We start from the raw sequence: 57671 nt of genomic DNA, 5'->3' as shown, positions 1-57671 counted from the left end.
GGATAAAGAAAGAGAAAATCAGCAAGGTGTTTCCGTTGATACCTAATGATAAGCCCACGTCTGACAATATCCGTAAGTTTGAAAACCTGGGTACCAGACCTTTTATGATAGAGCAGGCCATTGGGCAGGCGCTTAATTTCCAGCTGGCTATTGGCAATGCCCGTAAAGAAGCCCGCTTGCGGTATCTGAAAAACTACTGGGCCAAAGAGGCTTCAGGTATTACAAAGTTTAAGCTGAATACGCCTTTAAAAGCCGAATACTCGGGTGCATTGGCGCATTTTGGCATAGAAGGCCTGGAAGCCGGCAAAATTGAAGGCGAATTGCTCGGGAAATTCAAAATACATACCTCGCCCGTTAAATGGGAAAAGCTGGATGGCGTACGGGTAACACCTCATGTGTACACTACTCTTAACGACTTAGACCGGCTGCTGGATGGCATAAAGCACATTGCTAAAACATAAAAAAAGGTGGAGCGCGCTCCACCTTTTCTGTATCTGTTTAATCAGTATTTACTTTGCTACTTCTACGTTAACAAGCAACAGGAACTCGTCCATTTCAATTTCAGCGGCTTGTACAATTGCCTCAGTTACATCCAGCGAAAGCGCCTGCACTTCCTGGCAGATATAATCTTTATTGGCCTGAACCGCCGCTACCAGCGTTTCATTATTGTTGGCTAACGATATCCTGATTTTATCGGTTACTTCAAAACCATTATCTTTTCTGTAGTTCTGAATACGGTTTACAAAATCGCGGGCGATACCTTCATAACGCAGTTCTTCAGAAATGGTCATATCCAGCGCAACTGTTAACCCACCTTGGCTGGCAACTAACCAGCCCGGTACGTCTTCTGTCAGTATCTCAACGTCTTCCAGTTTCAGATGTGTAAACGCTGCCAGTGCTGACTGCGTGGCCAGTTCGCCGGTTTTTTCCAGTTCTTTCAGTTGTTCCGGAGTTATGGCAGTAATAAAGTTGCCCACCTCTTTCATGTCCTTGCCGTATTTAGGGCCCAGTACTTTAAAGTTTGGCTTCACTTTCTTTTTCAGGATACCAGAATCGTCATCCAGATATTCAACAGCCTTAATGTTTACTTCCGACTTGATGATCTCTTCTACATGACGAATCTTCTCACGCGTACTTTCAGAAAGCACCGGAATCAGGATTCTTTGCAGTGGCTGGCGAACCTTAATTTTATGTATTTTACGCAATGAGTGTACCAGCGATGATATTCTCTGCGCTAAATCCATCGACTCTTCCAAATCAGAATCTACCAACGTTTCGTCATATTTATGCCATTCAGTAAAGTGCACCGACTCATGCAAGAAACGGGTTTTGCTGGCTTTAGCTTCCTCACGGATACAATCAGTCATGTTTCTATACAACCAGTCTCCATAGAAAGGCGCAATAGGCGACATCAACTGCGAAACTGCAACCAGACAGTGCTGTAATGTTTCATAGGCTGCCTTTTTGTTCTCGGTCATTTCGCCTTGCCAGAAACGGCGGCGACACAATCGCACATACCAGTTAGAGAGTTGGTCGCATACAAAATCCTGTATCAAACGCCCTGCTTTAGTAGGGTTGTAGGTCTCGTATTGCTCTTCAACTTCTTTAATAAGCGTATATAATTTAGACAGAATCCAACGGTCCATTTCAGGCAAACGCTCATAAGGCACACGGTCGGCCTCTGTCATTTTATAATTATCCAAATTGGCGTACAGTGCAAAGAAATTGTAAGTATTGGTAAGTGTACCAAAAAACTTACGTTGCACTTCTGTGATACCGTCAATATTAAACTTCAGGTTATCCCAAGGCTCGGCATTGGTAATCATATACCAGCGGGTTGGGTCGGCCCCATATTGAGACAGCGTCTCAAACGGATTGACGGCATTACCCAGGCGTTTAGACATCTTGTTGCCGTTTTTGTCAAGCACCAATCCTGTCGACACCACGTTTTTAAAGGCAATGGAGTCGTACAACATACCAGATATGGCATGCAGGGTAAAGAACCACCCGCGTGTCTGGTCAACCCCTTCCGAAATGAAATCAGCAGGGTAATTATTATCAAAAATCTCCTTGTTCTCAAACGGATAATGCCATTGTGCAAACGGCATAGCGCCAGAGTCAAACCAAACGTCAATCAGGTCGGTTTCACGTTGCATTACTTTACCGCTGGTAGATACCAGATACACCTCATCTACATAAGGGCGGTGCAGGTCTTCTTTGTTATCGGCCAGCAATGCAAGAAAATACTCGTTTTTCTGCTTTTGTTCGGCAGATAGTGCCTCATCTTTCAGGGCATGCAGAATACCGTTTTTCAGTTCTTCCAATGAGCCAATGCACACCTCTTCACCATCTTCGCTCCGCCAGATAGGTAGCGGAGTACCCCAGTAACGGCTACGAGACAGGTTCCAGTCTACGGCGTTTTCAAGCCAGTTACCGAAACGACCCGTTCCGGTGCTTTCAGGCTGCCAGTTAATGGTCTTATTCAAGGCTACCAGCCTTTCTTTCATGGCTGTGGTGCGAATAAACCAGCTATCAAGCGGGTAGTATAGCACCGGTTTATCAGTACGCCAGCAGTGTGGGTAAGGGTGGTCAAACTTCTGAACATTAAAAGCCTTATTCTCTGTTTTCAGTTTGATACCGATGCGCTCATCTACCGACAGATATTTGTCTCGGCCCTGTTTCTGGCGTTCTGTTTCTTTTTCGTCGTCTGTCAGATATGCCTCTTTAACATACTCCAGGGTAAAATCTGAAATCTCCTTTACAAAGCGGCCACGCTTATCAACAATAGGCACCTCTTTGCCGTTTTCGTCTTTCACCATTATCGGCGGAATACCATTTTGCTGAGCAACACGGAAGTCGTCAGCACCGAAGGTAGGTGAAGTATGTACAACCCCTGTGCCGTCTTCAGTAGTAACAAAGTCACCTATAATAACTCTGAAAGCAGCTGCATCAGGCTGAACATAGGGCAATAACTGATGATACTCAATACCTTCTAATGTAGCGCCTTTAAATTCTGTTAGGATTGTCCACGGAATCAGTTTTTTGTCTGACGCAGCAAAGCCGTCAAAATCACCGTCCAGCCCTTTCTCAGAGAAATATTTACTCACCAACACTTTTGCCAACACCACATTTACCGGCAGGTAGGTGTACGGATTAAACGTTTTTACCAATACGTAGTCAATGTTTTTACCTACAGTAAGTGCCGAGTTGGCAGGGAGTGTCCACGGTGTGGTGGTCCAGGCCAATATGTACACCTCATTGCCTTGGGCTGCTTCAAACAAAAAGTCAGACTTGTCTGATTTCTTCACCTTAAACTGTGCCGTAAGAGAAGTGTCTTTCACTTCTTTGTAAGTGCCGGGCATGTTTAACTCATGAGACGAAAGCCCCGTTCCGGCAGCAGGCGAGTATGGCTGAATGGTATACCCTTTATAGAGCAGTCCTTTTTTGTAGAACTCCTTAATCAGATACCAGATAGACTCTATGTATTCGTTTTTGTAGGTAATGTATGGGTTGTCAAGGTCTACCCAGTACCCCATTTTTTCGGTCAGGTCATTCCATTGGTCGGTAAAACGCATTACCGTTTCACGGCATTTCCGGTTATATTCTTCAACCGATATCTTAATCCCAATGTCTTCTTTGGTAATACCCAGTTCTTTTTCCACTTGCAGTTCAACCGGCAGGCCGTGGGTATCCCAACCACCTTTACGTTTTACCTGAAAACCTTTCAGGGTTTTGTACCGGCAGAAAATATCTTTAATAGTACGAGCCATTACGTGGTGGATACCCGGTGTTCCGTTAGCAGACGGAGGCCCCTCATAGAATGTAAAAGCAGGTGCGCCTTCTCTTACCTCTACCGATTGCTCAAATACTTTATTCTTTTTCCAGAACTCCAGAATTTCGTCAGCGATGGCTGCGTAGTTAACAGATTTATATTCTTTATAATGCATATGTAAAAGCGAATATCGGCAGGCTTTACAAATCCTGCCTGAAACAGAGTGCAAAGATAACGATTTTTAGCCCATAGAAATAATTGAAATAAACAGATTTAAGGTTTTAATCAAATTCAAAACCTGGTTTATCCGGGTTTAAGATTAAAATATTGAGATTAAATCATTCAGAATTAAACCGACAGACTGTATTGTTATCTAACACTGCACACATAAATAACAAGCCGTGTTACAAAAGCAAACCCAGCACTTGTTCTGGAGAGCGGGATTCGGAGCGCCACTCTCAACCATAAAAGAGGCCAAACGCCATTCTGCCAAAAGAATTTTCAAGAGGCTGCTGAAAGATTCTGAATCTTTCAGCCCTATTGAAGTGGTGAAGCCCCCGGATACGACAGATACCTATTCTAAGTCAAAGCCAAATGCCATAGACAAAACAGACCTGGCACGCCTAAAAGAGAAGCAGCTTGAAATTGAGAAGCAAAGAAAGGAAGACCAAACCAGACTTAATATTGCCTGGATTGAAAAGATGAGTACGGGCAAAGAGGTTCTGAGAGAAAAAATGGCATTTTACTGGCATGGACATCTGGTATCCAGAAGTCAGGATGCCTATTATTCGCAAAGCTATGTAAATACCCTTCGTAAATATGCTTTGGGGAAGTTCGGAGATTTGCTGCTTGCGGTTTCTAAAGAACCATCAATGCTACAGTTTTTAAATAACAGGCAGAACCGAAAAAAAAGTCCGAATGAAAACTTTGCCAGAGAATTGATGGAGTTGTTTACACTTGGCAGAGGCAACTACACCGAAAAAGACATTAAACAGGTAGCCAGAGCGTTTACAGGATGGGACTTTGACACAAGCGGCCAGTTTGTTTTTAAAGAAAAACAACATGACGACGGCGATAAAACCATTTTTGGCAAAACCGGTAACTTTAAGGGAGAAGACGTTATCTCTATGATTCTTGAAAAAAAAGAAACTGCCATTTTTGTAACAGAAAAAATTTACAGGCAGCTTGTAAATGAAGATACCGCTAACCCCTGGCATACCGAAAAAATACTAAAACTTGCTGAGCGGTTTTATGAATCGGGCTATGAAATTTCGCTTTTGCTTCAACATATTTTTACTTCAGACTGGTTCTTCGATGCGCGCAACATCGGGTCGCATATTAAATCACCCATAGAATTACTGGTGGGCATGAAAACAACCATGCAAATACATTTTGATGACCCGGAGGCGCCATTGCTTATTGAGCGGCTGTTAGGCCAGATATTACTGTATCCGCCCAATGTAGCGGGGTGGCCGGGAGGCAAAAACTGGATCGACAGCTCCAGTCTTTTATTCAGAATGCAGCTTCCGTCTCTTATTTTTACAGACAGGCAACCCGAAATAAGCGCTAAAAGCGATGGTGACATCAATACGGAGTACCAGACACGTAAAAGAGGGTTCAGTGGTGAATCTGACTGGCAAAAATTAGCGCCATACTTTGCAGGCAAAAAAACTAACCTGCTGGAAGAAATGACTAATTATTTGCTGCAGGCAATGCCCGATGAAAGCATACTGAAAGAAATTGAGAGCCGCGTTAAGGCCGGGCCACAGGTAGAGGCCATGAAAAAAACAACCATGTATTTATGGATGCTCCCTGAATACCAGCTATGCTAGGCATAACCTGTCAGTCTTTTTTATTTATACATTTAAATTGGTTTATCAATAATGGCATCAAGAAGAGATTTTATCAAGCAATCGGCATTGGCAACCATAGGCGGTATGCTGGTTCCTCATTTTCTGAAAGCCTACGAAACACAACACTTGGGTGTAGAGCCGGTGAACGGCAAGGTTTTGGTTGTTGTTCAGTTGTCAGGTGGTAATGATGGCCTAAACACGGTAATTCCATACACAAACGATATTTATTATAAAGCCCGGCCCAATATTGGTATTGCGCCTGACAAAGTACTAAAACTAAACAACGAACTTGGCCTTAACCCTGCCATGGACGGCCTCAGACGATTATATGACGATGGCCTGGTGAGTATCATTAATAATGTTGGTTACCCTAACCCTGACCGTTCTCATTTCCGCTCTATGGATATTTGGCATACCGCCAGTGAATCAACCGAATACCTGAATACCGGATGGCTGGGACGATACCTGGATGCCAACTGCGCCGGGCATTGTACACCTTATCAGGCATTGGAAATTGACGACACCCTAAGCCTGTCAATGAAAGGCGAAAATGTAAAGGCATTGGCTGTAAAAGATACCGAAAAACTATACCGGCAGGTTAGCCGTCCGTTTATCAGTAAAGTTGCAGGTGTTGCGCCGGTGTCAGTCAATCAGAATCTGTCATATATGTATAAAACCCTTGCTGAAACATCGTCTTCAGCCGAGTTCTTACATACTCAATCAAAAATTTATAAATCTTCGGCCACTTATCCGGTCGGAGAACTGGGCCAGCGCCTGAAAACTATTGCAGAACTTATTATATCAGACCTGCCCACCAGAGTATATTATGTAAGCGTTTCTGGTTTCGACACCCACTTTAATCAGCTAAATCAGCAGGAAAGGCTTCTGCAGAACTACTCTTCGGCCATACAGGTATTCGTTAATGACCTGCAAAAAAACAATAAAATTAACGATGTGGTGATTATGACTTTCTCAGAATTTGGCAGAAGAGTAAAAGAAAATGCCAGTGCCGGTACAGACCACGGCACAGCTAATAATTTATTTTTAATAGGAGGTAGCCTCAAACGCCCTGAAATATTGAATGAAGCCCCTGATTTAACCAATCTGGATGAGGGCGATTTGAAATTTTCAGTTGATTTCAGAGATATTTATGAATCGTTGCTAAATGACTGGTTGCACTCTGACGCAAAAAAAATACTGGGCCGTGTATCAGGAAATTTAAAACTCGTCTAATTTTAAAAATATCCGGCTTCACATAAAAACCACTTAGTTTATACATCTTCTTTTTTTCTGCTTTTATGGTTATGAATTTTTTGTTTTCTACCTGAAAACAGAGAATTTTCTACTAGAATTGTAGGCTAAATTCACTTATATTTCTGTTATTTTGTACCCTGACTTTTTAAAATTAACCTTTTTGCCTAAACCTTAATTTATCTTACTTCAATTAAGATAATTAGCATTGCAACCACTAAAGACTGGTATACTCTGGCGTACTGCCGGATATTAGGCCAAATGCTGTGCTTATATCTATAATTTTCAGCTTTATGGAAGGCAAATAGCAATAACCGCCAGGAACATTTCCGGCTTTTTTCTAAACCCTGATGATACTTAATTGAAAAACTTATATGGTTTTTAATTCTATTGACTTTCTAATTTTCTTCATTATTGTATTTATTTTATTCTATTATTCCCGCGGATTCAACAGGCAGGTAATTCTTCTGGTTTCAAGTTCTGTTTTTTACATGTGGTTTATTCCTTCTTATATTCTCATATTGTTTTTAACTATTCTTATTGATTATTTTGCCGCTATCAGAATTGAAGACAGTACAAAACCTGCTACAAAAAAGCTTCATCTGCTGTTTGGTATCATCAATACATGTATTGTTTTATTTGTATTTAAGTACTACAACTTTTTTGTCGACAACCTGAATTACCTCGGATTCAGAAGTGCCAGACACTGGGAAATAATACTACCAATCGGGCTTTCATTTCATGTGTTTCAAAGCCTGGGGTACGTTATTGAAGTTTACAAAGGCAAAATAAAAGCCGAACGGAACCTGCTCATTTATTCAAATTTTGTAATGATGTTTCCGCAATTGGTTGCCGGGCCAATTGAGAGAGCAGAGAATCTATTGCCCCAATTAAGAAAAGACAACCCAATAACTTACCGTGATTTTACTGTGGGGCTAAGCCAGTTTTTTTGGGGACTCTTTAAAAAAGTAGCCGTTGCAGACGTATTAAGCCAGTATGTTGATACCATTTTTAACAGCTACATGCATCACTCAGGCTTTACTTTTTTTATAACCATGCTGATGTTCACTTATCAGCTGTATTGCGATTTTTCCGGCTACTCAGATATGGCCATTGGTGTTGCCAGAATGCTGGGCTACAGATTTAATGAAAACTTTAAACTGCCGTTCTTTTCAACAAGTATCACCGAACTCTGGCGAAAATGGCATATTTCTTTAAGCAACTGGCTGCGAGATTATGTGTATTTTTCATTAGGCGGCACAAAGAAAGGAAAACTGATTGCCTACAGAAATCTGTTCATTACCATGCTAATAGGTGGCTTATGGCATGGTGCATCCTGGAATTTCGTAATATGGGGCCTTATATACGGTGTTTATTTAACGGCCGAAAAACTATTGAATTTCACTTTGCGGAGCCGTCCGGGATTTATTTATAAAGCCATTGGCTACATATATGTTCATTTACTTATTATGTTTCCCCTTATTCTATTCAGGTCAGTAACTTTTGACCAGGCCAGTTATATCATTCATGCCATATTTACCGATTTTTACCCCTCAAAATTTAACGCCTTAGATATCTTTATTTTGATGCCTGCCATTACCGGCTGGACTCTCATGACAGCGTTTGAGTACTTTGTGCTTAGAAAATTCAGCTTTGATGATATATACGAGATGAAATCCGGTAATCTCTATCTCAATGCTCTAACTATTTTCATTACTGTTTCTGTTTTTTTGCAAGGCAATATCAACGAAACGCAATTTATTTATTTCCAATTCTGACCAGCCCATGAAACAAATATTAGCTAAACTTGCTTTTCTGATTTTGATTTTGCTGGTGATAGACAAACTGTTTGGTGTTTTGTTCACTCATTTTATATTTAAGAAGACCATTTCTGGAGAACGTGGGGGTACAATCAATTACATATTGCAAAAAAACAGAGACATCAACTTTCTTATTCTGGGGTCTTCAAGAGCCAGGCACCAAATAGACCCGCTCTTGCTTACGAACCTAAAGGGTAAAGGATATAATGCCGGTGAAAACGCCGTTGGTGGCGTTTTATATAGCAGTATATTGCTGGATTTATTGCTTGCCCAACAAATAAGGCCGCATTCGGTAATATTGCAAATGGATGCAAATTATTTTGATGAATCGCGGCAGAAACAGAATAATCTGGAGCTTAGAGCACTTTATCCGTTTTATGCAGAAAGCGCGTTATTAAAAGAATATGTAAAAGAAATTGGATGGAAAGAAACAATGCTGGTACAATCTGATATGTTTAAATATAATTTCAAGGTTTATCCTATTATGTTTAATTACATAAACGAAAAAAACATGATAAATCCATTCGGTTTTTCTCCTCTGCTAGCCAGATTAGATACCTCAAAAATCAGACATGAAAGCGTAAAGCACAAAGTTGAACCTATTAAACTCGATAACCTAAAGCTAAAGGCTCTCAGGCACTTAATCAATCAATGTGCAAAATTCAATGTAAAACTTTATATCGTTTTCCCTCCGAATTTCAAAAACATCTATTACCACAAAGTTTATAGCGATAAACTAAAAGCATTCGCTTCTGCCCAAAAAACCCCGGCCAGAGTTATTGATATGAGCGATGTTTATAAGTTAGCAGAATTACAACAACCTGATAAATGGAAAGACGAAACCCACCTGAATAAAGCAGGTGCCCTGTTGTTCTCGGCTTACCTTAACGACAGCCTCAAAGAAAACATAAACAGAAAATATGTCTCAAAGTTTAATTAAGGGTATTTGATATAATAACCTCTAATGCCCGATTCATTTTGCAGGCTACGGTATCTTTGCTATATTGCAATGAATAATTTTGCCGGGAAGACTATTAATGCTATTGAGAGAAAAACGACTGCTCATGATTATTATGAATTAAATGTTAATTGTTAAGAATCAGCATGGTTAAACCCTCTTTTTAATTTCATCTTTCATTAGATAGCCTGAGGATGAATGATTGGATTATGACTTCGTGAATTGCAGCAACCCAAATTTTTTAAAAGATAATTTTTTGCTAAAGCCCTATATATGAGTTTTTTTTACAGAACTGGTATTTTAATATTTCTTTCGATGTCTTTTGCTTTTAGCCAGAACCCTACCAATGGCGCAAAGCTTCATATCGAAAGCGGAGTCTTTGCGTCCAGTTCAGGCAAAACACCTTTTTTGATACGCTCTAATCAGTATGGTACTGTTCCGATTGAAAACCCCATCTTTACATTAAGGGCAGGGCTTATCAAAGAATATGATTCTACCAAAACATCATCAAGCCATAAACTAAGAAAATTCTCTTACGGATACGGCATCAGCGCCGTAGCTAATGCGGGTAAAGCCAATCAGTTTTTACTTCCTGAAGCCTATCTTAAAATAAGGTTTGGCGCTTTTGAATTATACGGCGGCCGAAGAAAAGAAATTACAGGCCTGGTAGATACCGCTCTTACTATGGGTTCTTACATCTGGTCGGGCAATGCCCTACCTATTCCTAAAGTGCAAATTGGCCTGCCCAACTATGTTTCTATTCTTGGAAAAGGTCTATTTTCTGTGAAAGGGGCATTTGCCCATGGTTGGTTTGAGAACGGCCCTGTTCAGAACTTTTTTTTGCATCAGAAGCACCTGTATTTAAGAATCGGGAAACCCAACTGGCGTGTAAAATTATATGCCGGTGGTAACCATCAGGTCCAATGGGGGGGACGACCAGCTGAGCCATTTATTGACAAAAAATCAGGTGCACTTATCACAACCTATCCTTCAGATTTTGCTACATACCTAAAGATAATTTCAGGTTTAAGTATCAATAAAGGAGAGAGCAGCCTAAACTCAAACGTACCAATAAATGAAGCCTGGAACAGACCCGGAAACCATCTCGGCAGTTTTGATATTGCAGCAGAAATTAACACCCGCCTGTTTGATGTGTTTCTGTACCGGCAAAGCATTTATGAAGACGGTTCACTGTTTTACCTCAATAATATAACTGATGGACTACTTGGCGTATCTTTAAGGCGTAAATTCGTGGAGAAAGGTATAACAAGAGTTACCTTCGAATATCTGGATACCAGAAGCCAGGGAGGACCAACCGGAAGTGAAAACACAGTTCCAGAACTAAGAGGTATGGATAATTATTTCCAGAATGGTACTTATACAAGAGGTTGGACCTATTACGGCAACACCATAGGAACCCCATTGTTAGTGCCTTTGTGGACAGTAAATAAAGAAGGTTTGCCGGCAGAGCTGGTAATGCAGGATGACACCTATATACTAAACCGGGTTCAGGCGTTTTCTTTGGGTATAAGCGGGAAAGCCAAAAACATGGATTATTATACCAAAGCACTTTATAACATAAATACAGGTACTTACCCATTTGTACTAGACCGCCGGCAATTTGCCTTGCTGTGCCGGGTAAGGTACAAACTTCCTAAATTTTCTATTGTTTCTTCTGTATCATTTGATGAGGGTAATCTGTTCACAAGCACCTTAGGAGGTTACCTAGGGATACAAAGAACTCTCTTCTAACTCATCAAAGTCAAGATTTTCGTAAACTGAATTATTGCTGATAAATTCCGGAATCAGTTTTTTCATTTCTGATACAATCTGGTTATTATTGAGCGAAGCAATAGTGGTTTCCAGATGGGCAATTGCCACTTTCAGCAGGTCATAGTCTACAGGTACAACTTTGGCTATCATAATTTTTGAATGATAGGTGGGTTGTGTATTTTCGTTACTATTCAGTAGTTCTTCATACAGTTTTTCACCGGGCCTGAGTTGCGTTATTTTTATTTCAATATCTTTATCGAGCTCCAGACCAGACAACTGAATCATTTTCTTGGCAAGGTCATATATTTTCACAGGCTTGCCCATATCAAAAACATATATCTCACCACCTTTACCCATTGTACCTGCTTCAAGCACCAATTGGCATGCCTCCGGGATAGTCATAAAATATCTGATAATTTCTTTATGCGTTACCGTAACGGGGCCGCCGTTCTCTATCTGTTTTTTGAATAACGGGATAACCGAACCATTGGACCCAAGCACGTTGCCAAATCTGGTAATTATAAACCTTGTTCTGTTACCGTGGTGGCTATCCAATGCCTGCACGTACATTTCTGCCAGACGTTTGGAAGCACCCATTACATTGGTGGGATTCACGGCCTTATCGGTAGAAATCATTACAAATTTTTCAGCCTCATATTTTGAGGCAAGCTCTGCTATAATTTTTGTACCATGCACATTTACTCTAACAGCCTGATACGGACTTTTTTCCATGAGAGGCACATGCTTATATGCCGCAGCATGGAAAATCACCTGAGGTCGTTCTTCATTAAAGAGGTGATCCATTAACCCTTCATTCGTTACATCGTACACCTCTACACGTATGTCGGGCAACTGGCTGTTATCAACATTTGAGGTTCTGAGTATCTCACTCTCTAAGTCATAAAGCGCCGACTCTGCCTGGTCAATCAAAACAATTCTTCCCGGCGAAAACTTCAGCAGTTGTCGTACTAGCTCACTCCCGATTGAACCGGCAGCACCGGTAACTAGCACTTTTTTATCTTTTATAAACCTTTCTACAAAACGGTTATTAATAAATATCGGGTCACGCTCAAGCAAATCGTCAATTTCAATATTTTGTATTTGCTTGGTAGTTAATTCCCCATTTATCCACTTATCAATAGGCGGAATTGACTTAAGAATAATGCCCAGAGCAAGAAAATCTTCGGCAATTTTAGCTTTTGCTAAAGGCGTTATTTTTTCTATGGCAAAAACAACTTCCAGGTCTTCTTCTGTAGACCTTGGATTAGTAATATACTTTTCAATTGCGTCTTTTCTTGACAAAACCCTTATTCCTTCAATAGTTTTATTGGTTTTTTGTGGGTTATCATCTATAAAGCATAAGATTTTATAGCTTTTGGTTTTATCGTTAAGCAGACTATTTTTGGTTATACGCCCCAGGTCTCCGGTTCCGTAAATAATAATGGGGCTGATAGCCTTAATGTTTCTGTAAAATGTTTCATAAAGGCTTTTTACAAGGAATCTGCTGAAAATAAGCGCAAAAAGGGTAACAAAATAACTAATAATAGTTATACGAGGTGGTATACACAAATAAATGATGTTATGATAACAACCAAAATTTGACAGGAAGAATATAAATATGCTGCTTAATGATACGACCTTCACCAATAGTGTAATATCTTCTGTACTGGTGTGCCTTACTATGCCCTCATACGACTTGAAAATAATGAAAAACAGGCCGTTAATAAGCAAAACAAAAAACAAATGATATTTATAAAACTGAGGCTCTACATAAGTAAGTTCGAAATCAAAGTGAACAAAAATAGCAAGTGTAAAAGTTATGGAACATATAATAAGATCAACCAAAAAAATCAGCCATTTAGAGGCGAATTTCTCAGAATATTTTCGTGTAGAAATCGTCATAGACTCTGAATCATTAATTTTATAAATCGGAAAGCACAGCAAATTTATTATTTATCATTCAAGGCACAATCAAAAAACTCTTTTTAACACCGAAAACTTTTTAAACGGATAACCTTTGGCAACCTGTTTTAATGATAGCGCATTTTTGATTGGTTTTATACTATCAGAATGCAATAGTCAATAGAATAAATAAATTAAAAGAGAAGACTTAGGGTGTTATAAAAAAGTCAAAACCAGCGGCACTCCAATACAAACGTTCATATACGGAAGGAATAACTGATATTTAGTACATTATTAAATCTTTCAGCTAACACAAAACTTCAGCTGCCAGATAAAACCCTGCACTTGGTACACTCAAAAGCCCTGTTCTTATGCTGTGGACATAGAAAAAGGGAGCTACTTTTAAAACGGCAACTCCCTACAAAGGCTTAAATTATTTATTAGAAACCGCCTTTTTTAGTTGCTCATTTTCCAACTTCAAGGCTTTTACTTCTTTATTTAATTCAATCATATACAGCGTAAGCTCTTCTATCTTCTCCATTAATTTGGCGCTTGTTTTAGATACATCAAGGCCGTTTTTATGAAATTCTTCTGCTGACTGAACATTAGGCAGGTGCTTATTCTCTTTTATGAAAGACTCAACTTTATCAAGAGGCATTAACTCATAAGAAGGCTCAAATACATAATCGGCCCAGTCTTTAGAGCTTTTCAAGGCAACTTTTACTTTTTCAGTAATGATTCCGTCCTGAACAATAAGGCGATACTCGTTGTTGGTCGGCATGGGGAATTCAGCATCAAAATTACCTACTGCAAGAAACCCCAGGGAGCTCGACTTAGAAGAGCCCAGGTTTATTCTGACATTTTTATTGTCAAATTCTCCTTTAATAAGTGGGCTAAGGTTATCTGAGCTCATACCTTTCCATTCGCTACCATTATAGTAGTAAAACCCTGAAATTAAATCAGTTTGGTAGACCATCAACCCATTGGCAGGATTCTGAATGGAAGTACGTTGCTGCAATGACATACGGGGTATAAGAAGACCCTGGCTTGAAGACTTAATATCTAAAACGGCAGATTCATGCGGTAATGTTGTACCAATACCCACGTTACTCCTTTCTTTTTGAGCAAAGCCCACCAAAGTACTTGCAGAAAACATGGCAAGTATGCAAAATGATTTGGTAAAGATTGTTTTCATACGTGGCAAATTAAAGTTATTACTTGATTACGCGCTAATATATACAGGTTTTTACGTCAAAAAAAATATTATTTATTTTTTTTATTGATTGGGTGCTATTTTTTTAATTATTGATAAAAATACCCTTAACTGCCTGATGTTTAACTTCTTTGAAAAAACAAATTGAAACTAGGCAAGCATTTATGGTTTTAAAGTGTATCTAAGTTTGATTGAATAAGGGCAATTAATTATTCTTGAATACATTTCTTTATCTCTGAAACAATCCTTTCCAGTTCAGATACACTCAGGTTAGAGCCAGAGGGTAAACATAAACCCCTGTTAAACAATACTTCAGAAACCCCGGCCCCATAAAAAGGGGCATCAGTAAAAACAGGCTGAAGATGCATGGGTTTCCATAGGGGCCGTGATTCTATATTGTGTTTTTCCAGATGAAGTCTGATTTTTTCTCTTTTTTCATAATTCTCAAACAATATACAGGTCAACCATCTGTTTGAAAAATAATCAGAAGAAGGCTCATCAAGAAACGTTATTTCACTATTACCTTCCAACTCGTTTTTGTAATAAGTATAGTTGGCTCTTCTTTGACTTACTCTGTCATTCAATACCAACATCTGACCTCTGCCAATACCCGCACAAACATTGCTCATACGATAATTATACCCAATAGCCGAATGCTGGTAATGAGGCGCATTATCACGCGCCTGTGTAGCCAGATATCTGGAGCGGTCAATCATATCTTTCTCATCAGATACCAATGCCCCTCCACCCGACGTGGTAATAATTTTGTTGCCATTGAAAGAGTAGATGCCAAATTTACCATAAGTACCCAAACTTTTGCCTTTAAAAAAAGAGCCCAGTGCCTCTGCGGCGTCTTCAATCAGCGGAATATCATACTTACTTGCAATAGAAAGTATCTTGTCTAACTGCGCTGGCATTCCATACAAATGCACCAGAATAATAGCTTTTGGTTTTTTACCCATGGCCAACCGATTTTTAATTGCGGTTTCCAGTGCTTCGGGGTCCATATTCCAGGTTAACTCTTCAGAATCAATGAAAACCGGCGTAGCTCCCTGATAAACGATTGGGTTACAGGTAGCTGAAAAAGTAAAACTTGAGCAAAGTACTTCGTCTCCGTTGCCAACGTTGAGTAAAATTAAGGCCAGGTGAATAGCCGCTGTTCCTGAACTTAAAGCAGCGGTGTGCGCAATGCCTGTATAATTACAGATATCTTGCTCAAAGCCATTCACGTTTGGGCCTAGAGGGGCAATCCAATTTGATTCAAAAGCCTCTGTTACAAATTCTATCTCCTTATCTCCCATATGAGGAGATGACAACCATATTTTACTACTCATTTTACTAAAGTTGCTTGGTTTTCCCTTTCAAAGAATTTTTTAAAACTCAAAAGTAACATATAACTTAAACAAAATGACAACCGATTTCCAATAAACATTCTAATGGTGGAAAGTCTTAAAAACATTAGACCAACTAATTTTCAATCAAAAATTAATGGAAGTAAATCATTCATTGAAGTTAGTACATATTTAGGCAGATATTTTGTCTCAATATCAAAATCCTGTTTGTGGATGTTCTCTCCATTATCCTGAAGACAAATAGAACACCACCCTAACTCATTTGGAGTAATGAAATCTTTTTTTATATTATCTGCAATATAAAAGTAATCAGTAGCGCCGAATTGCAAAAAATGAGCGAAGTTATTTATATGGGGTTTTGAAGTTCCAAACTCTTCGGATATTACAATAGAGTCAAAATATGAATCAAGACCTAGTGCTTTAAGTTTGTTTCTTTGTGTAACAGAAAAACCATCAGTAATCAACCCCGTTTTAACTTTATTGCTTTTAAGCTCACTAAGTAAGTGACTAGTTTCTTTATCAAGCTGAATATTGGGATAGTGGTTCCTGTAAGATTCAATAAGCTTAGTAACTTCTGTTGATAGCGAGTAATTTTCAATCAAATTAGCGAAAACATTCTCTTTATTAAAATACCATGAAAGCATTTGATTATACACATGGGGGGCGTCTTTAATTGAAAAAAGGGAGTAGGCTATTGAGTAAAATGCGGATTTCAAATAGCTGATTTCTTTGTAAAGTGTATCATCCAAGTCAAAAATTACAAATTTTGAACTCATAACTGAACTATAATTTCATGGTCATACCTTAACATTAGTGTGTTTTCTTTCCAGTTATCAAAATATTCAATATCTTTTCCCAAAAGGTATTCACTGATTAAAAATCTCGGAAAGTTGGCATCTGCAAGATAGCTTAAAGGATATCCTCCACCAAAGCGTGCATTAATTTCAATCCCTATCAAATTCTTTTTTTCTAAATTATAAAAAACCTGAAACGTGATACAACCTATAGCTCCTTCAATGAAGTTTAATTTTTCTTTTACAATTTCAACAATTTCATTTTTTACCGTTAGCCCTTTGCTTATTTCACCTCCTCTGGTCTCAATTCTTCTTCTGGGAACTACACATTTTAAGAGATTATTCTTATCATAATACATATCCAATGTATATTCATCATGAAATTCGGGGTCGATGAATTCAAAAAAAAGCAGTTTAGGATTTGAAAAATGGTAAGCAGTTAATTCGTCAGCTTTACGAACGGTAAATGTATCTCTGCTAAGACTGCCATCGTAAGGTTTAATAAATATCGGAAAGTAGTTTTCTGTTTTATCAATCACTTTAGGGAACAAAATACCTTTCTCTAGAAAAAAACTATTGGTAACTCTTTTGTCTCTGCAAATATTAACAAAGCACGGGTCAGATACAATCACATTTATACCATTATCTTTGAAAAACTGCTTGTTTTTAGCAAGTATCTGGAGCTCTGTGTCAATTGTTGGAATAATAAGCTTAATATGATGTTTCAGGCAAAGCTCTAATAGTTCATTAATATAATTTTCGTCAGTTACTTTACCAACTTTAAAGTAGCCATCAGCAACATAACAAGCAGCAGATAAATCAGGATTTAAATCAACGGCAAAAACTTTGCTTTCGGGAAAAAATAGTTTTAGTTCTTTTTTAAACGCTTTAACTAGTGACACTCTTCTTCCAGCAGAAGTAATTAATAGATTATCCATTTTTAGACTTTAAATACTTAACGTTAATTGTTTGTTTTCTCTTCGATTCTAAATCTGACACTGATGCAGTCGTCTTTTAATACAATAATCAATTGAACCAACCAGATTAAGCCTATAGATTATATCTTACCCGGGAGTCAGAAATTGCTTTGCATTTTCTAAACTTAATGACTATTAATCTCTCTGGATATGCTGGTTTATTCCAACCCATTCATTTAAATCTCAACAACCGTGGCGCCGAACTCGACAGAATAAATTATAGTCTCTTTTCAACTGTTTAACAAAGAAAACACAAGTTATCATCATGCGCAGATAACTAACATCAAACCCTTGGTTTCATGAAGCCATAGTGCCCACAATTAACTAATGCCAAATGGCCATGACACATTTTTAAAAATACTTTAAGAAAAATGACTGATTGAGCTAAATAATAGTAAAAACAACAATCAGAAATCAGAGGGATAATTTGTTATTCTACCGTGATTGATAGTATCAAAATAAATTATTGCTAAAATACTATTTATTTTTGAAAATGAACATTAAAAAATCTTTACGACACGAATTAAAATAATTTAATCAACGACTTAACTTGAAAATAACTTGATTTTAGAAGGAAAAGAAAAAAACATATTAAAGTAGAAAAACCTGGGTTTATCACAGCCTTTTATCAATTATCTCTTTAGCAAGCTGGCCTTTTACATCATAAATTACTCCGGTAAAATCTCTCAGAGAATTTTGAATGGCAGACTCATTGAACTGATAATGATTTACTGCCAGTATTATGCCGTCATAATCTTTAAAATTCAAATCTTCTTTTAATTCAATTGCATAAGCCGCCTTTACTTCGTCTGCTACTGCCCAGGGGTCAAAAACATCAGTAGAAATGCCATAGTCATTCAGTTCATTTATTACATCTAACACCCTTGTATCACGGATATCCGGACAATTCTCTTTAAAGGTAATACCTAAAATCAGGACCTTTGCTTTACTTACAATTACGTTATTTTTTATCAGAAGTTTTACCGTCTCTACGGCTACATGCTTGCCCATGTAGTCATTAATCTTCCTGCCGGCAAGTATCACCTGTGGATGATACCCCAATGCCTCTGCCTTATAAGCCAGATAATACGGATTAACCCCTATACAATGGCCACCAACAAGGCCTGGCCTGAACGGAAGAAAATTCCACTTTGTCCCAGCTGCTTCAAGCACAGAAAGCGTATCAAGCCCCATTTTATCAAAAATAAGTGCCAGCTCATTCATAAAAGCTATATTGATATCCCTCTGGCAGTTTTCAATCAGTTTGGCAGCCTCAGCCACTTTAATTGATGTAGCTTTAAAAGTGCCGGCTTCAATTATAGTAGCATATAGTTTATCAACAAAGTCTGCAATTTCGGGGGTGCTTCCTGCAGTAACTTTCTTAATTTTTGTGAGTGTATGCAGTTTATCTCCAGGGTTAATCCGCTCAGGTGAATAACCACAGTAAAAGTCCTGATTATAGCGCAGGTTACTGTACCCCTCTAAAACCGGCACGCAATCTTCTTCTGTGCAACCGGGGTACACAGTGCTTTCATAAATGACAACATCGCCTTTTGACAATACCCTGCCAACCGATTGAGATGCCGCCAGCAGGTATTTTAAATCAGGCCTTTTAAAGCTGTCTATCGGTGTTGGAACAGTGATTATGTATACATTTTGCCCGCCTGGTTTTTTCTCATCGGTAACCAGTGAAGAAGAGAATGAAAGCTTGTCGGCAGACTCCAAATCTTTACTGCTTAGTTCTTTTGTTCTGTCGTATCCATTCTGAAGTTCACGGATACGATCGATATTTATATCAAAGCCTATAGTCGCAAACTTCTTCCCGAATTCCACAGCAAGCGGTAAGCCAACATATCCCAGACCCACTATTGTAATTTGTATATCGTTAAAGCGCATGATGATGAAATGGCTTGCTTGTATTGATTCTATTGGCTATTCAGAATTTCAGTTCAACTCTAATTAAAATTCTATTCGTTAGAACTGGCATTAAAGCCGATTGATTGCAAACGCAGCGACAGAGAGTAGAAAAAATAGGGTGAACCTTTTAACACACCCCTGAAAATTTTATTGCACGAGGCATTTCTTTATTGTAGCATTAGTTATCTGCTGCTATATTGTACATTAAAACACCTCTTGGTGTTTAGCACCAAGTATTATTGTAACCAGCACCATAGCTAAAGGCCGCCTTAGCTATTTATAACTTTTGAGTAATTGTTATTTCTTATCAAAGCGGCTATAAGGGCAATTAAGCCGCCTATAAATACTGCTACTAAAAGAATTAAACTTTTTCTTGGCTCACTTTTTCTGGTAGGCACTGTTGGGGGTTCTAAAACCTTAAAAACGGGTGTTTCCTGCTGAACTTTAATTTTTGCTTCCTCATATTTTTTTAAAAGTTCATTATAAAAAGTAGAAGCCATGCGGTATTCTGACTCTATTCTTTCACGCTGAATATCAGCTGATTGCAACCTCATGGTTGACTCCTGAAACTGGTCGCTGTACTGTGCCTTTTTTGTTTGGTTAAAGTAATATTTGCCTTTGGCTACATTTACCCTTTCTTCCAGAAAATCAAGGTCTTTCTGAGCCTTATCTACCCTGTAGCGCGTTACATATTGTGTAAGGTAATTCATAGCAAAATTTGCTACCTCAGCTGCCACATAAGGGTCGGGCATTTTAACAGATATATTAATAACCCCACTTTTTTTGTCAATAACCCCAACAATTCTTGCTTTCAAGGCCTGGATTCTCCGTTCGTATTTTTTACCAATTACAAGAACGCCATTTTGATTATGTGGCGCCTTGACAGTATCTTTCTGTTTTTCGTCAGATTTTTTTTCAAATTCGCCCTCATAAAACTGTTCAAAGGTTATCTTTCTGTTATCTCTGGTTACAACAGGCTGCTTGAAAAGCTCCAGAAAGAAAGGAGTACTCTTAAGAATATCCGGATACAAATCAGGCCTTACCGCCTCGGTGCCGTCTGCACTACCTATGTCTACACCGGCAAGGCTTGCAATGCCTGCTAAATTACCGAGCCGCAGCCCTCCTCTGCCCAGCATCTCGGGCAGTATTTTTCCCTGAGCAGTAAATTGTTCTTTTTGTGAAAAGCCATACCAGAGACCTATACCTGCCGAAGCCAGTATGATCATAAAAATAAGAATTTTTTCTTTCCAGATAACCTGAAAAAGGGCCTTGAAATTAAGACTAACTGTATTATTTGTTGATTCCTTCATTGGGTAATCCTTATGCTTTCTTTTTATCTTCCACTTTCTACTTCAACAACTATTGGTGCGCTCAATCAAAAAAATATCTATAAAAGCCTGATGAGCGTTAGCAACACGGCAGATAATGAAACTAAGCCAGTGCTTAATGCAATTCGCTCGGCGGTGGTCATTCTAACCCTGTTTCTTTTTGGCACCATTACGGTCATACCTGACTTTACCTTCGGATACGCCTTTATGCCTAAAAAGCTTCTGGTTCTGTCAGTGCTACCGTTAGAGTATATTACGTAGGTTTTTCTTACAAAAGCGCTGTCGGTAAAGCCCCCAGCTTGTGCTATGTAATCTCTGAAAACAAAACCCGGCTGATAAGCCACACTGGTAGGATTAAGCACCTGCCCTGCAATAGTAACCGTTTGCCTTTCTTTAGGAATCTCTATTCTGTCTCCGTTTTCCAGAAAAAGATTAGATGGGGTATTTCTGTTTTTAAGTGCCTTCTCAAAATCTACAAAAACCAGTCTGTTATCTCTGTAAAGTTTAGCGCTGGTAATATCTGATTCCTTTCTCAACCCTCCTGCCCGGTCAATAATATCTACAATGCGGTCGCTTTTATTTTCTATCGCATAACTACCCGGATAATTTACCTCACCAACTATCTGTACCGTTGGCTGGTCGTCATAATTAGGCAGATTCCGGATAAACACCTTATCGAAAGGCTTTAGTTTGGTCAAATTTTCGTTTTCCTGTACCGAGCCTAAACTAAAATTAATAATTTCAGTTGTTTTATCGTTCGATTCGTCATTATACAGCCGTCGTGCAATTTCAACGCGCTTTGAGGTGGCTCCGTCAGATAACCCTCCGGCCAGAAGAATCAGGTCTTTTACTTCCATGTTTTCTGCAAATTCATAAAAGCCCGGAATATTAACGGCCCCTTCAATATAAACCAGCCTATCTTCTCTGATTTCGCTGATAGATTTTATCAGCAACTGGTCTTCCCTCTTCAATTCTATATCACTTATTTCTCCATTCAGCAGTTTCCTTAAGTTAATTGCCTGGTATTCAGAATCAAAATTATCTTTTTTTCTTACTAAAATGGCCCGATCAGGGTAAGCATCTTCACGCAAACCCTTGGCGAACTCAATCAGTTGCCTGACAGTTTTTAGTTGACCGCCTAAGGCAAACTCACCCGGTCTCATTACTGCTCCTCTTATTGCTACTTTATTTTCGAAACGCTCAAGTATAGTGCCTATTAGAAATTGGTCACCGTTTTGGGTAATAAACTCCGGATTGGCCTGAGGGTCGAAAGTCAGGATTTTCTTCTCGCTCTGGGTATTTCTTGTTACGTTCACTGTGGCTGTGTAGGCCTTATCGGTGAAGCCTCCGGCATATTCAAGCAGGGTTTTGAAATTGTCATTCTCTTTAAGCTCAAAAATACCTTCTTTATTTACCTGCCCTGTAATTCTGACCCGGTTCTGAACTACCGGAACCAGAATGACATCCTGGTCTGTCAGGTTCATGTCATCTTCGCGGGTTCCTTTAAGCAGAAAGTTATACACATCTATTTTTTTGATAACAGCGTTGTCGCGTATTATCTGAATATTTCTTAAAGACCCTTTTTCTGTGGGGCCGCCAGATAGATACAATGCGTTAAAAGCAGTTGCCAACGAAGAGAGCGAATAAGTACCCGGGTTTTGTACTTCTCCGACAACCGTTATTTTTATAGTTCTTACATCGCCCAGTGTAACATCTACATTCAGCGTGCCGTTTCTTAAGCCCGCAAAGATAGTTTTAAGCCGGGCAACAATTTTGCCTTTTGCCTGCTCTATAGTATTGCCGTTTACATAAATGGGCTGGAGATTTTCAATTTTTATGGTGCCTTCTGGCGACACCGTAGTGCTGTAATGCTGATACGCATAGCCGGTAATATCAATTCTTAGCTCATCGTCAGGCCCGAGAACATAGTTTTTTGGCGTTGGTAGCCTCAGGTTCGGCTCAAAAGTAAGGTTTTTATTGTTGAAGAGCTGACTCCCGAATATGACGGGTCTCTTTGCAACTGAATCTTTTCTATTAACTATTTCCGGCCTCGACTCGGCAGATAATTCTTTTACATCAACGTCTCCCAATTGCTCACGGCCGCCGGTTTCTCTTTTTCTGTTCGAATCATCTGATTTCCTTGTTTTATCAACACCGGTTTTATCGTTGGTCGATTTGTTATTGAGGCGGTTTATTCTTTCTTTTACTTTGGCAATGTCCTGAGTGCTATATCCATTAGCAATAGCCATTGCCTCTATTTGTGCATCAGACAGTCCTCTTTTTTCTGCGGCTTTAATAAGTGCTTCCAGCTGCTTGTCGGTTAGTTTATCAACATTTTCGGGCATTTGTTGGGTAACCTGAGAATAAGCTACTTCCGAAATAAAAAACATTAATACCAGAACCTTAAAAATAGTTTTAAGTGAAGCCATGATTTGAATGATACGTAGGAATCTTAAATTAGGGTAAAATTAAAAAACAACAATTACGGCAAACCCATTAGCAGGCGACCATTTTACATATCTGATAAAACCCAATTTCAGCCATTGCAATCACCTATTATTCCATCCATGTGCCGGAGAATCATTAATCATCTCCGATGTGTTTTCTGTTCACAGTGAGGTTGTGTTGTCAAAGCAGAAAGATATTTTGGTTAGGCGCAGAATTAGTTTCCATTAAAGAAACACTCTGCCTGTTTTCTTTTTAAAGAATTTCAGCAACAACAAAATATATGAATATCAGATTAAATTCAACAAATATTGACCATAACCGCTTTTAACAAGGGGCTTGGCTATGGTTTCAAGCTGGCCTGCATCTATAAAGCCCATTCTGTACGCCACCTCTTCAATGCAACCAATTTTAAGGCCTTGTCTTTCTTCTATAACCTGTACAAACTGTGCGGCTTGCATTAAAGAAACAAATGTGCCGGTATCGAGCCAGGCCGTACCTCGGTTCATAATACCTACACTAAGCCTGCCACTTTCAAGATACACTTTATTGATGTCGGTAATCTCCAGTTCGCCACGCGGTGATGGTTTTATGTTTCTGGCAATTTCTACCACGTTGTTGTCATAGAAGTATAAACCCGGCACAGCAAAGTTTGACTTAGGCTTTTGAGGTTTTTCTTCAATAGATATGGCCTTACGGTTATCGTCAAACTCAATAACACCGTATCTTTCCGGGTCATGCACCTGGTAGGCAAACACAATGCCGCCGTCGGGGTTGGTGCTGCTCTGCAATAATTTGCTTAAACCGCTACCATAAAATATATTGTCGCCTAATACCAATGCCACACTGTCGTTACCGATAAAATCGGCACCTATGATAAAAGCCTGCGCCAGGCCGTCAGGCGATGGTTGTTCGGCATAGCTGAATTCACAACCTATTCTGCTCCCATCGCCCAATAACTTTTTGAAGTGAGGTAAATCATGAGGAGTAGAGATAATCAGAATCTCGCGGATTCCTGCCAACATAAGTATCGACAATGGGTAGTAAATCATTGGCTTATCATATACTGGCATTAACTGTTTACTCACAGCAAGTGTAAGCGGATGTAAACGGGTTCCAGAGCCTCCGGCGAGAATAATTCCTTTCATATGTTTAATATAAAGTAAAACGAAACTTTAAGATTTCGTGTCAGGTTAACTTAAACTGTAACGTAATCAAGAAGGTACTTTGGCGGAAAGTTAAATCTTTCTTACGTAATGGTATAGTAAATTTATAGAAAATTTATAAATAACCAGTAATTGAAAAATCCAGATTGAAGGATTAACGGGGCATCAAATACTCTGTTTGCCAGCTCAAACAAATTTTTTATGATTCGATTGACTGCAACGGAGTACCGGCTTTTAAGTCTGTATGGCTGATTTTGCCTAGCAGCCCCTCATAGTATTTAGGCGGTAGTCCGTCTCCCGGGCGAATTACCCTTAAGTTTTCTTCAGTAAATGCCTCGCCCGATTTGATATCTTTTACTACATAAATTGAGCGCTTAAACAAAAGGCTTTTCTTTTCTGATTCCTGAACACCATACTGAATAACCCCCAACGACTGCCAGGCTCTTTCGGTTTCAATCACTAACGATTTCAGTTCGTCAGGTTCTAACGAAAAAGCTGAATCTACTCCGCCTTCGGCGCGGCTCAGGCAAAAGTGTTTTTCTATAACGGTTGCCCCCAATGTTACTGCTGCACATGGTACGCCAATGCCCATGGTGTGGTCGCTCAGGCCTACTTCGCACTGAAACAAATCGCGCAGGTGTGGAATAGTACGAACATTAGAGTTTTCAGGACTGGCCGGATAGTTGCTTGTGCATTTCAGCAGCACCAGGTCTTTACAACCATTAGCCCGTAAAACAGCTACGGCTTCATCAAGGTTGGCCAGTGTACTGGCACCTGTTGACATAATGACGGGCTTTCCCGTCTGGGCAACCTTTTTCAACAGCGGGAAATGGTTGTTTTCAAAAGAAGCTATTTTATGCGCCGGTGTGCCCAGGTTTTCAAGAAAATCTACAGCCGTATCATCAAATGGGGTAGAAAAACAGATAATGTTATTGTCGGCGGCACATTTATACATGGCTTCGTGCCATTCCCAGGGGGTGTGCGCTTCTTCATACAATTCGTAAAGATTCCGGTTTTTCCAGAGCGAAGTATCGTCTTTGATATCAAAAAGCCCGCCTCTCTGGTTAATAGTTATGGTATCGGCTGTATAAGTCTGTAATTTAATGGCATCGGCCCCACATTCAGCGGCTGTCTTAATTATTTTCAGGGCTCTTTCTAAAGACTGATTATGATTGCCGCTCATTTCGGCAATTATAAATGGCTTATGGTTTTGCCCTATGCTGTAATTCGCTATTTTCATTGATTCCTCCTTGTATATAATACAGTTTCAAAGCCCTGATAATCTAAGTTTTTAGTAAACAAAAAGCCGGCACTTTTAAATGCGCCTATTGACCCTTTATTTTCGGTTTTTATATACGCCTCAATGGTGTACCCGGGGTTTTCTCTTAAAAAATACCGCACAGCCCTTGTTAGCAATTGCCCAGCCAGCCCTTTACCTCTGAATGATTTATCAATCGATACACCAACAATGCTATTTTGCTTATCGGGGTTATTTTCAAATCTTACCTGCCCTATTGGCTGTTGGCGGGCATCTTCAAAAACAAGCATCAGGCAGTTGGGGTCTTTTATTTTTTTAAGAAACCACTGCCGGTGATTTTCAAGTACCACCGGCTGGCTGTTAAAAGATTGTTTCCGTACCTCTTCGTCATTAGTCCAGTTAAAATAGCGCATCAAATCGGCTTCATTGGCTGTTCTGATATTGATATCATTAAACTTTGAATGAATAAGCACATCAATAAATTTACCTTTAAACAAGCAGTGGCCTGGCAATGTGGCTTCTAACTGGTAATTACTTTTTTCAATAGCCACATACAAATGAGGCCTCAAATTAAAGGCATAAGTAAATATTTTATGCAGATTCAGCTCTTCAAAAGCAACTTTTTCAATTAAAGAAAGATACGTACGCCAGTGAAATTCGAAAAAATCTTTTTCGAGGCTGGTTTTCATGATAAACGATATCTCAGCGTGCCTGTCTGTCCAGTTAATATGTACCAATCCACCATAGCCAATGCAGGTGTCATTTTCAAGATAAGAGAAAAGCAACTGAGCTGGTTTGGCTGTTTCAAACAATTGAGCCACCACCTTATCGAAATACCATTCCTGCTGCTGAGTAGTAAGCGGGGCGGCCTGCCTTAAATGATAAATCTGCTCATTCCGCCACTGCATTATGTCATATTTATCCTGGTCTCGCAGAGGCACAATGGTATATTTTTCAGAACCAAATATCTGTTGCGTCAGGCAGGCATATTTTCTCATGGATTCATCAGTCTAAATTTCAGTTCAGCCAGTTTCCAGTCGGTTTCATTGTCAATGTCTTGTCCTTCAAGCTCGCTTATTTCAACCGCTCCTGAATTAGAGGTAATCAGTTTCTGGCTTTTCAGAAAAGAACTTACATGAAAGAAATAGAATTGCCCCGCGTCATGATAGGTCTGGGGTAAATCCTGAGAGCGGGTAAGGGCATGTTGTGGCTCTACCCAACTGATTTGGTTGTCTTCTTTATAAAAAGCACGCTGAATTGGAAACGAAAAACGCTGAACAGGCAAGACGGTATCAAACCCATTGGCATTAAGCAGCGCATAAGCCTCCTTTAGCTTTTGAACAGAGGTAAAGGGGGCAGTGGGGTAGATGCAACACCCGTACTGATAGCTTTTATTTATGGCTTGGTATTGGGTTAGCACCTCTGTTAATACAGCGGCGGTTGTGGCATAGTCATTGGCGTTTGCCGCCGACCGGAGAAAAGGGACACTGGCGCCAAATTGCCGGCTGACAGAGGCAATTTCGCTATCATCAGTAGATACCATTACCTCATCAAACAAACCACTTTTTAATGCCGCCTTTATGGAATAGGCAATAATAGGCTCTCCGCAAAAGTCTTTTACGTTTTTTCGAGGAATCCGCTTGCTTCCTCCTCTTGCCGGAATAATAGCTATATTGCCCATGTGCCTGTCAGTCTTTTTTCTGCATTAAAAACCATGTGATGTCATCCTGAGGGAACGCCGGGTCTCTTCTATAAACAAAGCCGTAATCTACCAGGCTTAAATCAGGGTATTTCTCTAGCATTTCTCCGGCAAAATCTCGTTTGAAGAGCCTGTCTGTATGCCCGCGGTAGTTAATTGAGACCGGAGACGGGTTGTAATATTCACAAATGAGAATGTACCTGCCCGAGGCTTCATAGAGTTTCTGGTAAATGACAGGCAACACCTCAGGGTTGATATGAATCAAGACCCCTTTTATAAGCGCAACCTCATATTTTTTTACCGGCTCATACTCAAGAATAGAACCTTGAAAGACGTTCTCAGAACCTATAACTTTTCTTAATTCACCCGCAGCTTCTTCATTAATTTCAATACCTCCTAAATCAATGCCCGGATACAAAGCCTTGATGGCTCTGAGGTTCATACCGATATTAGCGCCAAACTCTATAAGAGATTTGGGTTTGCCTGCCTGATGCAAAGCTTTTACAAAGAAGTTGAGGTTAGACGCCAGATACTCCTGACTTTGATTACGCTGAATGTACTCATTACCAAAGCTACCCGCCCAAAACTCTTCCTGCGGTGTGATATAATTCTTTTCTATCATGGTTGGGTGTTCAGAAAATTAAGGATGGAATCTATAACAAAGTTTTGCTCGTCGGTTGTAAGGGTATGGTACATCGGAATACTCAAACAGCGCTCGTAATATGATTCTGCCATTGGTCTGTCGCCTTCTTTCCAGCCTAAATCACGATAATAAGGCATAATATGCGAGGGTACGTAGTGTATCTGAGCCATAATTTTATGCGCGTGCAGATGGTTGTACAAGCCCAGGCGGTTGTCTACCTCTATTACATACAGGTGATAGGCATGGCCTTCTACAACACCCGAATGCCCCCTAATGAAAGGACAATCTCTGAAGGCCGCATCGTACCGGGCTGCAATGGCTCTTCTGCTGGCCAGATTGTGGTCAATTCTTTGTAACTGACTGCTGCCTAGCGCTGCCTGGAAATCGGTAATTCTGTAATTATACCCAAGCGACTGCATTTCCATATACCAGCCGGGGTAAGCGTCTGCTCCGCCCGCCAGCTCAATGCTGTTGGTGTATAAGTTGGTATCGCGCACGATACCGTGTGTTCTTAACTGAAGCAGTTTTTTGTACAGTTCTTCGTCATTGGTGGTTATCATGCCCCCTTCTCCGCAGGCAATGTGTTTAACCGGGTGAAACGAGAAAACTGCCAGGTCGGCAAAATTACCATTTCCACAAGATTGATTTACACCGTTTGAATCTTTGAAAAATGCACCCGGCGCATGGCAGGCGTCTTCAATTATCCAGAGGTTATATTCATCGGCCAGTTTCCGGAACTCTTCCATGTTAACGGCTCTGCCTGCAAAATCGACCGGGATAATTCCGGTATATGTTCCTTCTGGCGCGTTTTCCAGTAATGCTCTTACAGCGTTGATATCTAGCAGATAGGTTTCAGGGTCAATATCACCAAACACTATTTCGCCACCACAATAACGTACACAATTAGACGACGCCACAAAAGTAATGGGTGTGGCAATAACCTTTTGCCCCTCTTTTACACCCAATGCCAAAGTACATAAGTGCAGAGCTGCTGTGCCGTTTGAAACCGCCACGGCATAACGTGCGCCAATAAACCGGGCAAAGTTATCTTCAAACTCTTTTATTTTAGGCCCCTGTGTCAGATACGGACTTTTAAGGGTTTCAATAACAACGGCTATATCTTCTTCAGTTATATGTTGTTTTCCGTAGGGAATGACATTCATTTAAACACTAAAGTTTGAGTCTACATGTTCTTTAATCAATTTTCTCAGGCTCTCAACTGTTTCCCATTCTGTGTTTTCAGCAGATGTGTACCTGAAGCCCACCGGTACCTTTTGCGCATTAAACGCGGCCGTAAAATCTTCAATTTTCCATTTATGCATAGAAGGCAGAATGGTAAAATACTTACCCAGATCGTAGGTCAGGAACGAGTCTGACTCGGTAATCATTTCTTCATGAATTTTCTCGCCGGGTCTTATTCCAACAATTTTTGTTTCGCATTCAGGCGCTATGGCCTCAGCCACATCCAGAATACGGTATGAAGGAATCTTCGGTATAAAAATTTCGCCTCCCCAGGCGTGTTCCAACGCATGCATGACCATGTCTACTCCACCTTGCAGAGAGATATTGAAGCGGGTCATGTTGGGGTCTGTAATAGGAATAATTCCTTCTTTACGCTTATTCATAAAGAAGGGAATAACCGAACCGTTTGACCCCATTACGTTGCCATAACGAACTACCGAAAACCGGATGGGGTTCCAGCCTTTTATGTTATTGGCTGCCACAAATAGTTTGTCTGATGCCAGCTTGGTGGCTCCGTAAAGATTGATAGGTGCACAGGCTTTGTCTGTCGATAAAGCCACTACCCTTTCTACATCTGTTTCCAGGCAGGCATTGATAACGTTCTCTGCACCTAAAACATTGGTTTTTACACATTCCATAGGGTTATACTCTGCAATGTGCACGTGTTTCATGGCTGCGGCATGAATCACGTAATCAACCCCACGTAAGGCTCGCTTCAGGCGTTCAAAATCACGTACATCGCCTATAAAGTACCTCATTTGCGGATACTTGCTGTCGGGGTATTCCTGCGCCATCTGAAATTGTTTTTGCTCATCTCTGGAAAAGATGATTAATTTCTTTATTTCAGGATGCCTGCTTAATATATGCTTAGTAAGCGCTTTACCTAACGAGCCTGTTCCTCCGGTAATAAGGATTGATTTATCTTTCAGCGTAAATGACATAGAATGTTTAAGTTTGGCTCAAAAAATATCAAAGGTGAATTTATGATATAACCCTGATGATATTTTTTAACAGTTCACTGACACATGAGTGCATGAAGGCGCAAAATTAGTTAAGATTGAACGAAAAAAGAACAGAACCGCCAACTACTTCTATTGATACACGGTATTGGCAGAGGATTTGATTCAATAATCAGAAACTGGCATCATAAAACATATAAAGCATTTTGAAAAACCCATTACGGCTTTTACGGTGTGATATAAACAAAAAGCAGTAGCAATTTTTGAATTACTACTGCTTTTTAAAGCAATATCTGATTGTAAGGGCCTGATTATTAATACCTGATGGCACCCTGGTACTATTCTAAAGAAACGCCATAACAAACCGTGCGTGATATGCTTTGGTAAGTACCGCAAATTAATACGCCATCGTCTCCATTTTCTTTTGCGTTTTTGATGGCTTCTTTAAATTCGCTGACCGATTTAATTTTGCGCTCTCCTACTTTCAAAACAATAAATCCTTCACGCATTTCGGTATAATCGGCAATATCGCCATCATAAATTCTTTTTACTACTACACCGCCCTGAACACCCAGTTTTTGTTTTTCTGCCGGCGTTAGGTCAGACAGCTCTACCCCTAGTTTTTCAAAAGCTCTGTCGGCTTCAACAGCTTCTTTTTTCAGAATGTCGCGTCCGCCGTCTCGGTTACGTAGCACTACATCAAAATCTTTTGGTTTGCCGTCACGTATTACGGTAACCATTGCTGATTCACCCGGACGTTTACGACCAATCATTTCCTGTAATCTTGGGCCGCTTTTGGTTTCAACACCATCAACTTTCACAATTACGTCACCTTTTTTGATACCTGCGGCTTTAGCAGCGCCGTTTTCAATTACGTCAGCTACATAGATACCCGATGTTTCTTTTGAACCAACTTCTTCAGCTCTTTTGCCGTCAAGCTCCAACAGGTTAATGCCTAAGTATCCGCGTTGAACATTACCGTATTTCACGATGTCGGCAGTTACTTTTTTCACAATGCTTGAAGGCACCGCAAATGCATAACCTGCATAAGCGCCGTTAGGGCTGGCTATGGCAGTATTAATACCTATTAACTCACCTTTCAGGTTCACCAAAGCCCCTCCACTGTTGCCGGGATTCACGGCGGCATCAGTCTGAATAAATGATTCAATGGCGTCTGATGTTCTTTGCTGGCGGTCGTCGCTGTTACGTCTGAACATTTGTTGTTTTTGCGCCAGAATACCAATATTGCGGCCTTTGGCACTTACAATACCTGCTGTTACTGTTGACTCGAGATTGAAAGGGTTACCTACGGCCAATACCCACTCGCCAACTTTTACGTTATCTGAGTTGGCAAACGACATGGCAGGAAAACCACTGCCATCTATTTTAATAACAGCGATGTCTGTTGAAGGGTCAGTACCCAGCACTTTGGCTTTGTAGGTTTTGTGGTCTGAAGTAATAACCTCCAGCTCGTCAGCTCCTTCTACTACGTGGTTGTTTGTGGCAATGTAGCCATCTGCCGCTATAATTACTCCAGAACCTGAAGATTCCTGTTGCTGGCTTCCGCCCCGGGGGACTCCGAAACCGAATGGGGAATCATCGCCGAATAAATCATCAAACATAGAGCGTTGCTGACGCACCATACGAGACGACTTGGCCTTGATGTGTACTACTGATGGTGTTGAAAGTTCTGCTGCATAGGTAAAGTCGCCGGGAACGGCCGCTCCGCCTGAATAGTTAGCTAGTCTGTTGATAGCAGGAGTTGAAGATGACTCATTAAAAATAACATCTTTTCCTTCAAGGCCCAACATACGATAACCACCTATGGTAACGATACTACTTGCAATAGCAATACCGATTGTTTTTAATGTGTTGTTCATAGTTCTGGAAGCTAATTTAAAACTGAATTATTCTGATTACACTGACCGGAAACCGGTCATTAGTAAAATATTATCAAATCCTGTCTTCTTTCTTTTAGGGTACAAATAAAATTATACTATTGCTTTGTACAAATTTAACGCAAAAGTATTTATGATAATTCGTAGCCGGCGGTATTTTTAACAAATTTTAACTAGGGGTATTGCAGTATGCAACAAAAGGCAAGAAACCTTGCAGAATCTTGCCTTTGTTGTAAATATTACTTTAATTAAGCTATTTCAATCAGGCGAGGCTCTTTTGGTTTTGCCTCTTCTTTTTTGGGCAATTCAAGCGCTAAAACGCCATCATTATATGCTGCTGCAATTTTTTCGCTGTCTACAGTTTTCGGTAATGTAAACGAACGCTTGAATGAAGAGTAGTTAAACTCTTTGCGTGTGTACTTACCGTTGTTCTGGGTTTGTTCTGTTTCACTTTTTTGTTCAACTGAAATGGTCAATACATTTTCATGAACATTGATTTTGAAATCTTCTTTTTTTAATCCCGGAGCAGCCAGTTCTAGTTTATATAAGTTTTCGTTCTCCAGGACGTTAACAGCCGGGAATGAATGTTGGTGTGTTGGCGCAACGCGCTCAAAGTCGTTCAAAAAGTTTTCTAATAATGATGGGAATGCAGGTGCGAAACTTCTAACTAATGTTGCCATGGTTTTATAAATTTAATATTGTTTAACATTTTTATTTGCCACTCCGTTGTGGCTACGGATTCGTAATATACAATTTGTGTACCACCCGTAAAACAATGACAAAGTGGCTGCATACCGCATTTTACACGTTATTTTTCATGCCAATTTGACACATACCCTGTTTTGAACACTGCTAAAACGGCATAAAAAAAATAGTGGAACCGGTCTGTGACCAATTCCACTATGCCAAATGCTTTTTTACCTGACTTATTACGTTTATTATCTCATTTAAGAAAGTACTTAAAACAAACTGGTTTGCATAAATTCCGGATAGGTGTATGGCTTTAGTACAGCGGGTGTGTCAGAATTTTTTTCTGTGATATGCCTGCCAATGGTGTAAGCATCCATTTTATGCGCATCAAAGGGCTTCATAAATGCCTGAATGGAGGTAGCATCAAATCCGCCGGTGAGCCAGTCATTCTCTGTTTCTTCGGTTAATATTACCGGCATTCGTTGTTTCAGATTATGGATTCTGGCCATCAGCGGATTGGCCTCTGTAGTAAGAATAGAAAACGTGTCTTTGGTGGCTCCGGTGTCATGGTCTGTCCAGGTATCCCATATTCCAGCCATACTAAAAACTTCACCGCTTTTGAGATAAATAAAATATGGGTATTTTTTTCCTTTAATGTCCTGCCATTCAAAATAACCTGTAGCTGGTATCAGACAATGTCTTCTGCGGGCTGCGTCTTCAAAAGATGGTTTTTCAAATATACTTTCAATGCGGGCATTTATGGTATTCTTCTTTAGTTCGTCTGCCTGCAAGTTGCTTCTGGCCCATGATGGAATCAGCCCCCAATGCATCAATTGCAGTGCATCTGGCTCAATACCAGTAATAACCGGCCATACCTGGTAGTTATAAGCATTGTTATGATACACCGGTAGCAGCTCTTTGATTTTTTGCCAACTCTGAAGCCGGTACCTTTCGGCAATTACCTGTGGTTTTTGATTAAGCGATAAATGACTGCACATAGCTACATTTAAATAAATTAGGCCTGAATACAAAGGGCGCCAGTAAATCAATGCTGATGGCCGGGCTTTAAAACCGCCCTGTAAACACAAAAGGCACCCGTTAAGTGCCTTTTTTGTTTTGAGATGCCTTGCAGGCAGAGGTATTGAGCGCCGCCCTGCACATATTTAAATAGACTTTGGTGGTTGAGAGAACCTAATCTCCAACCCTCTGTCTAACTTGTTTTTAACAACTTTAATGCTCACCTGCCCTGCAGGTTTGATGGCCCATACCAGACTAGGATTCTCAGAAACCGGTTTTCCGTACCTGACCGTAAACAAGTCAGACAGCTCCCGTTTGAGTTTTTCATTGGTGTCGTCGGTATTCATGTAAATATCAAGACCAATACCCGAAACGCGATTCTGGCTGTTTTTTTCATACAGTATATCTACCGTTTCAAGGTTTTCGGTGTCAAAAGAATAACCCAGATGAGATTCATCCTCTTCAAAGAGCTCAACAGTTTCTTTTTTCCTGACATCTTCAATTGAGTCGCCGAATTTTACACCTCTAAGCAATCCTTCGCCAGTACCCATAATTGTACGCGCCAGATTCTGAACATTAGTGGTTGCAGGCGCATCTGTTGGTTGCACTTCTTTTGATTCCACTTTTTGGTTTTCTTGGGGGTTACTACAAGCAAGGATGAACAAAATTAATACAAAAATGTAGACTTTCATGGATTTGTTTGAATTATAACAATATTTATTGTTCCGTATTTAAAAATCTCTGGTTACTGCAAAAAACACTCTTCTCTCTCCTAAACCATTTAATGAATAATTTACCCGCCCCACCACGTTATAAAACGTTACAACATCAAGGCCAATGCCTGCTCCGGTTATCAGTTTATTGGCTAATCGGCTATTATTGAGCGCTGAATAACGGTTTCTAACGTACCCAACGTCGATAAATGAATTTAAGTATGCCGCGAGTGGAAAAGTATTAAATTGCTTTATCTTAAGGTATCGTTTCAGGTCAAAGGTACGGTTAAACAGGTTGTACTTCAAGTTAGTTTTCAGAAGACCATATTGCTGGCCGTCAATTACGTACAGCTCGTAGCCCTGCACAAGGTCATTTCGGTAGCCCAGCCCCAGTGTTTGTAAAAACGGTTGTTTCTGAGGGAAAGACATCCGCCCTCTCAGGCTGTAATTGGCATAAAATTTCTTACCTAGAGGTAAATACTGCGTGTAAGCAGCCGCAAGACTAAACAGATTAACGTTATCGGTAGGCAACAAACCATATTTGGCTGCCGAAAAACTTATCAGGTACCCGTCGAGCGCATATTGGCGGTTGTCGCGTTTATCATAAATATAAGCATAACTAGCCAGAAAGTAATTCTGTTTTTGCCTGGCATGAAGAAAATAATCAGGGTTAAGCTCTGCTATGGTATCTCCAATCTGAACCTGCGTATAACTCAACTCTAATTGCTGGTTCTGATAAAAGCCTTTTCTCTGGCTGAAAACAGAATACAGATACAGCCGCTCACGCTGCCGGGCTTCGCTCTGAAAAAACTGCAGCTTATCTTGCCAGGTGCGGTAGGCCATTGTTTTGTTCATGACATACAAGGCTCCCAGCGAAATACGTTTGGTAAGTTCTTTGTCCAGATAAGGCGTTGAGTACGCCACTTCAAAATTAGGCACAAATCCAAATTCGGCCCTTAGTTTCAGTTGGTCATTATTGCCCGTCAGGTTCGAGTGCCTGCTGTAAACGCCAAAAATGGTTCGGCTTAAATCGCGGCGACGTTCATACCACCATTCGTTAAAGTTGCGGTCGGCCAGATAAAAAACCGGATACGCCACAAAATAGAGCCTCTCTTTTACTTCAATCTCAACATCAATTACTGTGCTGCTTACTTCGGCAACGGCAATATTAACTGTAATAAACAGATTCGTGTTAACAATCTTCCGGCGGTCGGTTTCAAGCACATCTGTCAGCGTTGCTTTGTTAAGACTGTCTCCTTCTCTTACAGCCACCTCGCGCATAATAATTTTGGCTTTGGTGCGTGTATTGCCCTTAATTAATATCTGCCTTACATAAACGGAGTCTTGCGCAAAGCCGAGACAGCCGAAATGTGTCAGCAAACCAAACAGAAAAAAAAGGCTGAATTTACTCATTCAATGCAGGCAGATAGGAAATTTTGTTTCAGAACAGAAAGGCGGAATTAAATTCTAAAATCCAAAATTAAGGTATTTTCTACGAATAATCTTAAAATTTCAGAAATCAATACAGGAAAACTAAATTATTACCATATTTACGCATTCAACCTAAAAAACCATATTGTATGGAGCGCCTTTTCATTACCGATAAAATAAGCAAACTATTACCCAGAATTAAAGAATTTGTTGTCAATGAATTATATCCGCTGGAAACCACTGAAAATCTGACGCATAATTTCTCATACATAGAGCCTGTTCTTCAACAAAAGCGGGAACTTGTAAAAAAGGCGGGGCTATGGGGCTTGCATTTGCCTAAAGCTGACGGGGGACTTGAGTTAAGCCTTTGCGAATTTGGACAGATTAGCGAAATACTGGCCATGACGCCCTTTGGCCATTTTGTGTTTAACACTCAGGCACCCGATATTGGCAATACAGAGCTGATGCACAAATATGCCCCGGCACATCTGAAAGACCAATACCTGAAACCCCTGATGGACGGGGCTATCAGAAGTTGTTTTTCTATGACAGAGCCCGAATTTGCAGGCTCTAACCCTACCCGCATGGGAACCACTGCCGTAAAAGACGGAAACGATTATGTAATTAACGGGCACAAATGGTTTACGTCTTCGGCTGATGGCGCCGCTTTTGCTATTGTAATGGCGGTAACGAGTCCGGATGCTGCGCCGCACAAAAGAGCCAGCCAGATACTGGTACCTACCGATGCCCCGGGCTTTACCCTTGTAAGAAACATACCGATTATGGGCCATGCCGGCGACAGCTGGGCAAGCCATGCCGAAGTTACGTATGAAAACGTGCGTGTGCCACAGGCCAACCTTATTGGAGCAGAGGGTAGCGGTTTCTTACTGGCACAGGAAAGACTAGGACCCGGAAGAATACACCACTGTATGCGTTTTATTGGCATAGCCGAAAGAAGTTTTGAGCTGATGTGCCAATACGCCGTTTCAAGAGAAATGGAAGAAGGGGTTGTTTTGGGCGAAAAACAGTTTATTCAGGGCTTTATTGCCGAAAGCCGTGCTGAGATTGATGCCGCCCGACTGCTGGTTTTAAGAACCGCCAAAAATATAGACGAGCAGGGTGCCGCAGCCGTACGCGATGAGATATCTATGATAAAATTCTTTACGGCCAACATGATGCTGAGGGTAATTGACAGAGCAATACAGACGCACGGAGCGTTGGGCATGACCAACGACATACTGCTGGCACACTGGTACTCGCACGAAAGGGCTGCCCGTATTTATGACGGTGCGGATGAGGTGCACAAAGCCGCACTTGCCCGCGGTATTCTGAAAGGCTATGGGCTTGATGTAAGAAAAAAATAACTTGAAGCTAGGCCTCATGCAGCACAATTCTGAAAGTAGTGCCTTTATCCGTTTGCGTTTCTTTCACAAAAAGTTTACCATCATGGTAGTTTTCAATAATACGCTTGGCAAGTGTTAAGCCAAGCCCCCAGCCTCTTTTTTTGGTACTGAACCCCGGCTTAAATATTTTACGCAGATTGGCCGGGGTAATACCCTTACCTGTATCGCGGACATCAATGGCTATCCTGCTTTTTGTTAAGGGCATAAGGCTTACAAATAATTCTCCTTTGCCGCTCATGGCATCAACTGCATTTTTGCAGAGGTTTTCTATTACCCATTCAAATAAATGCCTGTTTACTTCCACTCTGGTTTCGGCAGGTATGCGGCTTTCAAAATGAACTTTTACCTTGGTAGAAATTCTTCTTTCAAGATATTTCAACGACTGCTCAACCATTTCGGGCAATGTTTCCTGACTCATTTGCGGCACAGACCCGATGTTTGAAAAACGAGTGGTGATAGTCTCCAAACGTTTTACGTCTTTCTCCATTTCATCGCCAATAGACGTATCAAAATCAGGATTCGACCGCAATACCTCAACCCATGCCATCAAGGCCGAAATCGGCGTACCCAGCTGATGCGCTGTTTCTTTAGCCAACCCAACCCAGACACGGTTTTGTTCTGCCTTACGAGACGAACTGTAAGCAATATAAGCCATTGAACCAAAGACCAGAAACGTAGCCAGCAATATGTATGGAAAGTATCGTAATTGTTTTACCACTACCGAGTTGCTGTAATATACATAGCCAATGTCTCTGCCTACCACAAACTGTATAGGCGGATGCTCCTGCCCCATAGCAGCTACCATTTTATACTTAAAATCCATTTTATCCTCTGCTGTCCATTTCTTTTTCTTGTCTTCCAGCTCGGGTATATTCTGCGAATACTCAGACGGCACACCGTTCAGAACTATTATCATAGGCACAGTTTCATTGGCTTCGAGCATTTCCTGTACGTAGGTATACTGGCAATCTTTTCCGTTCTCCTGAATGGTAAAGCCTATACCAGCTGCGTAGAGAGACGCATACTTCTTTTCACGGTCTTCAACCTGCTGCCCCAGCTGGTTAAAATAATACAATACGGCTGCACCTATTATCAGTAAAAGAAAAATCAGTACGAATCTCCAACCCGTTACCTGCTCATATATATTTACAAATACCTCTCTGCGTGCCATTTACTAAATAAGTTTGACTGGTTTTTATGATAAAACTGCGTATTTTTCAGATAATCTGCTAATTAACGCATAAAACTTTAACGATAACAGCACCATTTTTAGTTTGGCCCAACTCACATTACAGACAGATATACTTTGCACGGGGCAGAAGTATTTTGTTTTTTCACTATTTTTGCAATTATTATTGATTCGAAACCTGTTTAAACTTATTTCTTTAGTCTGCAAATGGCTATTTTTAGACTCATATTTCAGTAATTTGTTTCGTCCGTAGCGATGCTACGAACTCAAAAATTACTTTATCTGAGCAAAAATATCTCATTTTCGGCACTGAATTAAAAGTTCAAACAGGTTCACTAAACCGCAATTTATGTCTGCCTACCATGTTCCTGTTATGTTAAAAGAATGCCTCGACGGCCTGAATATCAAGCCTGATGGTGTTTATGTAGATGTAACATTTGGTGGAGGCGGCCATTCAAGGGCAATTCTGGAAAAACTCACCACCGGTAAATTGTATGCTTTTGACCAGGACGCCGATGCCAAAGCAGAATCGAAATTGATAGATTCTAAAAACTTCACCTTTATTGATGCTAATTTCAGGAATATCAGGCAATACCTGCGTTTGTTTGGTGCAAAAAAAGTAGATGGTATTCTGGCGGACCTCGGTATTTCTTCGCATCAGATTGATACCCCCGAACGTGGCTTCTCAACCCGGTTTGATGCCGAGCTGGATATGCGAATGAACCAAAAAGCTGATATCACGGCCAAAAACATTGTAAACGAGTATTCGGTTGATCAATTACATAAAATACTGGGCATGTACGGAGAAATCCAAAACGCCCGCACCGCCGCTCAGGCCATTTATACAGCCCGCCTGAATAAAAGCATTGAAACCATAAATGATTTAAAGGGCATACTCAATAAATTTACTCCGCGCGGTAAAGAAAACAAGTATTTTGCACAGGTTTTTCAGGCATTGCGAATTGAGGTGAATCAGGAAATGGCAGTGCTGGAAGAGTTTCTTCAACAAACGCCCGAAGTATTGGAACCCGGTGGGCGATTGGTGGTGATGTCTTACCATTCGCTGGAAGACCGGCTGGTGAAGAACTTCATCAGAAGCGGTAAGTTTAGTGGTGAAGTTGAGAAAGATTTCTTCGGTAACGACATAAAACCTCTGGAAGCCGTAACAAGAAAAGCCATTGAAGCAGGAGCGGAAGAAATAGAGAGAAATCCACGAGCAAGAAGCGCTAAGTTGCGCATTGCTGAATGCCTTAAATAGAAGCATGAGATGATAAAAGTAAGCGTAGTGGTTTTAACTTATAAACATGAGCCGTTTATTCGTAAAACCTTAGATTCTATTCTTAGCCAGAAGGTGAACTTTAGTTTTGAAGTAATAGTGGGTGACGATGCGTCGCCAGATAACACGGCCGCTATTATAAAAGAATATCATCAGAAATACCCCAACATAATTGTACCGCTGCTGCATGAAAAAAACCTGGGTGGCTTTGGTAAAAATAATACTTTGGTGGCCCTTGAAGTAGCAAAAGGACAATACATTGCACCAATGGATGGCGATGACTACTGGACAGACAACAACAAGCTGCAAGAGATGGTTTATTTTCTGGACACCAACCCTGATTATGTGGCCTGTTTTCATAATGCCGAAATCATTTTTGATGATGATTCTCATCCGAATCAGTTCGTGAATCCTCCAGACCAGAAAGAGATAGTTACCATTGAAGATTTTATTGGTGAAGACGAAGTCTGGTTTATAGCCACTTCGGCCATTTTGTTTCGTCATGGAGTAATTACCAATTATCCGAAATGGTTTCATGAATCAAAAAGCGGCGACATCCCGCGGTATATCCTGTTGGGTAAAAACGGAGGCAAGTTCAGGTACATAAACAAGGTGATGTCAGTCTACCGAAAAAACCGCCACAGCGGCATGAGCTTCACTGACGGCTATGCCGATGCCGAATTTCTGGAAAACCGTATTGGAATGTACCGCGGTATAGATGAAGAGCTAAACCGCCGGTTTCATACCACGCTCAACAAGAATATTGCCCGTTATTACCGTATGCTTTTAGACAGCAGTCAGTATGCAAACACCTACTTCAAAAAGGTTTTTGCGGCTATTCAATACCTGCGTTTAGCAAAACCGTCTTATGCAACTAAAAAGGAAATAATCCGCGATTATATACTACCTGTATGGCTTGTAAGTACCTATAGTTTTTTTGCTTTATTGCCACATCGACTCAAAAAAAACTTTTAAAACGGCATGGAATCTACCAGACCCAAAGTAAGTGTTTGTGTTCCTACTTATAACCATGAATCGTTTATAAGGCAGACATTAGATGGTATTCTGATGCAAAAAACTGATTTTAGCTATGAAATTGTAATAGGTGATGATGCCTCAACCGATAATAATCAGACCATTATCAGAGAATACATAGCGCAGCACCCACAGCTATTCAATGCTTTTCTTCATCAGGAAAACCAGGGGCCAACAGAACCTAAAGAGTTTGCAGGGCGCAATAATGTATTAGGTATTATAAAAGCCTGCAAAGGCGATTATGTGGCCTTGTGCGAGGGAGATGACTACTGGACTGACCCCCTGAAGCTGCAAAAGCAGTTTGATTTTATGGAGGCCAATAAAAGCTATATGATTTGCCACCATAATATGCAGGTGATATATGAAGACCATTCGCCGGGGCATTTTTTCAATACTTCAGACCAGAAGATGCACTCAACCATTCAGGATATTCTGGAAGACCGATGGTTTATTGCTACTGCCAGCACCTTTTACAGAAACCATTTCCGCGACCATGATTTTGCAGCATGGCACAGCCGTGCCGCCGCGGGCGACTGGGCATTGGTGATACAACTGGCCGCGCAGGGCGACATTCATTATATACCAAAGCCGATGGGGGTGTACCGTAAACACAGAGGCGGGCTAAGCAATGTACAGTCGGCCACAAATGTAGGGTTTCTGAAAAACAGAAAACAAATGTTTGCCGATGTGAACGAATGGCTGGATTACAGATACGATGCCACCATTGCCGAAACAAACAGGAGATACGACGAACAAATTCAAGCACACGAGCGTAATTTTTCCTAATTTTGTGAGTTACTGGTTCCTGAGCGGGGGTAAAGTCCAAAAACAGAAGATGCTTTTTTATGAAAATAACTATTGTTACACCACTTTTTAATGACTGGGACTGCCTGTATCAACTCGCTGAACAAATACGTTTGGTATTGGCTAACACCGAATACAGCAACTACCAGATACTAGTAGTAGACGACTGCTCAAGTCTGGAAGTAAACATAGACAAACTGAAAGGACACCCCCTTGAAATTCTGCACCTGAACAAAAACCTTGGCCACCAGAAAGCAATAGCCATTGGGCTGTCTTACCTGAATGTAAATTATGACAGCGACTTTGTGGTGGTAATGGATGTAGACGGTGAAGACCAACCCGAGCATTTACTTTTGTTACTTGCAGAAGCCATAAAAAGCAACGGAAAAGAAATTGTTTTTGCCCGCCGCACCAAACGTAACGAGAGTTTCTTCTTCAAGATTTTCTACAAAATATATAAATACATTTTTATTCTTTTAACCGGTAAGGTAATCAACTTTGGTAATTTTTCAGTTATTCCGCTTAAACTGCTCAACAAGGTTACACACGTATCAGACATCTGGAACCACTACCCCGGTGGCATTATCCGGTCAAGGCTAACGTACAAATCGGTTGGGCTTGAAAGAGGAGAGAGATACACGGGCAAGTCAAAGATGAACTATACCTCATTGGTTATACATGGCCTGAGCGCCATTGCTGTTTATATTGACACCGTTTCGGTTCGGCTAATGATAGCCATTTCATTACTTATTATGGTGGCCATTGCAAGCATTATTATTGTTTTTGCCTATAGTGTTTACATCCCGATGTGGGGCGTATTGCTGTTTTTAGGTATATTGATGCAGGCCTTTCTAAGTTCACTGATTCTGGTTTTTACGGTACTGTCATATCGTGTAAATTTCAATTTTCTTCCTGCAGTGCATTTTCAGGATTACGTGGGGTCTGTCGAGAAAGTTTAGTTTGAGAGCTACCCAACCTTTTAGCGTGTTCTTTTATGAAAAAAAAGTTAGGTATTTATATTCTGGTGTTGGTTCCTATTGTAGCATTTTATGCTTTTGCGTTCAAAAATGCGTTTAACATAGGTTGGAACGACGACTGGCACGGCATAGAGGGTTTTCTGGCCAGCTGGATGCAGCAAAGCACCTTTGGCGAAAAGATGACACTGCTTTTTTCGCAGATGTGCGAGCACCGCATAATCTATGTAAGGCTCAGCACATTATTATGCTACCAGTTGTTTGGCGAAGTTAACTATAAGATTTTAATGCTGATGGGCGTGGCCCATTTGCTCATTCTTCCCTTTGTTTTTTATCGGTTGCTTCGCGAAATAAATCTTGGAGTAGCCTATTTAATACCTATTCTGTTCATTATTTTCAACACCCAACCTATTGAAAACATCTTCTGGGCAATTACCTCACTGCAGCCCAATGTAGTTATTATTTTTGGTTTATGGGGTTTTAGTCTGCTTTTGTTCAATAAACAGAAATGGGCTTTTTATTTAAGCATTGTACTGTTTTTTATAGCCATGTTTACCAATGGCAATGGTATGTTTGCGTTTCTGGCGGCCATACCCATTTTACTATACACCCGCTCGCGAGGCGAGAAAATACAGTATTTTGTATTTCTGGCATTCAGTTTCTGGCTTTATTTTCATGATTTTGAGAAACCGGGCATACGGCCGGATGTAAAGGTGAACATCACACAGTTTCCGCATATTATCATCGGCGATTTCTTTGCCTTTTTCGGCTCTCCTATTGATAGCACCGTTCAGTTCTATAACGTAACACTTAAACATGTGGTGGCTATTTCGGCGGGGGTGGTTTTAGTTGGCTGGCTGGCTGTGCAGCTATTTACTTTTTTGTATTATCACTTTCTGCCAAAAGCAAAGAAAGACAACAGCAATTGGTTTTACAGACTTTATACCCGACTGCTGGCACACCCAAAATTCAATCTTTATTTGCTGGCTGCCTTTATTTTTGTTGGTTTAAGCGGAGCGGCCTTTTCGGTATCAAGAGCCAGCCAGGGTTTAGAACAAGCCTTTGCCAGCCGTTATAAAACTGTTTCCATTATTTTGTTTGCCATTGTTTACCTGAGCTTTTTCAATGTAGTGGCTGTTGCACAGTGGAAAAAGTACCTCCGGATTTCGATACTTGCAGCCATTTTATTCAGTCTTTTTTCTTATTACGAAAGCCTGGACGAGGTTGAAAAACACAGGCGTTTCTTTGGAACTACCATTCTGAACTGGAAAAACAACGGCCGTTATTACTACTATGCCTTTGAGAACTCCCGGAACCCTGACGACCACGCGCCAATTAATCAATATCAACGCCTGCCCATTCCACCTTTCAACTATGCAGGTTTTGTGCCGGGCATAATGAAATATGTAAACGACATACTCTGGATCAGCAGGGTGCATTTTAAGAACTATACTCCGCCGGCAGAAATTGACAGCCTAAACAAAGCCCTTTATATAAACCAGATACCTAACACCAGAGCAGAAACCGTGAAAATTACCGACGATTCGAACTCTATTCAGATAGAAATGGAAAACACGGCCGTTCCTGCCTGTACCAGATATGATGGTTATTATGCCATTTTTACGAACGATAAAACCCGTCTGGCATTTACTCTGGAGGCGCCGGCCAATAAATTTACAACCTTTTTAAGTTCGGGTAATTTCTATAATAGCCATATTGAAGCCGTAGTGGCCAAACCAGACCTGCCGGTTGGATCCTACAGTATGAAGATAGGCAAGCTGGAAAACAGCAGGTTTAAAGTTATAAAAGAACAAGCAATCAAGATTCAATAAAATAAAGATATTAAAAGCTGATATGAAATTAAACATCATAGGTGGTGGCATGACCGGTCTGGCGGCTGCATACGTTGCAGCCAAACAGGGCATTAAGGTAACCGTAATTGAAGGCAGCGATAAATTTGGCGGGCTACTCAATACTTTTGAGATTGGCGGCAACCAATTGGAGTATTACTACCACCATTTCTTTACGCAGGATGCCGAATTACGCTGGTTGTTGCAAGATCTGGGTATTGCTGATAAAGCTTTCTATAAAAAAACCACTATGGGGGTTTTCAGAAATGGAAAAATATATGATTTTAATTCACCAGTTGATTTACTGAAGTTTAAACCCGTAGGTTTTTTAGGCAAAATCCGTTTTGGATTAACCAGTATTTTTTTGGGTAAACTGGCCAAGTGGCGCGAGAATGAAGGCACCCCTACCCTGGAATGGTTTTATAAATGGGCAGGGCGAGATATAACAGATGCCCTCTGGAAACCCATGCTCAATATCAAATTCGGGCCTTATGCAGGGCAGGTACCGTTGTCGTGGATGATTGGCCGGATGGCTCAAAGACTGGGTTCAAGGAAATCGGGAGACGAGCGCCTGGGCTATATTCAGGGAAGTTGGAAAACCCTGATAGAAACGCTTCTGAAAAGATTGGATGAAATGGGCGTGGAACTCATCAAAAATGAACCCGTTGAAGAATTTAAGATTGAAAATAACGAAATAAAAAGTATAAAAACCAAAAATCTGAACATTGAAGGAGATAAATTCCTGCTGACTATACCTTCTATTTATTTCGATAAAATTAAAAACTCACCGCTTGGTGCCAACGGCATTGAGTATTTCGGTGCTGTGTGTACAATTCTGGAAATGAAGAAATCGTTCAGCCATATTTACTGGATGAACGTGGCCGACCAGGGTTTTCCGTTTGGTGGGGTAATTGAGCACACCAATTTTATACCGAAAGAACAATACAATGGCTCACATATTCTGTATTTATCCCGCTACTTTGCCATGAGTGAAGACCTGGCGAAAATGAGTAATGAAGAAATCAAAGACCTGATGATTCCGCCTTTGAAACGCATTAATCCGGAGTTCTCAGAAGACTGGATAAAAAATGTGTACATCTTCAAAACCAATACAGCTGCAACTGTATGCGATTTGAATTTCTCTGAAAAAGTACCGGCTTGCGAGACCCCAACCAAAAATCTTTACATAGCCAATATGGCTCATATTTACCCTGACGAAAGAAGTACCAACAACTCTATCAGAGTTGCGGCCGAAGCCTGTAAAGTAATGGGCATAAATGCCGATTTTGTACCTTACGGAGCGTCTCTTTCAGGCCAGATAGGTTTTTAAGAATTAGACAAATAAGATAAGTATTCAGGAGACTGCCATAAACCGGCGGTCTCTTTTTTTATTGTTTGTTTTTACAATCCAATTTGGGCGCACTTCAATTTTATGGTATGCCCATAAAGTTTGTCTTTCCTATACCACTCTTTTCAGTTTTTGTTCGTCTATAACCACAATACACAATGTTCCTTTTCTAAAACAACCACCAATATGAATAAACCCATAGTTCAATTGTTATTTTTAACAGTTTTATCACTATTTCAATCATGTAAAACTGACGAACTCACAAAAACCGCGAGCATTTCAGCACTCGATTGTTCAAAAGCAACATTCTCGGCAAACGCAACCAGTGGGGTATCTTTTACGGCTACTGCCAATGTTCCTTATTCAGGCGGAAATGCAGCTGAGTATTCATCAGGAACCTCCGTTGCCTCAACTGGTGTAACCGGATTAACCGCCACGTTATCGGCAGGTACTTTAGCTACCGGAAGTGGAACTGCCAGCTTTATGATCACCGGAACACCCGCCACTGCGGGAACGGCTAGCTTTCCGATTGAATTAGGCGGGCAAAGTTGTACGCTTTCATTATCTGTAGCGGTTTCTCAGGCCAGTATTGCCAGTCTGACCAGTTCAACTGCACTGGCTGCTGGAACAAGCGAAACTGCCTATTCTGGCACAACCACATTGGCCTATACTGGCGGTAACGGTGGTTATTATGATGCTTCAACGGTTTCTTCAACCGGAGTCGAAGGACTAACTGCCACATTAACAGCCGGAACATTGGCTAATGGCTCAGGCAACCTGACCTATACCATTTCAGGTACGCCAACTTCAGCCGGAACCGCCATTTTTAATATTAGCTTTGGCGGGCAAACCACTACCCTTACTTTAGTCATAGCAGCCGGCACAGCAGGTATAGCGAACCCAGCCAAAGATACAGTGGTGATAGCTTATTCAGGGACCAGTGCAGCGGTAAACAACGCATTCATCAACGATGGCGTTAGTGTAGCCGTAAATGGTGCCGATGTAACCGTTACCTCTAAAAACACGACCAAAGAAATTGTATATCTGTTATCGGGTACGGCTACAAAAGGTAGTTTCAAGATTTACAGCGATTATCAGTTCAATATTACCATGAAAGGTCTGAACCTGACCAACAGCAGTGGCCCTGCTATAAATATACAGTCTGGCAAAAAGGCAACAATTAATATACTGAGCGGAACCACTAACGCTCTGGCAGACGGCACTACTTATACCAGCAGCAGTGAAGACCAGAAAGGAACATTCTTCAGCGAAGGGCAACTGGGTTTTATGGGTACTGGTACACTCAATATAACCGGAAACTACAAGCACGGCATAGTTTCAGACGATTATATCTATGTTAAAGAATCTAATATCATTGTAAAATCGGCAGTAAAAGATGGGATACATGCCAATGATTACTTTATGATTGATAACGGAACCCTTAACGTAAACGCTACAAGTGATGGTATTGTGGCAGAAGAAGGGTACGTGTCTATTAATGGTGGCTCGGTAACTGTTAATAGTGTAGACGATGGCATCAGCGCGCAGTATGACGGAACAGACGCAGGCATAACACCCTATGTTTCAATTAAAGGCGGAACTGTAAAAGTAACTACCACCGGTGACAAAGGCAACGCCATCAAAAGCGCCAGTTACACCTCAATCGGTACAGCAGATGCTGTTACCCTTACCGTAAGCGGAAAAGGCGCCAAAGGTATTAAAACTGATGGCGACTTCACGCTTTCGGCAGGTACAGTAAAAATAACCGTATCAGGCGCAGCTTATTATGTAACTGACGATGCTGACATTGCTGCTTCTGCCGGTATCAATTGTGATAAAAACCTGGCTATTAAAGGTGGTAATCTTACTATTACCAACACCGGTACCGGTGGCAAAGGCATAACTGTGGACGGTACTGCCACTATTAGCGGAGGTGCCACTGCTATTTCGGCCACAGGAAGCAAATACACTTATAGCAGTTCGCAAACCAGTGAAGCCAAAGGCTTTAAGAGCGATGGCAGTTTCATAATCACAAATGGCGAATTGAATATTGCTGCCACCGATGATGGCATTAAATCAGAAACCAGTGTTACGGTGAGCAACGGTACTATTAATATCACCAAATCGACAGAGGGAATTGAAGCGCCAACCATTACTTTTGATGGAGGCATAACCAATGTATCTGCGTCAAACGATGGTATTAATGTTACGAAAGGAACGGTTTCTGGCGGAACAGAATCTAATGATGGAAGCAATCTGTTCATTAACAATGGTGTATTGATAGTGTCAGGAAGCGATGCCATAGATAGCAATGGCAACATTACCATTAAAGGCGGTATAACCATTGTAAACGGCCCTACCAACCAACCCGAAGAAGCCATAGATGTAAACGGCACATTTCTTGTAAACGGAGGCACACTGATTGCGGCAGGTTCAAGTTCAAATATGTCGAAGGCGATGGGGGCAGCCTCAACCCAGGTAGGTATGTTTATCAAATCGAGCACCCAACTGGCCACTTCTTCATTGCTGCATATTGAAAACGCATCCGGCACAGAACTGGTTACTTTCAAACCTAAAAATGCCACTTATTATTTCCACTTTTCTTCACCTGGTTTATTAAAAAATACGCAGTATAAAATTTACTTCGGCGGAAGCTATACGGGAGGCAGTTTTACAGGCAATTCGTCAGGATGGGGTTTATATACCGGAGGTACCTACTCTACTTCGGGTGCCACTTTGAAAAGTACTACCAACACATCGGCATCCAGCACGGTAAATACGATTACTTTCTAATCAGGTTAAATCTTTTTGCCGGGGTTGTCAGGTAATTGGCAGCCCCAATTTTTTTATTACCAGAGTAGCAACAGGCAATTTTCTGAAATGCTTGTTTCTGGCATTTTTAGCGCATTCAAACGCGGCCAAATTAATGGCGAAAACATTTTTGAAAAATAATACAATAATTTTTCAAACACGAAACTTTTTATGAACACCGGTCGTTTTTACATCATACGCGCTGAAAAAGCTAAAGTCCTGCCCCACACGCAGGACTTTTTTATGTCTATATTTTTCTTCTTTGCCCTTTTGTATTTTAAATAATCTATCTTTGCGATTTAAAGATTGCACTAAGCCCCTGTTATAATGATTTCTATTGTCATTCCGATTTTTAACGAAGAAGAAAACCTGCAAAATCTTTATAATCGACTAACCTCTGCCGCTCCGTCGTGGAGTGAGGATTACGAAATTGTATTGGTAGATGACGGCTCAAGAGATCAATCTTTAACCATGATGCGGGTGATGGCCGCAAAAGACCCGCGCGTTAAGGTGGTAAAACTTTCGCGCAATTTCGGGCATCAACCTGCCATTTCTGCCGGTATAAAAGTTGCTAAGGGTGATGCCATTGTGATAATGGATGGCGATTTGCAGGACCCCCCGGAAGAACTCAACCGTTTTTTAAATAAATGGCGTGAAGGCTATGAGGTTGTATATGCTGTAAGAACAAAGCGAAAAGAAGGATTCTTTAAGAAAGTAGCTTACTCGGCATTTTACAGAATTCTGGCCTGGATATCAGACATTGAGATTCCGTTAGACTCAGGAGATTTTTGTGTAATGGACAGAAAAGTAGTAAATGTGCTGGTAGAAGAAATGCCGGAACAGATCCGATTTGTGAGAGGTATGCGCGCCTACGCGGGCTTTAAACAAGTGGGTGTTACTTATGAAAGAGCAGAAAGGGCAGCAGGAGAAGTAAAATATACTTTCAAGAAGCTTATCCAACTGGCCCTTGACGGCCTGTTCGGGTTTTCGAGTTTCCCGCTTCGGTTGGCTACTTACATGGGCTTTCTAATCTCTATCCCTTCGTTTTTTCTGGGCACATTCTTTATATTACACCGTTTAATAGGCTTTAAGGTGTTCGGGCATGCCCCTGAAGAAACACCGGGTACGGCTTCGCTGGCGGTAGGTATGTACTTTCTGAGTGGTGTGATTCTGATTATACTGGGTATTCTTGGAGAATACATAGGTAGAATTTACATTGAAGTAAAAAAGCGCCCTTTCTTTGTAATTGATGAGGTAATCGAAAATAAATAACGTTTATAACCAGAAATAATATTGTGCCATGCTCTGCCAGGAGGTGGCATTTTTTGTTTGGGGCGGCGGCCACTGCCATAAAACAGTTGGTGCGCATAGAAGAACCCGGCGCGGATTACCAATTAGTGATACAGATACAACAATATAATTTAATGCTGTTTTGGCCAATCCTTTTGATTATTTTCTAACTTTGTGCCTCTGATTTAAATAATAAATAATGCTTACTCATACACTTAAACTCCGAAAACCTCTTGCCGTAATTGACCTCGAAACAACAGGAGTGAATATTACCAAAGACAGAATTGTGGAATTGTGTATTGCCAAAGCCAAGCTTGACGGAACCGTTGAGGTAAAGACAAAACTGATTAATCCGGGTATTCCGATTCCGATTGAAACAAGCCTGATTCATGGAATTTATGATGAAGACGTAAAAGATGCCCCCACTTTTAAGCAAATCGGGAGATCGCTGGCTCAGTTTATTGAAGGATGCGACCTGGCCGGTTTTAACAGCAACCGTTTTGATGTACCCATGCTGGTTGAGGAGTTTCTACGTATTGATGTAGATTTTGACATTAAAAACCGCAAGTTGATTGATGCGCAGAGGATTTTTCATTTAATGGAACCCCGAACGTTATCGGCAGCCTATAGATTCTATTGCAACAAAACCCTTGAAGGCGCCCATAGTGCAGAGGTTGACACACTGGCTACGCTTGAGGTACTGTGCTCGCAGGTTGAAAAATATGATGGTGTAAAACTGAAAAACGACAAAGGTGAAGAATACGAGCCTGTTAAAAACGACATGGACGCCCTGCACCAGTTGACATCAGCCAATATTGTAGACTTTGCACAACGGATGACCCTGAACAGCAAAGGCGAAGTACTGTTTAATTTTGGCAAACACAATGGCAAACCGGTAAAACTGGTATTGAAAAATGAGCCTCAGTATTACGATTGGATGATAAACGGAGATTTCCCGCTTGACACCAAAAGAAAATTAACCGAAATAAAGCTGAAAATGATGATAGAAAAATAGTTTTTGCGGTTATAAACACCGTTTTTCTTCTATATTCAACAGCAATTTATATGACATCAGCCAGCCGTTAAAATTCAGGTTGATAATTGTTTATTGATAATTGTTCATTATTTTTGCGAAAAAATTTTCGGAAAAACAATCACAAATCTGCAGATGCAAAATAAAATACCAGACATTATCCAGACCGTCCCATTGCTCAATTATGTCTTATTGGCAAGTATTTTATTCATCATTGGCGTAGTGGGTGTATTGATACGCCGCAATGCAATCATCATATTTATGTCTATTGAGCTGATGCTCAATGCGGTTAATCTTTTATTGATTACGTTTTCGTCATACAGAGCAGACCCCTCAGGGCAGGTTTTTGTATTCTTTATTATGGCAGTAGCCGCGGCTGAAGTAGCCGTTGGGCTGGCAATTATTGTGATGATCTATAGAAATATCCGCTCTATTGATGTTGGTTTGTTGGATAAACTGAAGTGGTAATTGCCCTTCAGAATTTAGATATAATAGTTTTTAAACCTTATTCATGCCTTTGAGGCTGAGGCTATTAATATATGTCAATCATTACTCTAATACCTTTATTTCCACTCATTGGTTTTTTAATCAACGGTCTTGGTTTTCGTAAAATCTCAAAAAGCATAGCCGGACCCATAGGTGTTGGGGCTTCATTACTATCATTTATTGGTACTATAATAGCCTACAACCAATTTGCAGAAACCAATCAGCCTATCATTGTCAATGTCTTCGACTGGATTACCGTCGGCACGTTACAGATTAACTTCGCTTTTCAGATAGACCAGCTTTCCATTCTGATGCTCTTTGTTATTACCGGTGTGGGTACGCTCATACACCTGTATTCAATGGGCTATATGCATGACGATGAAGGATATGGCAAATTTATGTCATTCCTTAACCTGTTCCTTTTCTCAATGCTTTTATTGGTGATGGGTTCCAACTACATCGTAATGTTTATTGGTTGGGAAGGCGTCGGGTTGTGTTCTTACCTGCTTATTGGTTTCTGGAACAAAAATACCGAATACGGCAATGCCGCAAGAAAAGCCTTTATCATGAACCGCATCGGTGACCTGGGCTTTCTGATTGGTATTTTCCTTATTATCATTAACTTCGGTACAGTTGAGTATGCAGAGGTTTTTGACAAAGCCAAGGGCTTAAGTGTTGGCAATGGCGCTATTATTGCCATTACCGGCTTTTTGTTTATAGGTGCCATGGGTAAATCGGCGCAGATTCCGTTGTATACCTGGTTACCTGATGCCATGGCAGGCCCTACTCCGGTTTCGGCCCTGATTCACGCCGCTACCATGGTTACGTCAGGTATTTACATGATTGTACGCTCAAATATTTTATACACGCTATCACCTGCCACACTTGAATTTGTTGCCTGGATTGGCGTGGCAACTGCTGTGCTTGCAGCTACCATCGGTATCTTCCAGAACGACATCAAAAAGGTATTGGCGTATTCAACCGTTAGCCAGTTAGGCTATATGTTTATGGCATTAGGGGTATCAGCCTATACGTCTGGTTTCTTCCATGTGGTTACGCACGCGTTTTTCAAAGCATTGTTATTCCTTGGCGCAGGTAGTGTGATTCATGCCATGGGTGGTGAGCAGGACATCCGCCGGATGGGTGGTTTGTGGAGCAAAATTAAAATTACTGCTATCACCTTCCTGATTGGTACCATTGCCATCTCAGGTATTCCGCCTTTTGCAGGTTTCTTCTCAAAAGATGAAATCCTTGCCCATGTTTACGAGCATAGCAAAATTATGTGGGTGCTGGCTGTGGCTGGCTCAATGATGACAGCCTTTTATATGTTCCGTCTGTTCTTCCTTACTTTTACGGGGTCGTTCAGAGGCACGCATGAGCAAGAGCATCATTTGCACGAATCGCCTGCGAGCATGACCATTCCATTGATGGTTCTGGCTGCTTTATCAGTAGTAGGTGGTTTTATAGGTATGCCTGAAATATTCCATTTCCCTCATGCGCTTGCCGACTTCCTGAACCCGATTTATGAAGGGTCAAAAGCGGTTAATCCTGAATTTGGAGGCCATCCGGTAGACCATTCAACAGAGTGGATTTTAATGGGTATTTCTGTAGCTGCAGCAGTTATTTCAATATTTGTGGCCTATACCCGATTTGGCAACAGCAAAAATGTACCGGTTGAAGACAGCGAAATTACAGGCATTCAGAAAGTTATCTATAACAAGTATTATATTGACGAAATTTACCAGGCTGTATTCGTGAATCCGGTAAAAGGATTGTCTAATCTGTTTTCAGGTGTTTTCGAGCCGAAAGGATTCGACGGTATCGTAAACGGCGTAGGTGGTTTTGTGAACTCGTTCAGCAATGCGGCCCGTAAATTACAGGCCGGTGGTACAGGCTTCTATTTGTTTGCCATGGTTATCGGCATCGCGGTTATTATCGGTATCAATCTGGGCTTTCAGGTTCTGGAAACAATTAAAGCAATTGTTGGAATAAAATAACCCATTATTTCAACCAAACATTACGACTTAAAAATTAAAACTCATTACGGATGTTAGCACTAATCCTTATACTAATTCCCCTTATCGGCAGTCTTATTCTGTTTTTGTTAAGAGGTAGTAATGCTGGAGTATCAAAAAATGTGGCCTTGATAACAGCCCTTGCAGAGTTTGCCTTAGCTGCTTACACTTTTCTTTCGTTTGACTCTCAGACCATTATAGAAGTAAAATATGCCTGGATTAAAGACCTGAGAATCAATTTCCATTTGGGTATTGATGGCATCAGCCTTTTAATGATTGCCCTTACCGGCTTCTTAGTGCCTTTAATTATTGTTTCTACGTTCAAAAACAGCTATAACAAACCATTCTCTTTTTACTCGCTTATTCTATTGACTGAAGCGGCTTTGATGGGAGTTTTTATGGCTAAAGATATATTTGTTTTCTATTTCTTTTACGAAATAGCCCTTATACCGGTTTATTTTCTGGCTGCTTTGTGGGGTGGTATCAATGCACCCAAAATCACTTTCAAAATGTTTGTATATACCATGTTTGGCAGCTTGTTTATGCTGGTAGCCATTGTGTATCTGTACATTAACGCCTCAACAGCCAATATTCAGGAACTTTACAACGCAGCCAAGTTTATATCGCCGGCTAATCAGAATCTGCTTTTCTGGGCTTTCTTTATAGCTTTTGCCATTAAAATGCCGGTGTTACCTTTTCATTCCTGGCAACCGGATGCTTACAGTGAGTCTCCTACTCCGGCTACCATGCTGTTGTCTGGGCTACTTTCAAAAATGGGGGTTTATGGTCTTATTCGTATTCTGCTGCCACTTTCGCCGGTAGGCGTATCCAACTTCGGTACAATTGCCATGGTACTGTCTGTAATTGGTCTTATATACGGCTCAATTATTGCCATACAGCAAAATAATATTAAACGTCTTATTGCTTATTCGTCATTTGCACACATGGGCTTAATGGCTGCCGGTGTTTTATCTGGCACTTTGAGCGGAATACAAGGTGCCCTGCTGCAAATGGTAGCGCATGGCATTAATGCAGTTGGTTTGTTTTTTATTGTGAAAATCATTTACGACCGCACACAAACCAGAGACCTGCAGGCATTAGGTGGCATAACACAGCAGACCCCCGCATTGAGTATCTATTTTATGATTATTATGCTGGGTAGTGTGGCGCTGCCCCTTACCAACGGATTTGTAGGTGAGTTTTTATTGCTGAAAGGCGTGTTTGATAAAAATGCCTGGTTAGGCGGCGTTGCGGGCTTGACCATTATTTTTGGAGCAGTTTACATGCTGCGCCTGATGCAACGTTCTATGTTTGGCCCAAGCAACGAGGTAACGGCTAAATTCAGCGATGTGAAAGGCTCAGAAATTGCTGTGCTGTTGCCAATAGCAGCCGTTGTACTACTGATGGGTGTTTTCCCAAATGTATTTCTGAAAATTACTGAGCCTGCGGTAAATAGTTTATTACAACTGATTCATCCTTAATTCATAGTTCATACATGGCTGTTTTTATACTGCTCCTGAACTGATAATGATAAATAGACCTTATGTATCCTATACTCGTACTTTCTATTTCCGGAATTATTACCCTTTTCTTAGGTTTTCTTAAATCGAAGAAGGTGCTACTTCCTGCTTCTCTTTTATTTATAACAATTGCCTTTATTGCCAATTTTTATGAGTGGAATAAGCCGGGTCTGTATTTCAACAATATGCTTCAGGTAAATAACCTGTCGATACTCTTTACGGCAATACTCCTGGTTTCTGCTTTTCTGATTATGGCGTTGTCGAAGGGATTTATTGATGAAGACCATGCACAACCTGCAGAGTATTTTGCTATCCTTCAGTTTTCGCTTGTGGGTGCCATCATGATGACAGGTTTCCAGAATCTTATCATGCTTTTTATCGGAGTTGAGATTCTTTCGGTATCTATGTATGTATTGACAGGAAGCGACAAGCGGAATCTGAGAGGAAACGAGGCGGCCCTTAAGTATTTTTTGATGGGGTCGTTTGCTACGGGTATCATGCTATTTGGTATTGCCATGCTTTATGGCGCCAACTATTCGTTTAATATTGATGTAACCAGAGCAGTAGCACAACAGGCACAAATGAATGGTGGCCCGGTATATCTTTACATAGGTGTTACATTCTTACTGATAGGTTTATTGTTTAAGGTATCGGCGGCACCGTTTCACTTCTGGACTCCTGATGTGTATGAAGGCGCCCCTACTATTTTTACAACCTTTATGTCTACGATTGTAAAGACGGCGGGCTTTGCAACTATATATCGTATTTTAGATGCTTCGTTCTCTCCACTGTATGGCTTCTGGTGGGTAATGGTTGTTATCATGACCGTACTTAGCCTTGTTATCGGAAACATTACTGCGGTTTCGCAAAGCAGCTTCAAACGTATGCTTGCTTTCTCGAGTATTTCGCATGCCGGATACATGCTTTTAGCGGTAATCGGCTTAAGCAATAAATCAGACGATTCAATAGTATTCTATTCATTGGCTTATTCGTTAGCCACTATTAGCGCCTTTGGCGTATTAATGGCTGTATCAAAAGAAAAACTGGTTAACGGCCGCCCTGATGAGAGTATATCTGTATTGAATGGCCTGGGTAAAAGAAGCCCTTTCCTGGCCTTTATACTTACCATTTCTATGCTTTCACTGGCGGGTATTCCGCTTACGGCTGGTTTCTGGGGCAAGTTCTATGTTTTTGCAGATGCTGCCTTCAGAGGCAAAATCTGGTTGCTTGTAGTGGCTATTCTGATGTCGGCAGTTGGTATCTATTACTATTTCAAACCCATTATTGCCGCTTACATGAAGGAGGGAGAAGGTGAAAGTATTAACCTGACGGCCTTTCATAAGATTATTCTGGGCGCTGCGGCATTTGGTACATTATTACTGGGCCTCTTCCCTGATTTACTAAGAAGCCTTATGTGATTGAAATATTGCTATAAATATTAATGTCTTGCTTAAAATATTGAAAAAACTAAAGAATAAAGAATTACGGGTTTTCGTGTCTTTTTTCTTAACAGCTATCTTAGGCGCCGGTACAAATTTTATTACACAGATCCCTTATAAATATCTTTTCCTTCATTTGGGCTTTGCCGATAAACCGGCCTTTAATTTCAGTGTTTCGGCTGGTTATCTGACAGCCACTGTGGTAAGTTTTATTCCGGCAAAAGTTTTTGCATTTTCTGCCAGGGAGTCAGGCAATACGCGGCGCGAATCGGTAAAATTTTTAACCATTGCTCTATTAGCCTGGGGTATACAGGTGGGCGTTTCATCTCTGGCATTTGATCATCTGGCCAACCGGTATTTTGCTGAACAGTCGTTACTTGTTCGTGAAAAGAGCTCTCATGTAATTGGTATGGGAGTCAGTTTTCTTGCCAATTACTTTGGCCATAAGTTTCTTACTTTCAGAAGTACAGGTATTTATAACAGGATAAAAACCCGTAACGAACGCCAGAATTGAACTTTATCAAGATAATATTGCTTTTTTAAGCCTCATTTAAGGTGATTTTAAAAAAAATTTAAGAATCGCTTGCTTTATATCTTAAAATAAACTTAAATTTGCAATGCGTTTCAAACCTTAAACATCATAAAGAAATGAAAAAAGTATTTGCAATTTTATTCGTAGCCGGTATGGCATCTCTAGCAGCTTGTACTTCTAAATCAGAAACTACTGCTGATTCAACATCTGTTGATACAACTGCAACTGCCGTTACTCCTGATACTACAGCTGCTGCTGATACTACAGCTGCTGCTGATACAACTAAGAAATAATTCTTAATCAGATAGTTTCAAAAGAAGGTCTTATTCGATTTAAACGAATAAGACTTTTTTATTTAGCACCAATAATAAAAAAGGTATCGGGTTGAAGCCTGATACCTTTTTTATGGCACGCCAAAGAAGGAACATTTTAAAAATTATCGCTCCAACGGTAGGCCTCTATTAACTTCCTCTCTCCTGTTTTCCTCGGTTTTTCAAAAAGTGCTTGGATTTTTGCAGGAAATATTTTTAATTAACTGACTAGCAAGCATTTATGATTAGTTGTATTTTTTATTTGGGTGACCCAGCGTATCTTT

General features: G+C 40.6%; 44 protein-coding genes (1 of these 44 running past the window's edge). 22 read left to right on the top strand and 22 right to left on the bottom strand.

What is annotated here, in order from left to right:
• Positions 1-461 carry the 3' end of an aminotransferase class V-fold PLP-dependent enzyme gene (locus NZ848_RS20260; protein ID WP_253532304.1) on the top strand. Its footprint begins 826 nt before the window's first position, so 461 of the gene's 1287 nt are visible here — the last part of the coding sequence; the start codon falls outside the window, past its left edge; its stop codon occupies positions 459-461.
• A 48-nt stretch (positions 462-509) separates the two neighbouring features.
• Here the strand turns inward: NZ848_RS20260 and ileS are convergent, their stop codons facing one another.
• The gene (gene ileS, locus NZ848_RS20255) at positions 510-3947 is read right to left on the bottom strand and encodes an isoleucine--tRNA ligase (RefSeq protein ID WP_259017035.1); all 3438 of its coding nucleotides are present in this window, start codon (positions 3945-3947) and stop codon (positions 510-512) included.
• A 226-nt stretch (positions 3948-4173) separates the two neighbouring features.
• On the opposite strand from ileS, the gene NZ848_RS20250 reads away from it, so the two are divergent.
• The 5 genes from NZ848_RS20250 (at position 4174) to NZ848_RS20230 (ending at position 11406) form a co-directional block, all read left to right on the top strand.
• The gene (locus NZ848_RS20250) at positions 4174-5604 is read left to right on the top strand and encodes a DUF1800 domain-containing protein (protein WP_259017034.1); all 1431 of its coding nucleotides are present in this window, start codon (positions 4174-4176) and stop codon (positions 5602-5604) included.
• A gap of 51 nt (positions 5605-5655) precedes the next feature.
• Positions 5656-6858: a DUF1501 domain-containing protein gene (locus NZ848_RS20245; RefSeq protein WP_259017033.1), complete on the top strand. Its 1203-nt coding sequence runs from the start codon at positions 5656-5658 to the stop codon at positions 6856-6858.
• Between the two features lie 392 nt (positions 6859-7250).
• Positions 7251-8654, top strand: a complete 1404-nt coding sequence (locus NZ848_RS20240; protein ID WP_259017032.1) for an MBOAT family O-acyltransferase — start codon at positions 7251-7253, stop codon at positions 8652-8654.
• A gap of 7 nt (positions 8655-8661) precedes the next feature.
• Positions 8662-9636, top strand: a complete 975-nt coding sequence (locus tag NZ848_RS20235; protein WP_259017031.1) for a hypothetical protein — start codon at positions 8662-8664, stop codon at positions 9634-9636.
• Between the two features lie 291 nt (positions 9637-9927).
• Entirely contained in the window at positions 9928-11406 is a 1479-nt protein-coding gene (locus tag NZ848_RS20230) for a capsule assembly Wzi family protein (protein WP_259017030.1), read from the top strand.
• On the opposite strand, the gene NZ848_RS20225 is transcribed toward NZ848_RS20230, so the two are convergent.
• From NZ848_RS20225 to NZ848_RS20130, 20 genes are all read right to left on the bottom strand, one after another.
• A complete protein-coding gene (locus NZ848_RS20225; RefSeq protein WP_259017029.1) occupies positions 11380-13329 on the bottom strand; it encodes a polysaccharide biosynthesis protein in 1950 nt (649 codons plus the stop codon). The genes NZ848_RS20230 and NZ848_RS20225 overlap by 27 nt on opposite strands.
• A 433-nt stretch (positions 13330-13762) precedes the next feature.
• Complete coding sequence (locus tag NZ848_RS20220) at positions 13763-14524, bottom strand: hypothetical protein (protein WP_259017028.1); 762 nt, start codon at positions 14522-14524, stop codon at positions 13763-13765.
• Between the two features lie 227 nt (positions 14525-14751).
• Entirely contained in the window at positions 14752-15876 is a 1125-nt protein-coding gene (locus NZ848_RS20215) for a DegT/DnrJ/EryC1/StrS family aminotransferase (protein ID WP_259017027.1), read from the bottom strand.
• Between the two features lie 140 nt (positions 15877-16016).
• Entirely contained in the window at positions 16017-16670 is a 654-nt protein-coding gene (locus NZ848_RS20210) for an HAD family hydrolase (protein ID WP_259017026.1), read from the bottom strand.
• Entirely contained in the window at positions 16667-17626 is a 960-nt protein-coding gene (locus NZ848_RS20205; protein ID WP_253532272.1) for an ATP-grasp domain-containing protein, read from the bottom strand. The genes NZ848_RS20210 and NZ848_RS20205 overlap by 4 nt, the downstream gene beginning before the upstream one ends.
• Before the next feature lie 654 nt (positions 17627-18280).
• Positions 18281-19561, bottom strand: a complete 1281-nt coding sequence (locus NZ848_RS20200; protein ID WP_309600844.1) for a nucleotide sugar dehydrogenase — start codon at positions 19559-19561, stop codon at positions 18281-18283.
• 290 nt (positions 19562-19851) lie between these two features.
• Positions 19852-20892 (bottom strand): Wzz/FepE/Etk N-terminal domain-containing protein, encoded by a 1041-nt coding sequence (locus NZ848_RS20195; protein WP_253532270.1) that lies wholly within the window; start codon positions 20890-20892, stop codon positions 19852-19854.
• Between the two features lie 77 nt (positions 20893-20969).
• A complete protein-coding gene (locus NZ848_RS20190; RefSeq protein WP_259017025.1) occupies positions 20970-23339 on the bottom strand; it encodes an SLBB domain-containing protein in 2370 nt (789 codons plus the stop codon).
• Positions 23340-23645: 306 nt separating this feature from the next.
• A complete protein-coding gene (gene rfbA / locus NZ848_RS20185; RefSeq protein WP_101728218.1) occupies positions 23646-24503 on the bottom strand; it encodes a glucose-1-phosphate thymidylyltransferase RfbA in 858 nt (285 codons plus the stop codon).
• Between the two features lie 217 nt (positions 24504-24720).
• Positions 24721-25761, bottom strand: a complete 1041-nt coding sequence (gene pseI, locus NZ848_RS20180; protein WP_259017024.1) for a pseudaminic acid synthase — start codon at positions 25759-25761, stop codon at positions 24721-24723.
• A complete protein-coding gene (locus NZ848_RS20175) occupies positions 25758-26777 on the bottom strand; it encodes a GNAT family N-acetyltransferase (RefSeq protein WP_259017023.1) in 1020 nt (339 codons plus the stop codon). The genes pseI and NZ848_RS20175 overlap by 4 nt, the downstream gene beginning before the upstream one ends.
• Positions 26774-27460, bottom strand: a complete 687-nt coding sequence (gene pseF / locus NZ848_RS20170) for a pseudaminic acid cytidylyltransferase (protein WP_259017022.1) — start codon at positions 27458-27460, stop codon at positions 26774-26776. The genes NZ848_RS20175 and pseF overlap by 4 nt, the downstream gene beginning before the upstream one ends.
• Positions 27461-27467: 7 nt before the next feature.
• Positions 27468-28100 (bottom strand): pseudaminic acid biosynthesis-associated methylase, encoded by a 633-nt coding sequence (locus NZ848_RS20165; protein ID WP_259017021.1) that lies wholly within the window; start codon positions 28098-28100, stop codon positions 27468-27470.
• Positions 28097-29284, bottom strand: coding sequence for a UDP-4-amino-4,6-dideoxy-N-acetyl-beta-L-altrosamine transaminase (gene pseC, locus NZ848_RS20160; RefSeq protein ID WP_259017020.1), 1188 nt, complete (start codon positions 29282-29284; stop codon positions 28097-28099). Before pseC ends, NZ848_RS20165 begins: the two co-directional genes overlap by 4 nt.
• Positions 29285-30304: a UDP-N-acetylglucosamine 4,6-dehydratase (inverting) gene (gene pseB / locus NZ848_RS20155; RefSeq protein ID WP_253532248.1), complete on the bottom strand. Its 1020-nt coding sequence runs from the start codon at positions 30302-30304 to the stop codon at positions 29285-29287.
• Between the two features lie 356 nt (positions 30305-30660).
• Positions 30661-32202 (bottom strand): Do family serine endopeptidase, encoded by a 1542-nt coding sequence (locus NZ848_RS20150; protein WP_253532241.1) that lies wholly within the window; start codon positions 32200-32202, stop codon positions 30661-30663.
• A gap of 266 nt (positions 32203-32468) precedes the next feature.
• Entirely contained in the window at positions 32469-32900 is a 432-nt protein-coding gene (locus NZ848_RS20145; RefSeq protein WP_101728226.1) for an Hsp20/alpha crystallin family protein, read from the bottom strand.
• Between the two features lie 279 nt (positions 32901-33179).
• Positions 33180-33908 carry an SOS response-associated peptidase gene (locus tag NZ848_RS20140; protein ID WP_253532239.1) on the bottom strand — a complete coding sequence of 243 codons (729 nt, stop codon included), beginning with the start codon at positions 33906-33908 and terminating at the stop codon, positions 33180-33182.
• Positions 33909-34073: 165 nt separating this feature from the next.
• Positions 34074-34550 carry a hypothetical protein gene (locus NZ848_RS20135; protein ID WP_143706146.1) on the bottom strand — a complete coding sequence of 159 codons (477 nt, stop codon included), beginning with the start codon at positions 34548-34550 and terminating at the stop codon, positions 34074-34076.
• Between the two features lie 108 nt (positions 34551-34658).
• Complete coding sequence (locus tag NZ848_RS20130; protein WP_259017019.1) at positions 34659-36053, bottom strand: BamA/TamA family outer membrane protein; 1395 nt, start codon at positions 36051-36053, stop codon at positions 34659-34661.
• 167 nt (positions 36054-36220) lie between these two features.
• On the opposite strand from NZ848_RS20130, the gene NZ848_RS20125 reads away from it, so the two are divergent.
• Entirely contained in the window at positions 36221-37435 is a 1215-nt protein-coding gene (locus NZ848_RS20125) for an acyl-CoA dehydrogenase family protein (protein ID WP_259017018.1), read from the top strand.
• A gap of 7 nt (positions 37436-37442) precedes the next feature.
• Here NZ848_RS20125 and NZ848_RS20120 read toward each other — a convergent pair whose 3' ends face one another.
• Positions 37443-38645 carry a sensor histidine kinase gene (locus NZ848_RS20120; protein ID WP_101728231.1) on the bottom strand — a complete coding sequence of 401 codons (1203 nt, stop codon included), beginning with the start codon at positions 38643-38645 and terminating at the stop codon, positions 37443-37445.
• A 367-nt stretch (positions 38646-39012) separates the two neighbouring features.
• Between NZ848_RS20120 and rsmH the strand changes: the two genes are divergently transcribed.
• The 15 genes from rsmH (at position 39013) to NZ848_RS20045 (ending at position 57369) form a co-directional block, all read left to right on the top strand.
• On the top strand, positions 39013-39921 hold the full coding sequence (gene rsmH, locus NZ848_RS20115) for a 16S rRNA (cytosine(1402)-N(4))-methyltransferase RsmH (protein ID WP_253532223.1): 909 nt from the start codon (positions 39013-39015) through the stop codon (positions 39919-39921).
• Positions 39922-39930: 9 nt separating this feature from the next.
• A complete protein-coding gene (locus tag NZ848_RS20110; RefSeq protein WP_259017017.1) occupies positions 39931-40914 on the top strand; it encodes a glycosyltransferase family 2 protein in 984 nt (327 codons plus the stop codon).
• A gap of 6 nt (positions 40915-40920) precedes the next feature.
• Positions 40921-41760, top strand: a complete 840-nt coding sequence (locus NZ848_RS20105) for a glycosyltransferase family 2 protein (RefSeq protein ID WP_259017016.1) — start codon at positions 40921-40923, stop codon at positions 41758-41760.
• A gap of 59 nt (positions 41761-41819) precedes the next feature.
• On the top strand, positions 41820-42737 hold the full coding sequence (locus NZ848_RS20100; RefSeq protein ID WP_259017015.1) for a glycosyltransferase: 918 nt from the start codon (positions 41820-41822) through the stop codon (positions 42735-42737).
• A 35-nt stretch (positions 42738-42772) separates the two neighbouring features.
• Positions 42773-44584 (top strand): hypothetical protein, encoded by a 1812-nt coding sequence (locus NZ848_RS20095; RefSeq protein ID WP_259017014.1) that lies wholly within the window; start codon positions 42773-42775, stop codon positions 44582-44584.
• A 22-nt stretch (positions 44585-44606) separates the two neighbouring features.
• On the top strand, positions 44607-45932 hold the full coding sequence (locus tag NZ848_RS20090; RefSeq protein WP_253532214.1) for an NAD(P)/FAD-dependent oxidoreductase: 1326 nt from the start codon (positions 44607-44609) through the stop codon (positions 45930-45932).
• Positions 45933-46136: 204 nt separating this feature from the next.
• On the top strand, positions 46137-48743 hold the full coding sequence (locus tag NZ848_RS20085) for a carbohydrate-binding domain-containing protein (protein ID WP_259017013.1): 2607 nt from the start codon (positions 46137-46139) through the stop codon (positions 48741-48743).
• Between the two features lie 345 nt (positions 48744-49088).
• Positions 49089-50033 carry a glycosyltransferase family 2 protein gene (locus NZ848_RS20080; RefSeq protein WP_259017012.1) on the top strand — a complete coding sequence of 315 codons (945 nt, stop codon included), beginning with the start codon at positions 49089-49091 and terminating at the stop codon, positions 50031-50033.
• Positions 50034-50250: 217 nt separating this feature from the next.
• Positions 50251-51066, top strand: coding sequence for a 3'-5' exonuclease (locus NZ848_RS20075; protein WP_259017011.1), 816 nt, complete (start codon positions 50251-50253; stop codon positions 51064-51066).
• A gap of 153 nt (positions 51067-51219) precedes the next feature.
• Positions 51220-51552 carry an NADH-quinone oxidoreductase subunit NuoK gene (gene nuoK, locus NZ848_RS20070; protein WP_101728284.1) on the top strand — a complete coding sequence of 111 codons (333 nt, stop codon included), beginning with the start codon at positions 51220-51222 and terminating at the stop codon, positions 51550-51552.
• A gap of 71 nt (positions 51553-51623) precedes the next feature.
• Entirely contained in the window at positions 51624-53567 is a 1944-nt protein-coding gene (nuoL, locus tag NZ848_RS20065) for an NADH-quinone oxidoreductase subunit L (RefSeq protein ID WP_253532204.1), read from the top strand.
• Between the two features lie 50 nt (positions 53568-53617).
• On the top strand, positions 53618-55066 hold the full coding sequence (locus tag NZ848_RS20060) for a complex I subunit 4 family protein (protein ID WP_259017010.1): 1449 nt from the start codon (positions 53618-53620) through the stop codon (positions 55064-55066).
• A gap of 62 nt (positions 55067-55128) precedes the next feature.
• The gene (locus NZ848_RS20055; RefSeq protein WP_259017009.1) at positions 55129-56523 is read left to right on the top strand and encodes an NADH-quinone oxidoreductase subunit N; all 1395 of its coding nucleotides are present in this window, start codon (positions 55129-55131) and stop codon (positions 56521-56523) included.
• Between the two features lie 40 nt (positions 56524-56563).
• Positions 56564-57058: a GtrA family protein gene (locus NZ848_RS20050; protein ID WP_253532190.1), complete on the top strand. Its 495-nt coding sequence runs from the start codon at positions 56564-56566 to the stop codon at positions 57056-57058.
• A gap of 134 nt (positions 57059-57192) precedes the next feature.
• Positions 57193-57369, top strand: coding sequence for a hypothetical protein (locus NZ848_RS20045; protein ID WP_253532188.1), 177 nt, complete (start codon positions 57193-57195; stop codon positions 57367-57369).
• Positions 57370-57671 lie beyond the last annotated feature (302 nt).

Origin of the sequence: Emticicia fluvialis, from assembly GCF_024793945.1 — a bacterium.
In the GTDB taxonomy this organism is placed as follows: Bacteria; Bacteroidota; Bacteroidia; order Cytophagales; family Spirosomataceae; genus Emticicia; species Emticicia fluvialis.
Note: the sequence above shows the minus strand (reverse complement) of the source record. Positions and strands in the feature narration are given on the sequence as shown.

Coding starts and splice junctions, on each gene's coding strand:
- NZ848_RS20175 (WP_259017023.1), bottom strand. CDS start 26,777: ATGAGAAAATATGCCTGCCTGACGCAACAGATATTTGGTTCTGAAAAA.
- ileS (WP_259017035.1), bottom strand. CDS start 3,947: ATGCATTATAAAGAATATAAATCTGTTAACTACGCAGCCATCGCTGAC.
- NZ848_RS20220 (WP_259017028.1), bottom strand. CDS start 14,524: ATGAAAACAATCTTTACCAAATCATTTTGCATACTTGCCATGTTTTCT.
- pseB (WP_253532248.1), bottom strand. CDS start 30,304: ATGTCATTTACGCTGAAAGATAAATCAATCCTTATTACCGGAGGAACA.
- NZ848_RS20095 (WP_259017014.1), top strand. CDS start 42,773: ATGAAAAAAAAGTTAGGTATTTATATTCTGGTGTTGGTTCCTATTGTA.
- NZ848_RS20200 (WP_309600844.1), bottom strand. CDS start 19,561: ATGCGCTTTAACGATATACAAATTACAATAGTGGGTCTGGGATATGTT.
- NZ848_RS20195 (WP_253532270.1), bottom strand. CDS start 20,892: ATGAAGGAATCAACAAATAATACAGTTAGTCTTAATTTCAAGGCCCTT.
- NZ848_RS20140 (WP_253532239.1), bottom strand. CDS start 33,908: ATGTGCAGTCATTTATCGCTTAATCAAAAACCACAGGTAATTGCCGAA.
- rfbA (WP_101728218.1), bottom strand. CDS start 24,503: ATGAAAGGAATTATTCTCGCCGGAGGCTCTGGAACCCGTTTACATCCG.
- NZ848_RS20125 (WP_259017018.1), top strand. CDS start 36,221: ATGGAGCGCCTTTTCATTACCGATAAAATAAGCAAACTATTACCCAGA.
- NZ848_RS20205 (WP_253532272.1), bottom strand. CDS start 17,626: ATGGATAATCTATTAATTACTTCTGCTGGAAGAAGAGTGTCACTAGTT.
- NZ848_RS20230 (WP_259017030.1), top strand. CDS start 9,928: ATGAGTTTTTTTTACAGAACTGGTATTTTAATATTTCTTTCGATGTCT.
- NZ848_RS20210 (WP_259017026.1), bottom strand. CDS start 16,670: ATGAGTTCAAAATTTGTAATTTTTGACTTGGATGATACACTTTACAAA.
- pseI (WP_259017024.1), bottom strand. CDS start 25,761: ATGAAAATAGCGAATTACAGCATAGGGCAAAACCATAAGCCATTTATA.
- NZ848_RS20110 (WP_259017017.1), top strand. CDS start 39,931: ATGATAAAAGTAAGCGTAGTGGTTTTAACTTATAAACATGAGCCGTTT.
- NZ848_RS20225 (WP_259017029.1), bottom strand. CDS start 13,329: ATGACGATTTCTACACGAAAATATTCTGAGAAATTCGCCTCTAAATGG.
- NZ848_RS20145 (WP_101728226.1), bottom strand. CDS start 32,900: ATGGCAACATTAGTTAGAAGTTTCGCACCTGCATTCCCATCATTATTA.
- NZ848_RS20045 (WP_253532188.1), top strand. CDS start 57,193: ATGAAAAAAGTATTTGCAATTTTATTCGTAGCCGGTATGGCATCTCTA.
- NZ848_RS20215 (WP_259017027.1), bottom strand. CDS start 15,876: ATGAGTAGTAAAATATGGTTGTCATCTCCTCATATGGGAGATAAGGAG.
- NZ848_RS20190 (WP_259017025.1), bottom strand. CDS start 23,339: ATGGCTTCACTTAAAACTATTTTTAAGGTTCTGGTATTAATGTTTTTT.
- NZ848_RS20085 (WP_259017013.1), top strand. CDS start 46,137: ATGAATAAACCCATAGTTCAATTGTTATTTTTAACAGTTTTATCACTA.
- NZ848_RS20150 (WP_253532241.1), bottom strand. CDS start 32,202: ATGAACAACACATTAAAAACAATCGGTATTGCTATTGCAAGTAGTATC.
- NZ848_RS20105 (WP_259017016.1), top strand. CDS start 40,921: ATGGAATCTACCAGACCCAAAGTAAGTGTTTGTGTTCCTACTTATAAC.
- NZ848_RS20090 (WP_253532214.1), top strand. CDS start 44,607: ATGAAATTAAACATCATAGGTGGTGGCATGACCGGTCTGGCGGCTGCA.
- NZ848_RS20235 (WP_259017031.1), top strand. CDS start 8,662: ATGAAACAAATATTAGCTAAACTTGCTTTTCTGATTTTGATTTTGCTG.
- NZ848_RS20165 (WP_259017021.1), bottom strand. CDS start 28,100: ATGATAGAAAAGAATTATATCACACCGCAGGAAGAGTTTTGGGCGGGT.
- NZ848_RS20130 (WP_259017019.1), bottom strand. CDS start 36,053: ATGAGTAAATTCAGCCTTTTTTTTCTGTTTGGTTTGCTGACACATTTC.
- nuoL (WP_253532204.1), top strand. CDS start 51,624: ATGTCAATCATTACTCTAATACCTTTATTTCCACTCATTGGTTTTTTA.
- NZ848_RS20080 (WP_259017012.1), top strand. CDS start 49,089: ATGATTTCTATTGTCATTCCGATTTTTAACGAAGAAGAAAACCTGCAA.
- NZ848_RS20055 (WP_259017009.1), top strand. CDS start 55,129: ATGTATCCTATACTCGTACTTTCTATTTCCGGAATTATTACCCTTTTC.
- nuoK (WP_101728284.1), top strand. CDS start 51,220: ATGCAAAATAAAATACCAGACATTATCCAGACCGTCCCATTGCTCAAT.
- pseF (WP_259017022.1), bottom strand. CDS start 27,460: ATGGGCAATATAGCTATTATTCCGGCAAGAGGAGGAAGCAAGCGGATT.
- NZ848_RS20075 (WP_259017011.1), top strand. CDS start 50,251: ATGCTTACTCATACACTTAAACTCCGAAAACCTCTTGCCGTAATTGAC.
- NZ848_RS20240 (WP_259017032.1), top strand. CDS start 7,251: ATGGTTTTTAATTCTATTGACTTTCTAATTTTCTTCATTATTGTATTT.
- NZ848_RS20060 (WP_259017010.1), top strand. CDS start 53,618: ATGTTAGCACTAATCCTTATACTAATTCCCCTTATCGGCAGTCTTATT.
- NZ848_RS20245 (WP_259017033.1), top strand. CDS start 5,656: ATGGCATCAAGAAGAGATTTTATCAAGCAATCGGCATTGGCAACCATA.
- NZ848_RS20120 (WP_101728231.1), bottom strand. CDS start 38,645: ATGGCACGCAGAGAGGTATTTGTAAATATATATGAGCAGGTAACGGGT.
- pseC (WP_259017020.1), bottom strand. CDS start 29,284: ATGAATGTCATTCCCTACGGAAAACAACATATAACTGAAGAAGATATA.
- NZ848_RS20100 (WP_259017015.1), top strand. CDS start 41,820: ATGAAAATAACTATTGTTACACCACTTTTTAATGACTGGGACTGCCTG.
- rsmH (WP_253532223.1), top strand. CDS start 39,013: ATGTCTGCCTACCATGTTCCTGTTATGTTAAAAGAATGCCTCGACGGC.